Source organism: Bradyrhizobium sp. CCH5-F6 (assembly GCF_001556045.1).
Taxonomy (GTDB): domain Bacteria; phylum Pseudomonadota; class Alphaproteobacteria; order Rhizobiales; family Xanthobacteraceae; genus Bradyrhizobium.
The window spans coordinates 1-48731 of record NZ_LSIC01000030.1 but is presented as its reverse complement, the minus strand read 5'-3'; the positions used below and the strand labels follow the sequence as shown (position 1 = coordinate 48731).

The following is a 48731-nucleotide window of genomic DNA, read 5'->3' as shown; positions in this document are numbered from 1 at the left end:
GCCTTGTCGGACTCGATCAGGGTCTCAAACCCATAACGATACTGGTCGACGTCGATGCGCTTCACGCGCTCGACCGTCTCTTGTACGGCTGGCATTCCATCCTCCGCTCGCGGTTTCAAGGACCGCGGTGGATCAAACTTGGTCGAGTATTACGATATTTCTCTGCGGAAAGCACGGGCTTAGAACCGTTCGAGCCGTGTTTCGTCGCTTAGCCCTTAAGTAGGGTATTACCAAGCTTTCGCCAAGCCTCTAACGCCCTGTTGATGTCCTCCGGCTCCGTGGACCAGCCCAGACTGAGACGCACCGCTCCCTGCGCGACCGCAGGATCGTAGCCCATGGCAGACAGGACGTGGGATGGTTGGACCTTTCCAGAGGAACAGGCCGAGCCGGAGGAGACTGCGATACCCTCCAGGTCGAAGCCGATCACGGCAGTTTCGGCCTTCAGGCCTGACGCAGTGAACAACACGGTATTCGGCAACCGCTCCACGTCGTCGGCAAAGATCGTCGCTCCGGCTATGCCGCGAAGGCCATTTTCCAAATGATCCCTGAGAGTTGCCATTCGCTTCACATCCTCCGGCAGAGCTTGAAGCGCGGCCTTCACCGCCGCCCCGAAGCCGGCGATGCCCGCGACATTCTCGGTTCCGGCCCGACGGCTGAGCTCCTGCCCACCGCCCCGCAGCACCGGATCCAGGCCGCCGATTCCCTCGCGCATCACCAGTGCGCCAACCCCCTTGGGGCCGCCGATCTTGTGCGCAGAAAAGGTGGCAAGGTCGGCACCTACGGCATTGATGTCGAACGGGATTTTACCGAGCGCCTGGATCGCATCCACGTGCAGGAGGCCGCCCGCCGCGTGGACGATGCCTGCGGCCTCGGCAACGGGCTGGAGCGCACCGGTCTCGTTGTTGGCGGCCATGATCGAGACCAGGGCCGGCGGGCCGTCCTTGAGCTGCAACTTCAGATGCTCGAGGTCGACCACGCCGGAGCGCGTGACTTGGATCAGGCCGATCCTGTCCGCCGGGAACCGGCCGCCGGCGAGCACCGAAGCATGCTCGACCGCCGACACCAGCAGCCGCTCGGCTGGGCCGCCAGAGGGCCCCCGCAACCCCGGCGAGAGCGCCAGCGCATTGGCCTCAGTTCCAGCGGAGGTGAAGACGACGTTGCGCGGTTGCGCACCGACCGCCGCCGCGAGCGCGGCACGCGCCTCCTCGACCAGCCGTCGCGCCTCCCGTCCCTCGGCGTGGACCGATGACGGATTGCCGGCCAAATCCCAGGCGGCCAGCATGGCACTGCGCGCCTCTGCGCGCAGTGGCGTGGTCGCATTCCAATCGAGATAGACGCGGCTCGGCATAGGGTAATATATTACTTGCTGAGGAACCGTGGCCTGTTGGCCCGCCCGCGGGACATGGCGCGCCCTCGCGCGCTTGGCAACCGGGATTCCACCTCCGCGGCGCCCGATGACGTGGCCATGACATGCTAACACCTTGAGCCCATTGGGTGATGTTCAAGATGCTTGCTTTTTGACCCTCAGCCTATGTTAGAACGCGCACCGTCAAGTCACCGCGCGCTCTCAGCGCATCACCGCAAGGCGCGCCTTCTCACCCTTCATTCGCGCTTCCATCGGCACCTGCCGATGAAGCTACAATCGGTTGATTGCTAGGGATCATCTCTCCAGGAAATCAATCAAGAGATCACCGATGCCCGAAGTCATTTTCACCGGCCCTGCTGGCCGTCTCGAAGGCCGCTATCACCCGGCCAAGCAGAAGAACGCGCCGATCGCGATGATCCTGCACCCGCATCCGCAGTTCCACGGCACGATGAACCATCAGATCGTGTACCAGTGCTACTACGCCTTCGCGCATCGCGGCTTCTCCGTGCTGCGCTTCAACTTCCGCGGCGTCGGCCGCAGCCAGGGCTCGTTCGACCACGGCACCGGCGAATTGTCGGATGCGGCCGCCGCGCTCGACTGGGCGCAGACCATCAATCCCGAAGCGCGCGCCTGCTGGGTCGCAGGGTTCTCCTTCGGCGCCTGGATCGGCATGCAGCTCCTGATGCGCCGGCCCGAGGTCGAGGGCTTCATCTCGATCGCGCCGCCGGCCAACCTCTACGATTTCTCGTTCCTCGCGCCCTGCCCGTCGTCGGGCCTGATCGTGCATGGCGAAAAGGACGCAGTGGTGCCCCCGAAGGACGTCAACACCCTGGTCGAGAAGCTGAAGACGCAGAAGGGCATCGTGATCGATCAGCAGATCATCCCGGGCGCCAATCATTTCTTCGACGCCAAGCTCGAACCGCTGATGGAAACCATCACGGCCTATCTCGACATGCGTCTGGCGAACGTGCGCTGAGGCAATAGCGCTTAGACCTTGTAGCCCGGATGGAGCGAAGCGAAATCCGGGGAACTTCATCCGCGGATACAAGGCCCCGGATTGCGCTTCGCTCCATCCGGGCTACGAAACCAACGTGCGCGCTCAGGCCGCGAGCTTGAGCAGATGCGCGTCGTGCTTCACGAGGAAAGTGCGGAGCAAATCCGGATAATTCACGTCGACCGCTGAGCGCACGCTCGGACGCTTCGTCAGCTCTGCTCGCCATGCGCGGACCTTCGGCACATCCCTGAAAATATCGTGCGCGGTCAGTTCGTCGAACAAATCGAAATAGCGGAATATCGGCGCAAACACCGCATCTACCAGGCTGAACGCGTCTCCCGCAAAGAACGGACCTGCGCCGAGCGTGGCCTCGACCCGCGCGAATTTCGCGACAAGCGCCTGGCGCTTGCTTTCAAAGATCGCCGGATCGCTCGTCGTCTCCAGGCCCCAGAGATCAGCGAGAATCGCCGAGCCGAACTCCATCCAGGCGCGGTGCTCGGCACGCTTCAGCGCATCCGCTGGATGCAGCTTCGCACCACCTTGCGTCTCCTCGATGTACTCGCAAATGACGTTGCTCTCGAACAGCGCGACCTCGCCCTCCCCGGTGGTCACCACCAGCACCGGCACCTTGCCGAGCGGCGACAGTTTCAGAAACCAGTCGGGCTTGCTGGCGAGATCAATGTCGATCCGCTCGAACGGGACGCCCTTCTCCTTCAGCGCGATCACCGCGCGCTGGACGTAGGGGCAAAGCTTGTGGCTGATCAGTTTGAGCGAAGCGGTCATGGCGAGGATCCCGACAATTAGATGCAACTGCATAAATATAGATGCACCTGCATTAATTCGTCAAGATGGATGCATCTGCATCAACGTTCATGCTCACGGCCGCGCCATGACCCCACCCGTCATCGGCATCGGCACGCCGGTGGTCGCCGGATAGGACAGCGGCAAGCCCTTCAAACCGCGCACAGCGAGGAAACCGAAGGCCTGCGCCTCGATGGCGTCGGAGGCCCAGCCGAGCGTCTCGGCGGCCTCGACGGTTGCCGAGCCCACCCGTTCCCGCAGCATCCGCAGTATGGTCAGGTTGCGGGCGCCGCCGCCGCAGACGATCCAGCTGCGCGGCCGCCGCGGCAGCAGCGGAATGATGCGCGCGATCGCGGCGGCGGTGAAGGCGGTCAGCGTCGCAGCACCGTCGGCAGGCAGCACGTCGCCGAGCTTCAGGGTGGCAAAATCGTTGCGGTCGAGCGATTTCGGAGGCGGCAGCGCAAAGAACGGCAGCTCCAGCGCCCGCGCGATCCAGGCTTCATCCGCCTTGCCGAGCGCTGCGAACTTGCCTTCCGCATCGAACGCCTTGTTCATCGTGCGGTACATGAAATCGTCCAGCAGCGCATTGCCGGGACCCGTGTCGCAGGCAATCAGCGCGTCGTTGCCGTCGATATAGGTGATGTTGGAGACGCCGCCGATATTGACCACGACGATCGGCTGCTCGCGCTCCAGCGAATGGGCGAGCGCGCGGTGGTAGACCGGCACCAGAGGCGCGCCCTGCCCGCCGGCCTCGACGTCGGCGGCGCGGAAATCATGCATCACCGGGATATGGATTGCCCTGGCCAGCGCCGGCGCATCGCCAATCTGCACCGTCAGCCGCTTTTCGGGCCGGTGCAGCACGGTCTGGCCGTGGAAGCCTACGATGTCGATGTCCTCCGGCCTCATGCGGTTCTGGGCGAGGAACGCAGTGACCGCCTCGGCATGGGCCAGCGTCACCGCACGCTCGGCATCGGCCAGAATGCCCGGCCGGGCGTCGCGCTGCGAAAGATGCACGGCCTCGCTCAATGCCTGGCGCAGCAGGTTACGCTCGGCCGGGCTATAGGCCCGGTAGCCGGACGGCCCGAACGCCTTCACCTGCTTTCCGTCGGTTTCGATCAGCGCGACATCCACCCCATCCAGCGAGGTGCCGCTCATCAAACCGAGTGCCGTCAACATCATGGATCAGCGTCCTCAAGAGACCCGCCCTGGCCTGCCGATCTTGTGCCAGAGGGACACATCTTATAATGCCAACGCGCCAAGTGGCGGGCGGTCATCGGGTTCCCGCGGAAGACCCTTAAACTGCCCCCAAAACAGTAAACCAAGAATTGTCAGGCACGCCGACAGATGACTGCATTTAAATCGGATTTCCTCAACACCGTGCAGGAACGTGGCTTCATCCACCAGTGCTCCGATTTCGAGGGGCTGGACGCCCTCGCCGCCAAGGGCGAGGCGACCGCCTATGTCGGCTACGATTGCACCGCCCGCTCGCTGCACATCGGCAATTACCTGACCATGATGATGCTGCACTGGCTCCAGCAGTCCGGCAACAAGCCGATCACGCTGATGGGCGGCGGCACCACCATGGTGGGCGACCCCTCCGGCAAGGACGAGACGCGCGCGATGCGCACCGTCGCCGAGATCGAGGCCAACAAGGAATCGATCCGCGGCGTGTTCGCAAAGGTGCTCCGTTATGGCGAGGGCAAGAGCGACGCCATCATGCTCGACAATGCGGAGTGGCTGACGAAGCTGAACTGGATCGAGATGCTGCGCGACGTCGGCCGGCACTTCTCGGTGAACCGCATGCTGACCATGGACTCCGTGCGGCTGCGTCTCGAGCGCGAGCAGGAGATGAGCTTCATCGAATTCAACTACATGGTCTGCCAGGCCTACGACTTCGTCGAGCTCGCCAAGCGCACCGGCTGCAAATTGCAGATGGGCGGCTCGGACCAGTGGGGCAACATCATCATGGGCGTCGATCTCGGCCGCCGCATGGGCACGCACCAGCTGTTCGCGCTGACGACGCCGCTGCTGACGACCGCGTCGGGCGCCAAGATGGGCAAGACGGCGCAAGGCGCGGTCTGGCTCAACGCCGACGCGTTCTCGCCCTATGATTTCTGGCAGTACTGGCGCAACACCGAAGACGCCGACGTCGGCAAGTTCCTGAAGCTGTTCACGACGCTGCCGATGGCCGAGATCAAGAAGCTCGAAGCGCTCGGCGGCTCCGAGATCAACGAAGCCAAGAAGGTGCTCGCGACCGAGGCAACCGCGCTGCTGCACGGCCGTGACGCTGCAAACGAAGCAGCGGAGACCGCGCGCCGCACCTTCGAGGAAGGCGCGCTCGCCGAAAGCCTGCCGACCGTGGAAATTCCGCGTGGCGAGATCGACGCCGGTCTCGGCGTGCTCAACGCCTTCGTCAAGGCAGGGTTGGTTGCCTCCAACGGCGAAGCGAGGCGCCAGATCAAGGGCGGCGGCCTGCGCGTCAACGACGCGCCCGTCACCGACGAGAAGATGGCACTGTCCGTCGGCAATCTGACGCCGGAAGGCGTGATCAAGCTGTCCTTCGGCAAGAAGAAACACGTGCTCATCAAGCCTGCATAGGCGTATGAGCTTTTCACTGCTTGTCAGGGCGCGCCGAAGCGCGCTCCCTGACGGCAATGGACCAGAACGCGCCCAAGGAAACGACAGCGGAAACGAGCAAGGACCAGGTCGGGAGCACCCAGCGGAACGCGGTGCGCACCGCGCTCCTCGTGCTTTGCCTGTGCTTCACGCTGGCTGTTCTTGGCCGCGGACTCAGCGAGAGCTTCACAGTCTTCCTCAAGCCGATCTCCGAAAACCTCGGCTGGGATCGCGCCCAGGCCGTCTCTATCTACTCCCTCACCTGGCTGGTCAGCGGGATGACCGCGCCACTGGTAGGCCGCCTGTTCGATCATTCCGGGCCGCGCGTCGTCTATGCGCTCGGGTTGCTCTTGCTCGGTTCGGCCTTTCTGATCGCGAGCCACGCGCAGGCACTCTGGCAATTCCAGCTTTCGATCGGCATCTGCGTCGGCATCGGCGTTGCCTTCATCGGCAACGTACCCAACTCGATCCTGCTCGGGCGCTGGTTCGGCCCAAAGCTGCCGACCGCCATGGCGGTGGTCTATTCGGCGATGGGCGGCGGCGTGCTGGCACTGCTGCCGGCCTCGCAGCTGCTGATCGATCGTCTCGGCTGGCGCGAAACCTACCAGGTCTACGGCATCGCCGCGCTCGGGCTGCTGGTGCCGCTGCTGCTCCTGCCCTGGCGCATGTTCGCGGCCGGCTCACCGCACGTCGCCAAGAAGAGCGATCCGGATTTCGTCGACAACGGCTGGACGCTTCTGAGCGCGATGCGACATCACGCGTTCTGGGCGCTGTTCTCGACCTTCTTCTTCACCGCGGTCGGCATGTACGCGATCGCGGCGCAGATCGTGACCTATCTGATCGACGCCGGCTTTCCGCCGCTCCAGGCCGCGACCGCCTGGGGTTTTTCGGGCGTCGTGCTGGTGTTCGGCATGCTCGGCGTCTCCGCACTCGACGGCCTGATCGGACGCCGGCCGTCGGTGCTGCTCAGCTACGCGATCTCGATCCTCGGCATCGTTCTGCTCTGGCTGCTGCAGTACTATCCGAACGTCATCCTGCTTACCGGCTTCGTCGTCTGCTTCGGCAGCATGATGGGCTCACGCGGACCGCTGATCACGGCAACCGCGATGAAGATCTTTCGCGGCAAGCGCGTCGGGACGATCTTCGGCACCATCTCGATCGGCAGTGGATTGGGCTCGGCCTTCGGCTCATGGAGCGGCGGTCTCATTCACGACGCAACGCACGGCTACGATCTCCTGCTCGCATTCGCGCTTGCGAGCGTCATCCTCGGAATGATTCCATTCCTGGTCGTCCCCGCCTTGCATGAATAAGTTTCCCCGACGTAACCTGCACCCCTTGGCATCACCGGGATATTACGGAGCAACGCGACGAACACCTTCAAAAAAACCGGCCGCGTCCGGCTGAAGGTGCAAGCCTGCTTTGTTTTGCCCGACATGACGAAAATGTCAGCGTGGAATTGATCCTGGGTGGCTTGCGAGACCAAACTGAATAAGCTCCAAGTCGCGCATTGGATGGAGGGCACAAACCAATGGACTTTCCCTATCTCACTCGCTTTCAACCGGTTCTACTCAGCCTGTTTCGCTTCATCACCGGCCTCTTGCTGTTTCAGTACGGCGTCGCCAAGCTGTTCAAGTTTCCGGCCGTTCCGATGTTCGCTAAAGTCGAACTGATGTCGCTTTACGGCGCTGCCGGGACACTCGAGCTGGTGCTCGGCGCTCTGCTGATGATCGGCCTGTTCTCGCGACTGTCAGCCTTCATCCTGTCCGGTGAAATGGCGTTTGCCTACTTCATGGGCCACATGTTCAGGGGCGAAACGCCGGTGTTCCTGCCATTGCTGAACAATGGCACCCTCGCGATCCTGTTCTGCTTCGCCTGTCTGTACCTGTCGGCAGCCGGCGCTGGCCCGATCAGCTTCGACCTGTCTCTTATACACGTCGGCAGCGTCAGATGTGTATAAGAGACAGGGACGCGCTGAAACGGCACCGGCAGAGTCCCGGTGCCGTTTCAGCGCGTCCCCAGCACGTTCCAGATGAGAACGAGGGCCGCGACGAGCAGCACGGACATGACGATGCGATGACCGAATCGGTTCATTGCGGGTCCAGCCAGGCTCTTTAGCTACCTAATTCCAGCATCGATTCTCTTCCCAAAACCGGTTGGAGCGAGCCGGCAAGCCGATTTGCCTGCACGATTGCGCACCAGCCTGCGGCAGCTCTCCCAGGTCAGGCGCCGCAAGCCTACGTTCATGATTGGTAAGAACTTCATGCTACCCAGGCGAGCAATAACAACCATTGCGTAGGGGCTGTGATGAAGCTGCTGAGTCACCTGAAGATCCGCACGAAGCTTGCCAGCATGGTCTGCCTTGCGGCTCTCACAGTCACGGCCATCATCGGCGTATCGGCCGTGCTCAGCAAGAGCCGCATGATGGAAGACCGCGTCCAGCAGATGCGGACCGCCGTCGAGCTTCTCTACAACTACGCCCAGGCGCTCCAGGACGAAGTCACCGCCGGCAAGCTCACGCAAGCCGAGGCCAAGACCCTGTTCCACCAGCGCGGCCGCCGCATGAACTTCAACGGCAACCAGGGCTATCCGGTGGTCTACAATCAGGACTCCTCCCTGGTCGTGAACGGCGCCAATCAGCAGCTCGAAGGCAAGATCACCGGCGCCAAGGATTCCAACGGCGTGCTCATCGCCGACGCCATCATCAAGGCCGGCAACGAGACCGCGCAGGGCGGCGTGACCTCCTATCTCTACCCCCGCCCCGGCCAGACCGAGCCGGTCCGCAAGACCGTCTACGCGCGCAAATTCGCACCCTGGAACGTCACCATCAGTTACGGGCTCTATGTCGACGACATCGACGCCGACGTGCGCGCGCTGACGCTGGAGCTGGCCGCGATCGGCATCGGCCTGATGCTGCTGATGGCGACCATGTCCTGGCTGATCGCCCGCGACGTGCTCGGCGCGCTCGACCGTCAGAAGACCCGCATGCAGGTGATCTCCGAAGGCGCCATCGACGAGCCGGTCGAGGAGACCGGCCGCGGCGACGAGATCGGACGCATGGCCGAGACCCTCGAAATCCTGCGCCAGACGGCATTGACAGCACGCGCGCTGGAGGCCGAGCAGGCCGCCACCAAGACGCGCACCGAGCAGGAGAAGCGCGAGGCCCTGATCGCGCTTGCCGACCGCTTCGATGCCTCCGTCGGCCAGCTCGTCGGCCTGATGGCCTCCGGCTCCGGTGAGCTCGAGGCCACCGCCCAGTCCATGTCGTCGACCGCCGAAGGCACCAACCGCCGGGCCGCCGTGGTCGGCTCCGCCGCCACCGAGGCCAGCCAGCGCGTCCAGACGGTCGCGGCTGCCGCCGAGGAGCTCTCCTCCTCCATCACCGAGATCAGCCGTCAGGTCGCGCAATCCGCCGAAGTCACGGGACGCGCGGTGGACAGCGCCCGCCGCACTGACACCATCGTCCGTGCGCTCTCCGACGGGGCCCAGCAGATCGAGCACGTCGCCGAGCTGATCTCCAGCATCGCGGCACAGACCAACCTGCTCGCGCTCAATGCCACCATCGAGGCCGCACGTGCCGGCGAAGCCGGCCGCGGCTTTGCCGTCGTCGCCTCCGAGGTGAAGTCGCTGGCGAGCCAGACCGCGGAAGCCACCCGCGAGATCGGCGACAAGATCGCCCAGATCCAGGGCGCCACTAGGGAGGCCGTGGACGCGATCGGCGGCATCACCGCCACCATCGAGGAGGTCAGCCGCATCGCAACCTCGATCGGCGCAGCCATCGAGGAGCAAGGGGCCGCCACCGCCGAGATCGCCCGCAGCGTCTCGCAGACCGCGGAGGCGACCAAGGAGGTCACGACCAATATCGGCGTCGTCAGCACCGCTGCGAACGAGACCGGCAACGCCGCCGGCATGGTGCTCGCCGCCGCCTCGAACCTCTCCAAGCAGGCCGAGCAGCTCTCGGGCGAAGTCGGCACGTTCCTCGCCGGCGTGCGCGCGGCGTAAGCGCCGCCATCATCTGAATATCACTCGCAATGCCCGGGCTTGTCCCGGGCATTCGCGTTCTTGGCGTAGAGTGTGAGACGTGGATGCCTGGGACGAGCCCGGCCATGTACGCCGGAAACAGCGACCCCGGCGTCTATCGCCGCGCGAGGCTGCAACCGCTCGACAGCTGGCGCGTCGATCCGGTCGAGCCGTCGCTGGACTGCGAGGGGAATTCGTCGAAGGGCGAGTTCTGCTTGCCGGTGTTGAATTCGAAGATCTTGCGGAATAGGCCCGGCGCCATCGCCGAGATCGGATTGACGCGCATCACCGGCGCGGCGGGAGTGCCGACGACCTCGTAGGTCACGCCGATCAATCCCTCCTTGTCGCCGCCGCCGAGGAAGATGCCGAACAACGGGATCTGGCCGAAGATGTTGTTGACGCCGTACATCGGCACAAAGGTGCCGCTCATGCAGACCTGGTTGCCGGGATAGTCGATCGAGCCTTCGATGGTGGCACCGATCATCGGCCCTTTGACCACGCCGTCGCGAATCGTGAGCGCGCCGTTCTGCCGGGTGAACTCGGCGCGCAGCGCGCTGAAGGAGACGCCGCTGCCGGTGCCGTTTGGCGCGCCCGCGGCGACGCGCTCGAGCTGCGCCTCGCCCTTCACCGTGAAATCGCGGACGTTGATGAGGCCCTCGCGCGCGGTGTTCGGCTCCGATGTCGGCGGCTCCATCGCCACCACCATCTGGCCGCCGACCGCCTTGGTGTAGGTGTCGGTGAAGCGCAGCAGCGCGCCGGCATCGTTGGTCTGAAGGTAGATCACCTCGCGATTGCCCTGGGCGCGGCCGCCGCGCAAATCGGCGGCCACCGGGGTGTCGCGGCCGATCTTGCCGCTGAGCGTGAAGGCCTTGATGGCGCCGTTGCGCTTCGACATCTTGGCATCGACGCTGCGCATGGCCTCGCCGTTGAAGCCCGCGACCGCCCCGAGCTTCACGTCGATGTCGAAATCGACGTTCTTCATCTTGTTCTTGGCGTCGTCCTTGGCATTGCCTGAGATCGCCGACTTCAGGAAGCCGCGGCCGTCGAACACGTCGCCGCGCATCGTGCCGCGCACCACGCCGTCCTGGCTGCGCTCCACCTTGAGCGACGCCTTGTCGCCGTCGGACGGCGCGTAGATCGGGAAATTCGCGCTCATGAGATCGCCGTTCGCGTCGACCTCGAGCGAGCCCTTGATCGAGGCGCCGCCGCCCTCGATGACGATGTCCTCGAAACGCGTCGATTGCGCCGTCGGCACCACCTTGAAGCTGGCCTTGCCGGACTTGCCCGGCAGCTTGACCCAGCCGGGAAGGATGTTGTCGAGCTTGACGGAGGTCAGGTCGGCCTCGACGCCGAGCCTGGTCGTCTGGTCCGCACCGCCTGCGATCTTGCCCGACAACCTGATCGGCAACGATCCGCTGACCGCGGGGCTCAGATCGAATCCCAGGCGCGCGCGGCTGGCATCGTCCAGCGTCGCCTGCAATCTGACATCCGCATCGCCCTCGGCCGGCTTGCGATAGTCGAGCGAGGCGGCCTGGCCGTTGATCTTGACGTCGCCCTTGACCTGGTAGCCCTGGTTGTTGGCGACGATCTTGAGGGTGTTGGCCTCCAGCTTCTGATTCATCACGAGCTTGTCGGCGGCAAAGCCGTTGAGGTCGGCGGTGACGGAATAGGTCGTGTCTGCCTTGGTCAACTCGCCCTTGACCGGCATTCCGAGCTGGATGGTCGCCGAGAACGTCCCCTTGCTGGTGTTGGGATCGACGACGGTCGCCGACAGATCGCTCAGCCGATCATTGGCGAGCATCTCGGCGGCCGCAGGCACGGGGCCATCGACACGGAACCTGCTTCGCGACGGCGACGGCTTGGGCGCCATGTCAGGCACCTCGAAGACGAAGTCGGAGATCGTGACCTTGCGGCCCGAAGGCGTATCCGCAACGCCCTGACCGATGTTCACGGTGGCCGTGCGCCCGGTCACGCGCGCCTTCAAATCGGCATCGCGCACCACCGGCATGCCGTCCACGGGGCGGACCGCGACGCCGCTCGCCACGATGTTGACCGACAGGCCGTCGTCCGGAATCGGCGGGCCCTTGCGCGGCAGATTCTTGGTCGGCGAATTGACGCCGATTTCGATGCGTTGAAGCGTGCCGCGTTCGATCCGCTCGATGACCCATTCGCGCAGCTCGGGGACGACCAGCGTCGGCCACATCCGCTTCAGGGCGGAGGCCGACATCGGCGTTCCCGCGAAGCCGAGTGTGAGCCGCGGCTCGCCGGAATAGTCGATGGCGCCGGTGCCGGCGACGCCGATCTCCCCGTTGGAGACATCGGCCTGGGTCAGCAAGAGTCGCTTGTGGTCGGTGTCGAAGCGGAAACCGATCGCAATGCGGTTGAAGACGAGTGGCGGCTCGTTGTCGATGCCGCCGAGCAGGATCGAGCCGCCGCTGAAGCCGAGCTGCCAGTCGTTGGTGGTGCCGTTGGGCGGTTCCAGATGAGCCAGCAGCGTCAGGCGGTTCGCGCCGGAGAGAATCTTGAACGGCGCGACCAGCACGCGCCGGTTGGCGTCCCACTCGACATTGATCTCGGCCGAGTCGATCCCCATCGGGTAGTCGGGCGTGTCGGTGTCGATGATGTTGCCGGCGCCGACCGCGATCTTGCCGCGGAAGAACGTCGGCACGCCGTCGCGGCCGAGCTCGCCCTTGAGCTCGCCCGTCAGCGGCAGGTCGGCTGTATAGGTGAGGTCCTTCACCCGCAGCGCCAGGAGGATGTTGGAGGTCGAGACCTTGTCGGCCTTGATGTCGACCGAGCGTACGCCGTTCTCCGCCGGGCCGATCGTGGCGCGCAGCATCCACGGGCGCGCGCCCTCCTCGCCGAGGCTGAGCGCGACGCCGCCGCGGCTCGGCCGGCGCAGGTTGAGCGTGATGTTCTCGAACGACCATTTGCTGCCGCGCTGCTGATCGTCGACGATCAGATTGCCGTTCTTGAGACCGATCTCGTTGAGGTTCTGGCCGTCGAGGCCGGTCATGCTCAGACTGTCGAGCCAGTCGAGGCCCTGGAGGATACCGCTCTGCGCGGCCGCCTGCGGTGCGGACGGCGGCACATCCGGGCTCGCAGGCGCGGTCGCGAATGGCGGCGGCGGGACACTGTTGCGGGGGAATGTCGGCGGCAGGCCAGCGTCCTTCTTGGACGCGACACCGGTCGCAAGCGGCTTTGCGGTGTCGCCGGCGGACACGGTGACGGTGCCGTCTGGCGCGATGCGAATTGCGAGCTCGGCATCGACGAGATTGAGGCTTTCGGCGCGCAGGCGCCCCATCAGCAGACCCGCACCCGACAGTTTCACCTCGGCCTTTGGTGCGCTGGCGACGACGGCGTGATCGCGGTCGCGAACGATGATGTCTCGGATGCGGACGGCGATGCGGACCCGGCCGGCGCGCTCGATCTGGGTGCCCCCGACCTCAACCGTGTTGCCGTGCCCGATATTGTCTTCGATCGCAGCCGCCAGCCATGGCGTCGCGATGTCCAGATTGATGGGACCGGCGCCGAGCCGCCACCACAGCGCACCGAAACAGCCGGCGAAAATGACGACCAGAGTGCTGAAGACAACGACCAGGCGCTTCAGCCAGCGACCACCCTGCCAGCGGCGCAATGCGCCGAATCCGTCACCGAAGCGGTGGAAGCGCGAACCGGAACGCGCCAGCAGCCGGCGTGCACGATGGCCCGCCGCCGCTTCCTGATCCGGATCCCAGTCGGCGTCGTCCCATTCCTGCGGCTCAGGTTGGCCGCCGCGCCGATCGAAGTCCCGGTTGTAGTCCTGGGGCGACGTATTCCTTGCCATTGCCTCTCGATACAGGCGCCCGTCATAGGATTGAGCGCCGCCCGGACCGCAGCCGCCCGCGGGAAGCGATGCTCCCTGCGCGGGCACTGCCGCCATTCCTCGAATATTCCTGCTGTTCGTCATTTCGCCCCGGGAGCGCGTTCAACGAGCAGTGGGGTGGTCTGTGGAATTCCTTGTAACCATACTCCGGCGTCGTCAGACTTGCCCAGCCGAGGGCGCGGGTCCGGCACGCCGGACGAGAGCTGCAATACCGCTTCGGTTGACCCGTCGAAAGCGTCGAAAGGAAGGCGTATGTCCAAGAAATCCCGAAAGAAATCGTCCAAAACGTCCTCCGGCAGCTCGACCGCCAAAAAGAAGACCGCAAAAAAACGGGCATCGACTCAAGAAAGATCCGCGAAAACACAGCGGACACCGGCCCGCAAATCAACCGGGACCATAGCAAAAGCAGGATCACATAAGGCCGCATCGAAACAGTTAAATTCATCCGAATCGGCGGCCCCGCCCGCTGAGGCAACGTCCGGCCTGGCTGAGGGTCAAAAGGCCCCCGCCTTCCGCCTGCCTCGCGATGGCGGCGACGTGGTCACGCTGGCGGACTTTGCCGGCCGAAAGCTCGTCCTGTTCTTCTACCCCCGGGCCGACACGCCCGGCTGCACCCGGGAAGCGATCGACTTCACCCGCCTGGCCGACGCCTTCGCTGCTGCCGGCACCGCCGTGCTCGGCATTTCCGCCGATCCGTTAAAGGCCCAGGAGAAGTTTCGCGACAAGCACAAGCTCGGCGTTCCTCTGATTTCAGATGAGAAGCACGAGATGCTGGAGGCCTATGGCGCCTGGGGCAAAAAATCCATGTATGGCAAGAGCTTCCTGGGGATTCTTCGTACCACGATACTGGTCGGGACCGACGGCAGGGTGGCCCGGGTCTGGCGCAATGTCCGGGTCGACGGCCATGCCGACGAAGTGCTGGAAGCGGCAAGGAGCCTTTAACCAGTCCTTCAAATTCGCGCGCTCCCGTTTCCGGAAAATTAACCATGACCGGCCCAGATTGCCGCGGCAATGAGGCCGCAAGGAACCCATCCGACCGGCGCGGGAGTGCCGATGTCGAAAAGTTCTGCCCAATACTCGCACTATCCCCAGCATCATCCTCACGACCACGGACGGGCTCTCCACCGCCGTCCTGCTGCCGCCGCGGCAGCAACCGTGCTTCCCCTGCCCGCCGCCGACGACGCCTACACCATCGTCCATGCCGGCAAGCAGGTGCGCTTCGGCCCCGTCGTATTCTGGATCGTGGTTGGTACCGTGGTGCTGCTCGGGCTGTGGTCGGCAGCGACAGCCACCTATTTTGCCTTCCGTGACGACGTCCTCACCCGCCTGATCGCCCGCCAGGCCGAGATGCAATATGCTTATGAGGATCGCATCGCCGAGCTGCGGGCCAGGGTCGACCGCACCACCAGCCGTCAGTTGCTCGACCAGGAACAGTTCGACCAGAAGCTCGACCAGATCATGAAGCGCCAGACGGCGCTGGAGTCCAGGGCCACGGCGCTCGGGGCCATGCCCGATGTGACCGGCTCGATTCCTCGTTCCGCCCCGCAGCGCGGCGATGCTGGCCAGGCTACGCCGAAGCCGTCGCCGATCAGCGACACCGTCATCTTCGTCGCGCCGCCGGACCGCGAAGCGCGCCTCGAATCGCGCGCCCCGACCGTCGCGGCGCCGCCGACCAGCCAGTTCGCCAGGAATCAGGGTTTCGACAATGTCCTGGTCCGGCTCACGACCTCGCTTGATCAGGTCGAGCGACGCCAGATGGCGGCACTGAGCGCCGTCGAGGAAAGCATGGATTCGCGCATGCGCCGGATGCGCAGCGTGGTCAGCGATCTCGGCCTGAACCTCGCCAATCTCGAAGCCGCCGTGCCGCGCAGCGCGATGGGCGGGCCGTTCGTACCCGTCAAGTTGACGGCGAATGCCGGGCCGTTCGAGAAACAGCTCTACCGCATCAACACCACGCGCGCCGAGATGGACCGTCTCAACCGCACGCTGGCGCTGGTGCCCTATCGCAAGCCCGTCATCGGCGAGGTCGAGTTTACCTCCGGCTTCGGCGTGCGCAGCGATCCCTTCCTCGGACGACCCGCCATGCACACCGGGCTCGACTTCCGCGCAGCCACCGGCGATCCCGTTCGCGTCACCGCCAATGGCAAGGTGGTGTCGGCGGGCTGGTCCGGCGGCTATGGCCGCATGGTCGAGGTCGATCACGGCAATGGACTGTCGACCCGCTACGGCCATCTCTCCGAGATCAACGTCAGGGTCGGCGAGATCGTGAAGATCGGCCAGGTCGTCGGGCTGGTCGGCTCGACCGGCCGTTCCACCGGTCCGCATCTGCACTATGAGACCCGCATTGAAGGCGAAGCGGTGGACCCACAGAAGTTCCTGCGCGCCGGCGTGCGGCTCAGCGCAAGCTAGTTTCCAACCTCGTCACCGGACGAGACCGGCACGTCGCTGGCAAATGTCGCGAGGTCGCCAGCCCCTGGCAGCGTCACGATTTTCACGGAGTTGAACGCCGCGTCGGAACCTCCACCGCGCGCCGGCGCAATACGCGTCCATCGATCACGAGTAGCGCGCTGGCAATGACCAGGGCGCCGGCAATCTCGCGCACTGAAATCGGCTCGCCCAGGACGAGATAGCCGAGCAGGATTGCAGTCACGGGAAGGAGGAGCGTTACCAACGTCACGTTTGTTGCCCCTGAGCGCCGCAACACTTGGAAAAAGACGAGATACGCGAGCGCGGTCGAGAGACCAGCCGAGCCGAGCACGGCGAGCCAGGTCGTCACGCCGGGCATCGGCAAGCGCCATGGCCGGTCGAACACGAAAGCCAACACCGTCATCATGACCGTCGATGCGAGCAATTGACATGTCGCCGTCGCAAGCGGGGGTGATTTCGACAGCCAGCGCCGTGCCACCAAGGCCGCGAATCCGTAGCTAAGAGCCGCACCCAGGCAAAGCAGGATCCCGATCCCCTGGCCGGTCAGCAATTCGATCCCAGCCCCCTTGAGAATGATGACGCCGATCAGGCCCACGACAACACCTGCGGCCCGACGCGCTATCAGCCTCTCCTCTCCGACGACCGCCATGACGACGACGGTGAATAAGGGTGTGGTAGCGTTGAGGATCGACGCCAGCCCGCTAGAAATGTACAATTGCGCCGTCACGATCATGGAAAAAGGCAATACGTTGTTGAGCAACGCCATGGCGGCATACGGCCACCAACTCGCGACGTCTCCCGGAAGGCTGATCCGATAAAGCCGCAGCAGAGGCAGAAGCAAGGCCGCACCCACCGCCACTCGCAGCAGCACCAGCGTCAATGGCGGCAATTCCCTCAAGGCTGCGCTGTTGAAAAAGAACGAGCCGCCCCACAGGATCGAAAGGAGGGCCAACAGCAACCAGTCGCGTGCGTCGATCCTGTTATCCGTCGGAATCATGACGTCTCGCATCTGGCGCCCAGAGCCGTCGCCTAAAGCCCGATCCGGAAAAGTGCGAAGCGGTTTTCCGGAAAGATCATGCGTAAACAACAACCCAAAACGCGATGCCGATTCATCCAAATCTCATCGCGCTTTAGCGCGAAGCCATGGAAGTGACCACCCGATTTCCGGCAACAGGTTCGCGCCCCGTTATTTCGGCCGCGACACCAGCTCGATCATCCGGCCTTCGTCATCGTCAGGCATCTTCGCTTTCGCTTGCGCGTAGGCTTCGACCGCGGCGTTGGCGACCATCGGCTTGTCGGCCAACAGGCTCTCGGCGAGCTTCACCGCGTAAGCGGCATCCTTGTGTCGCAGCGCCGTCGTGAACGTCGCGCCGGAAAAATCGCGGGCGACCATGCGCCTGGAGTGACGTGCTACCTGCGGGCTTGCGGCGACACCCGCCTGGATCGATTCCAGCACCAGGTTCATGTCGAGCCCGGCCTGCTCGGCGATTGCGAGGCCCTCGGCAAGACCGGCGATCTGGATCGCACCCATCAGATTGTTGATGAGCTTGTAGACCGTGCCGGAGCCGACCGGCCCGAAATGCCGGATCGTCGAGCCGATCGGTGTCAGATAAGGCCGCGCACGCTCGAGATCGGCTGCGTCGGCGCCGGCGAGCAGCGTCAACTTCCCGGCCGCCGCCGCGTCCGGCAATCCGGTCACGGGACAATCGATATAGATCAGCCCGCGCGCGTTCAGCTCGCGCCCCATCTCGCGGGCATGGTCATAGGAGACGGTGGAGCATTCGATCGCGATGGTGCCGGCCTTGGCCGTCTTGGCAGCGCCCTTGGGCCCGAGCCAGACTTCACGCGAGGCCTCGTCGTCGGCGACCATGGTCACGACCGCGTCGGCATCGATTGCGGCGTCCTCGGGCGAGGTCGCCCAGTGCGCACCGCGCGCGATCAGGTCTTCCGCCTTGGCCTTGCTGCGATTCCACAGCGTCACCGTGAAGCCTGCATCGATATAGCGGCCGGCCATGCCGTGACCCATCCGCCCAAGCCCGATGAAGGCGACACGGGGCATGGCTAGTCCACGTCCTCGATCTCGCCGGTCGTGGTGCCGAACGCGCGCTGCGCCAGCGTCGCGGCCATGAACTCGTCGAGCTCGCCATTGAGCACGCCCGCGGTGTCGGAGGTCTGCACGCCCGTGCGCAGATCCTTCACCATCTGGTAGGGCTGGAGCACGTAGGAGCGGATCTGATGGCCCCAGCCGATGTCGGTCTTGGCGGCCTGGTCGGCAGCGGCCTTCTCCTCGCGCTTCTTCAGCTCGATCTCGTAGAGCCGCGCGCGCAGCATGTCCCAGGCCTGCGCCCGGTTCTTGTGCTGGGAACGTCCGGCCTGGCAGACCACGGCCACGCCGGTCGGAATGTGCGTCAGGCGTACCGCGGATTCAGTCTTGTTGACGTGCTGGCCGCCGGCGCCACCCGAGCGCATGGTATCGACGCGGACGTCGGATTCCTTGATGTCGATCTTGATGCTGTCGTCGATGACGGGGAAGACCTGCACGCTGGAGAACGAGGTGTGCCGCCGCGCGTTGGAATCGAACGGCGAGATGCGCACGAGGCGATGCACGCCGGCTTCCGTCTTCAGCCAGCCATAGGCGTTGTGTCCGGAGACCTGGATGGTCGCGGATTTGATGCCGGCCTCTTCGCCCTCGGATTCTTCCAAGAACTCGACCTTGAAACCGTGGGTTTCGGCCCAGCGCGTGTACATGCGCAGCAGCATCTGCGCCCAGTCCTGGCTCTCGGTGCCGCCGGCGCCGGCATGGACTTCGAGATAGGAATCGAAGCGATCGGCTTCGCCCGACAGCAGCGCCTCGAGCTCGCGCCGCGCCACTTCCTTCTTGAGGTTCTTCAGCGCCGCTTCGGCTTCGGCGACGACGCCGTCATCGCCCTCGGCCTCGCCGAGCTCGATCATGCCGATGTCGTCTTCGAGCTCCTGCTCGACCTTGCCGATGCCGGAGAGCGAATCCTCGAGAGAGGTGCGCTCCTGCATCAGCTTCTGCGCTTTCTGGGGATCATTCCAGAGATTGGGATCTTCTGCGAGCTTGTTCAGCTCAGCGAGGCGCGCCGTCGATTTCTCGACGTCAAAGATGCCTCCTCAGCAGCCCGACTGACTGCTTGATCTCTTCTACCAACCGTTCGATTTCGGCGCGCATGTCGTTCTCTGGTCTCGCGGAATCCGTCCGCGTTCGATTTCAATCGGGATGTAACGGCGGCGGCGCCAAAGCGCAACCGCCGGCGACGGGAAACGAGGGCGTTATCCGCTAATACAGCCCGCCGGTGCCCGGCCGCATGAAGAAACCGGAATCCGGCTGCTGCTGCTGCGAGGCCGGCATGCGCCCGTCGGCGTCGGCAACACCGATGACCGAGTAATTATCCGGCGGCGCCGTGCCCGGCTTGAAGGCTTCGAGGATGGTTCCGCCGGTCTCGCCCGGGCCTGCGCGCATACCGGTCTTGGCCACGACGCGCACGAGCTTGATGCCGGCCGGCACCTTGAACGGCACGGCGGGCTTGTCGGCGAGCGCGAGCTTGAGGAAATCGCGCGCGATCGGAGCTGCCAGATGGCCGCCAGTCGCGGCATTGCCCTTACCCAGCGGACGCGGCTTGTCGTAGCCCATGTAAATGGCGACCGCGATGTCGGGTGAGAAGCCGACGAACCAGGCGTCCTTCGCCTCGTTGGTGGTTCCGGTCTTGCCGGCGACGGGTTTGCCGACGTCCTTGATGACCGTCGCCGTACCGGCCTGCACCACGCCTTCCATCAGTTCGGTGATCTGATAGGCGGTCATGGAATCCAGCACCTGCTCGCGGCGGTCGATCAGCTGCGGCTCGGGCTGGTTCTTCCAGCCGCCCGGCGCGTCGCAGCCGCGGCATTCGCGCTGGTCGTGCTTGAAGATGGTGTGGCCGTAGCGGTCCTGGATACGGTCGATCAGCGTCGGCTTCACGCGGCGGCCGCCATTGGCGAGCATCGAGTATGCCGTGACCATGCGCATCGCCGTCGTCTCGCCGGCGCCGAGCGCATAGGACAGATAGTTCGGCAGCTCGTCATAGACGCCGAAGCGGCGGGCGTACTCGCCGATCAGCGGCATCCCGATGTCCTGCGCGAGGCGCACCGTGACGGTGTTGAGCGACTGCCGCAGCGCATTGCGCAGCGTCACCGGTCCCTGGAATTTGCCGGAGGAGAAGTTCTCAGGCCGCCACACGCCGGCGCCCTGGCCCTGGTCGATTTCGATGGGCGCGTCGAGCACCACCGTCGAGGGCGTATAGCCGTTGTCGAGCGCGGCCGAATAGACGATCGGCTTGAACGACGAACCCGGCTGCCGATAGGCTTGGGTCGCGCGATTGAACTGGCTCTGGTCGAAAGAGAAGCCGCCGACCATCGCGAGCACGCGGCCGGTCCAGGGATCCATCACCACCATGGCGCCGGAAACTTCCGGGATCTGGCGGAGCCGGTACTGGCCTTCGACGGGCTGGCCGTCCTTATAGAGCGGATCGGCATAGATGACGTCGCCGGGCTGCAGCACCTGCGACACGGCCGTCGGCGTCTTGCCCTTCGTGCCGCCCTGCAAGGCCCGCGCCCAGCGCACGCCGTCGACCGTGACGATGCCGGTCTCGCGCTGCTTGCTGACCGCGCCGCCGAGCTCGCGGCTCGGCTGGAAGCCGATGCGCGCCGACTGGTCGCTGGTCTCCAGCACGACCGCCATGCGCCATGGCGAGATGTCGGAAAGCGACTTGATCTCTGCGAGCTTCACGCCCCAATCGCCCGAAATATCGAGCTTGCTCATGGCGCCGCGATAGCCCTGCTGCTCGTCATAGTTCACGAGGCCGGCGACCATGGCCTTGCGCGCCATGACCTGGATCTTCGGATCGAGCGTGGTGCGAACCGACAGGCCGCCCTCGTAGAGCTTCTTCTCGCCATAGCGCTCGAAGATGTCGCGGCGGACTTCCTCGGCGAAGTATTCGCCGGCGAAGGTGTGGGCGCCGTTGGAACGGCTGGTGACGGCCAGCGGCTCCTTGCGCGCCTTTTCGGCGTCGGCCTGCTTGATCCAGCCGTTCTCGATCAGACGGTCGATCACGTAATTTCGGCGCTCGATGGCGCGATCGCGGTTACGAACCGGATGCAGCGTCGCCGGCATCTTCGGCAGCGCCGCCAGATAGGACGCTTCCGCCACCGTCAGCTCGTTCACCGACTTGTCGAAATAAACGAGCGAAGCGGCCGCGATGCCGTAGGCGCCGAGGCCGAGATAGATTTCGTTCAGGTACAGCTCGAGGATCTTGTCCTTCGAGTAGGTCTTCTCGATACGCATCGCCAGCAAGGCTTCCTTGATCTTGCGGGCGAAAGAGACTTCGTTCGTGAGCAGGAAGTTCTTGGCGACCTGCTGGGTGATCGTGGAGGCACCCTGCGGACGGCGGTTGGAGCCGTAGTTCTGCAGATAGAGCAATCCGGCGCGCGCCATGCCGGTGTAGTCGATGCCGCCATGCTCGTAGAAATTCTTGTCCTCGGCGGCGAGGAACGCGTTGATCACGAGCTTGGGCACCGCCTGGATCGGCAGATAGAGCCGCCGCTCCTTGGCGTATTCGCCGAGCAGCGAACCGTCGACCGCGTGCACGCGGGTCATCACCGGCGGCTCGTAATCCTGAAGCTGAGAGTAATCCGGCAAGTCCTTGGAGAAATGCCAGATCAGGCCTGCCACGGCCCCGACACCGACAAGGAACACCACTGTTCCCGCGGCGAACAGGAAGCCCATGAACCGCACCAGCAAGCGCATTATCTGTTTATCCGTTCAAACTCTGGATCAGCCAAGTATCAGCCCCTGGCGCCCCAAAAAAGGCGCCAACCTCACGTCGCGAATTCACCGGCTTACGCAATCACATCAACGCCGGACCTGAGTCGCTTGCCGAACAGGATTCTCGCCGATTCCGGAACCCCCATGCGGCGTTTTTATAAAGCGTCCGCTGTGGCCAAACTAGGGCTTTTGGGGCGGGAGGGACAAACCCTTTCAGTTCGCGGTTCCGGCGGTGGCCATCCGCTTGGTCAAAAACCCGTCGATCGCCTGCGCCATCGAGCTCACGGCGCGGGTTCGCCACCCCTCGGAGACCAGGTGCTCGAGGTCCCCCTTGTTGGAGACATAGCCGATCTCGACCAGCACCGAAGGCACATCGGGCGCCTTCAGGACCCGGAAGCCGGCGGACTTCAGGGGATGCTTGTGCATCCGCACCGTCGCCTTCATTTCACCCATCAGAAGGCGGGCGAAACGGTTTGAAAAGGTGCGGGTTTCGCGTTGCGTGAGGTCGATCAGGATGTCGGCGACGTCGGTCGGCTCCTCCGCGAGGTTGAACCCGGCGATCGCATCGGCCCGGTTCTCCGCATCCGCCAGCCGCTGGGCCTCGGCGTCGGACGCCTTGTCGGAGAGCGTATAGATGGTCGCGCCCTGCGCATCGCCCTCGGCACGTGGCAGTGCATCGGCATGAATCGAGATGAACAAGGCCGCCTTGAGATTGCGCGCGATTTTGGTCCGGTCAGCGAGGGGAATGAAGGTGTCGTCGTCCCGCGTCATGACCACGCGGTATTTCCCGGCCTTCTCCAGCTTGTCGCGCAGCGCCCGCCCAAAAGCCAGCACCAGGTTCTTCTCGCTCTCGCCGCTCGACTGCGTGCCGTTGTCGATCCCGCCGTGACCGGGATCGATCACGACCACCGGACGGCCGTCGACCTTCTGCTGCGCGCCATCTGGAGCCGCGGCGGTGGGAACCGTGGCAGGCGGCGCCTCCGCGATCGCGGGCCGCAGCTCGGGACGGTGTTCGGGGGCTAGCGACGACACGAAGGCGGTGCGCTCGACCTCCTCCAGCTCCAGCACGAGCCGAGCCGGTTGGCCGTTGGCCGCCTCCACCACGTAGGAATTGGCGATCTTCGCCGGCCCGGTCAGATCGAACACGATTCGCGACCCGCCGGGCATGACGAGCCCATAGCGGAAGGCCTTGACCAGCCCCCGTCCCCCGCTCCCCGCGCCGGCGGGCAGCTGAAAATTCAGTTGCGGCACGTCCACCACCACGCGGTAGGGGTCGGCCAGCGTGACGGCGCGGAAGGTGACGGCTTGGTCGAGGTCGAGGATGAAGCGTGTCTGCTTGCCGTCGCCGGCCAGCCTGGCGGCTGAGGCGGTCGGAAAATTCACTGCGGCGACAGCGGCTTGTCGCTGGCTTTCCGCAGCAATGAGGCGCGCGGAATCAGCACATGGCAATGCCGCGGCGCACAGCAACACGCCTCCAAGCAAAATGCGTCGATGTGTGCGGCTCGCCACCGATTCCGTGCCTCCGAGCAGCTCTCTTAACGCAATAGAACCACAGGGTTAATCGATCCCTAATGACGGAAGCGCGAAACTCGGCGACTGTGACCGCCGTGCGACGCTTCGCTTGCACGGATGGCTCATTCCTCGTATGTACGGAATGCTGACGGCCGATATTTCCGGTTGTGTCGTATTCAGCCTCCCGGTGCAGCGCCGGAACTCCCAAGGTTTGGGAATTCCAGCGTTTTCCGTTTCCCTCTAAGACCAGCGCGGTGCGCGGCAGCGAGGTGGAACGGGGCAAGCCCCGGTGGCGGACGGTCTCGGGTTACCACTCATGTTACCGGGACGGTTCTGACGGCGGCATAACCCATTACCCGGTCCCTTGATCCCAAGGGAGCGGTTCGTTCCCCAAGGCGAGCGCGCTCGCGCCGTGCCTGGCCAGCAGCAACTGATTGAAGGGCGGCCTCGCCGCCCAGTGTTTCATACGGGCCGACGCTTGATGCGCCAGACTGTGCCGACGAAATCTGAAGGACCATTCGCCACGCTGCGGAGTGACAATCCCGCGCGTCGCAACGGTCCTGAAGCTTCCGGTTCGGCAAGGCGCGAGAGACGGCGTTTCGGCCTTCCCCTCACCCCCGAATCAGGTGGACCGTCGCGTCACCCGGCGGCGCGATACGCGCCCACGGTTTATCGCGTCCGCCGCCGCCAAGAGTTAAGACATGCCCAACAAGATGTTGATCGATGCCACCCACCCGGAAGAGACCCGGGTCGTCGTGGTCCGCGGCAATCGCGTCGAAGAGTTTGATTTCGAGACCGCGCAACGCAAGCAACTGCGGGGGAACATCTACCTCGCCAAGGTCACAAGGGTCGAACCCTCGCTCCGCCACGGCTTCCTCGCCTTCAGCGAAATCCATCCCGACTATTATCAGATCCCGGTCGCCGATCGGCAGGCGCTGATCGAAGCCGAGGAACAGGCCCATCGCGAGGCTGAGGAAGAGAGCGAGAACCGCTCCCACGGCCGCCGCCGTTCCCGCCACCGCAATGCTCGCCGCCGCGGTCATGGCGAGCGCGTGCGCAGCGACATCGTCGAAGGCCTCGACGCCGGCGCCGATCCCGCAGCCCTGCCCGTCGACGGACAGGATCTGCCGGCACAGGCCGAGGGCGCTTCGCACGAAGGCGAACACCTGCACGCCGATTCCGAACATCACGGCGAGCACGAGGGCCACGATCACCACGACCACGACCATGGCGATCATGACCACGTCGATCATCAGGCCCATGATGACGGCCACCATCACGCCCACGATCATGACGATCATGGTCACCACGGCGAGCACGATCATCACGACCATGATCATGCCGACGACACGCCCGCGCCTGTCGCGGCCGTCGGCGCCGAGCCCGTGGTCGCGACCGAGACCGCTGCCGAGCCGCAGGAGGCCGTCGCCTCTGAAGGGCACGCAGAGGCTCTGGCCGAGACCGTGACCTCTGCCTCCGAGCCGGCCGATGCCGTCTACGCTGCCGGCGAGATCATCGAGGCGCCCCACCCGGAGGCCGCGGACGCTTCCGGCGAAGACGACGAGGACGAAGACGAGGACGACGAGGAAGCCGAAGAGGAAGTCGTCGAATCCGTCGGCGGCGACGACGTGCTGGAGGAAGTGCCGGAGCGCACCTTCCGCCCGCGCCGCCAGTACAAGATCCAGGAAGTCATCAAGCGCCGCCAGGTGATGCTGGTGCAGGTCGTCAAGGAAGAGCGCGGCAACAAGGGCGCGGCGCTGACGACCTACCTCTCGCTCGCCGGCCGCTATGCCGTCTTGATGCCGAACACCGCCCGCGGCGGCGGCATCAGCCGCAAGATCACCAGCGCTCAGGACCGCTCGCGCCTGAAGGAAGTGGTGCAGGATCTGGACGTGCCGGAAGGCATGGGCATCATCCTGCGCACCGCCGGGGCCGCCCGCACCAAGCCCGAGATCAAGCGCGACTTCGAATATCTGATTCGGATGTGGGAGACGGTGCGCGATCTGACGCTGAAGTCGCAGGCCCCGACCCTCGTCTACGAGGAAGGCTCGCTGATCAAGCGCTCGCTGCGCGATCTCTACAACAAGGAGATCGACGAAATCTCGGTTGCCGGTGAAGCCGGGTACCGCGAAGCTCGCGACTTCATGAAGATGCTGATGCCCGCCAATGTCGGCGCGGTGAAGCAGTATCGCGACGGCCAACCGCTGTTCTCGCGCATGGGCGTCGAAAGCCAGCTCGACGCGATGTTCTCGCCGACGGTGCAGCTGCGCTCCGGCGGCTACATCGTGATCAACCAGACCGAAGCGCTGGTCTCGATCGACGTCAACTCGGGACGATCGACCCGCGAGCACCACATCGAGGACACCGCGCTCAAGACCAATCTGGAAGCGGCCGAAGAGGTCGCCCGCCAGCTGCGACTGCGCGACCTGGCCGGCCTGATCGTCATCGATTTCATCGACATGGACGAGAAGCGCAACAACCGCGCGGTCGAGCGCAAGCTGTCCGATTGCCTCAGGCAGGATCGCGCGCGCATCCAGGTCGGCCGCATCTCGCATTTCGGCCTGCTCGAGATGTCGCGCCAGCGCATTCGTGCCAGCGTTCTGGAGAGCTCGACCGATCCGTGCCCGCATTGCGGCGGCACCGGTCACGTCCGCTCGGTGTCCTCGGTGGCGCTGCAGCTGCTGCGCGGCCTCGAAGAGATCCTGATGAAGGGCGCGACCCACAATCTCGTGGTCCGCACCCGCACCGATGTCGCGCTCTATGTGCTCAACCACAAGCGCGGCCATCTGCGCGACCTCGAGAACGGCTTCAAGGTCACGCTGTCGGTCATCGCCGATCCCAGCGTCAGCGGCCCGCAGGCCTATGTGATCGACCGCGGCGAGCAGGTGCATACGCTCGAAGCCGCCAAGGCGCTGCTCGTGGCTCAGGCGGCTGCGAGCCCGCCGCCCCAGGCCGAAGAAGCCTATGACGAAGAGGACGGCTTCGACCTGGAGACCGAATCCGAGGTCGAAACCGACGAGACCGAAGGTCTCGCCGACGAGCAGGCTGCCGGCGAGGCCGCCTCCGAGCAGGACGGCCAGCGTCGCAAGCGTCGCCGCCGGCGGCGCGGCCGCGGCGGCCCGCGCGAGGGAGAGTTGCGCGAGGATACGGCGCCGACCCTGCCCGAGCCGGCGATGATCGCCGGTGAAGGCGAGGACGAGACCGAGTCCGAGCCGGAAGGTGAGGACAGCGAGGAACAGGCAGCCCGTGGCGAGCAGCAGGGCAGCGGCGAGCGCCGGCGCCGGCGCGGTCGCCGCGGTGGACGCCGCCGTCGCGGTGCCGGCGAGGAAGGTCTTGCCGGCTCCATCGGCGACGAGCTCGGCGCCAGTCAGCCGTCGGAGGCGACGGAAGCGGTTGCCGATTTCGACGGCTTCAGCAGCGAGGCTGCGCCCTCGATCGCGCAGGCTGAGCACATCGAGGCCGAGCACACCGCCGAGCCACAAATCGCGCAGCCTGAGCCGCGCGCCGAGGTGCAGACCGAGGCGCCGGCCCAGCCGGAGCCGGCTCCCCCCACGACGAACGCCACGCCAGAAGAAGAGTCCGCCGGCGACAAGGCCGCGCGACGCCGCTCCACGGTCCGGGAAAAGGTCAGCTTCCTGCTGAACAACCAGACGGAGCCCGCAACGCCGGTGGCGCAGGCGCCCGAACCTGTTGCTGCGCCCGCGCCGGCAGCCGAGCCCGCACCGGAGGCCGCAAGCGAAACCACGGCCGCCCCGCGTCGCGCCGGCTGGTGGTCACGCCGTTTCGGCGGCGGCGAGTAAAACGGACAATGGACTTCAAACCGCCCGGCCAAACCGGGCGGTTTTGATTTGGCGAGGTCAGCTTCGATGCAAAGCGCGATCGTTCTCGGCGGCGGCATGATCGGTGTGAGCGCGGCGCTGCACCTGCGGCAGCGCGGCTGGGCCGTCACCCTCGTCGATCGCAGGGAGCCGGGCCGCGAGACCAGCTACGGCAATGCCGGGATGATCCAGGCCGAAGCGGTGCGCCCCTATCCCATGCCGCGCGACTTCGCATCGCTCTTGAAGATCGCGACCGGCCGCACCAACGACGTGCGCTACAGCCTGTCCTCCCTCCATCTCCACGTCGAGCCCCTGCTCCGCTATTGGTGGCATTCGGCGCCGAAGCGACATCGCGAGGCAATCGAGGCGTGGGCACGGCTGATCGCGCACGCAACAGCCGAGCACGACATCCTGATCCGCGAGGCGCATGCCGACAATCTCATTCGCCGCGCCGGCTACCGGGCATTGTTTCGCGACCCCGCTTCCTTTGATCTCTCGATCAAGGCTGCGGAGGAAGATGGGCGCGAATTCGGCGTGAATTTTCGCGTGCTGTCGGGCAGCGAGCTTGCCAAGGCCGAGCCGATCCTTCGCGACGATCTCCCCGGAGCGATCCATTGGCTCGACACCTGGACCGTGTCCGATCCCGGCGCGCTGGTCACGGCCTATGCCGAGTTGCTCGAGCGCCTCGGCGGCAAGATCGTGCTCGGCGATGCGCGGTCGCTGCAACAGACCTCGACCGGCTGGTCGGTCGACACCGACAGCGGACGCCTCGATGCGCCCCACGCCGTCGTGACACTCGGGCCGTGGTCACCGGACCTCCTCCACAAATTCGGCTATCGCATCCCGCTGGTGCGCAAGCGCGGCTACCACATGCATTACAGCGGCGGCGCTTCGCTCGACCTGCCGCTGATCGACAAGACGGGCGGCTATGCCATGGGCCCGATGGCCAAGGGCATTCGCATCACCACGGGTGCGGAGCTGACGCGCCCGGAGGCGCTCGCAACGCCGGTTCAGCTCGCCAGCGCGGAAGCCTCCGCGCGCGAGCTGATCGACCTCGGCAAGCGTGTCGAGCCTGATCCGTGGTTCGGCACCCGGCCCTGCACGCCCGACATGCTGCCGGTGCTCGGCCAGGCTCCTCGTCATCCAGGCCTCTGGATGAACTTCGGCCACGGGCATCAGGGCTTTACGCTCGGGCCCGCGACCGGACGTCTGCTCGCCGAGATGATGAGCGGCGAGACGCCTGCGATTGATCCGGCGCCATACCGGCCGGGACGGTTTTAGACGCAAAGCAAAAGGGCTGACCGATGATATCGACCAGCCCTGCTGCTTCGAGAGCCGACATCGCCGTCAGTTGCGGCTTGCGGATCAGTCCGTCGTGATCGCGGTCTCCATGTCGGTCGGATCGATCTCCTTGGCGAGGTTGGCATTGAGCTTGTCGCGATCGAGCTCGCCTTCCCACCAGGCGACGACCACGCAGGCAACGCCGTTGCCGCACAGGTTGGTCAGGGCGCGGCACTCGCTCATGAACTTGTCGATGCCGAGCACGATCGCCATGCCCGGCACGAGGCGCGGATCGACCACGGCCAGCGTTGCCGCCAGCGTGATGAAGCCCGCACCGGTGATGCCGGAGGCGCCCTTCGAGGTCAGCATCGCCACGACCAGGATCGTGGCCTGCTGGCTGAAGGAGAGATCGTAACCGAGCGCCTGCGCGATGAAGAGCGTCGCCAGCGTCATGTAGATGTTGGTGCCGTCGAGATTGAACGAGTACCCCGTGGGCACGACGAGACCGACCACCGACTTGGAGCAGCCGAGCCGCTCCAGCTTCTCCATCAGGGACGGCAGCGCGCTTTCCGAGGACGAGGTGCCGAGCACGATCAGCAGCTCGTCCTTGATGTAGGCCAGGAACTTGAAGATCGAAAATCCTGCCATTCGGGCGATGAGACCGAGCACGACGAACACGAACAGCGCCGCGGTCACGTAGAACGTGGCGATCAGCCCGACCAGGTTGAGAATCGCGCCGGTGCCGAACTTGCCGATCGTGTAGGCCATCGCGCCGAACGCGCCGACCGGGGCTGCGCGCATGATGATGGAGATGACGCCGAACACGGCATGCGCGGCATCGTCTATGAAGCTGCGGATGGTGTGGCCGCGCTCGCCGAGGCTCATCAATGCGAAGCCGAACAGCACCGCGAACAGCAGCACCTGCAGGATCTCGCCTTGCGCGAAGGCGCCGACCACGGTGTCGGGAATGATGTGCAGCACGAAGTCGACCGACCTCTGACCGGCCGCCTGTTTGGCGTAGTTTGCGACCGCGGCCTCGTTGGCCGCGCCAGCGCCGAAGCCCGCGCCCGGCTTCACCAGATTGCCGATGACGAGGCCGATCACCAGCGCGAAGGTCGAGACGACCTCGAAATAGACCAGCGCCTTGACGCCGATGCGTCCGACCTTCTTGGCGTCCTGGATGTGAGCGATGCCGGAGACGACGGTGCAGAAGATGATCGGGGCGATCACCATCTTGATCAGCTTGATGAAGCCGTCGCCGAGCGCCTTGATCCATTCGTTGGTGGCGACCTGCGGCCACAGCCAGCCGACGATGGCACCGAGCACGATGGCGATCAGCACCTGGACGTAGAGAACCTTGTACCACGGCTTGGCGGCGGGCGGCGCGACCGGCGCCCCCGCCATCGTTGTCGTCGTCATCGGTTTCACTCCCCCTCAAAACACATACGGGGCCAGCCAAGATCAACTTGGCCGCCCCGTCAATTGGAACTGCTCGTGACGGCGCGTATTACCCGCGGCGCTCGATGATACGGCGTGCCGCCGGCATCAGCGTCGCGCCGAGCGCATTCTTGACCAGTGAGGCCGCAATGAACGGCACGATGCCGACCTGCCAGGCCTTGGCGGCGCCGAGACCAAGGCCGAATGCCAGCCAGCCGAAGCCGGCGGCGAGAATGACGACATGGCCAACGGCCATGGCCGCAAACAGCAGCATCACGTTGCGATCCCAGCCGCGCTCGGCCAGCCAGCCGGTCAAGAAGGCTGCCGCAATGAAGCCGAACAGGTAGCCCGCGGTCGGTCCGATCAGCGGTGCAATTCCACCCACCGGGCCGGCAAACACCGGAAGGCCAAGCGCGCCCTCAGCGAGGTAGGCGATCATGGTTGCGCTGCCCAGGCGCCAGCCATAGGCGGCACCAATCATCAGCACCACCAGCGTCTGCAATGTCATGGGCACATAGGGCAGCGGCAGGCTGACCTTGGCTGACAGCGCCATCAGCGCGCTGCCGAAGGCAACCAGCACCACGGCGCGCAGGACGCCGACGGCTTCGCCCGGGCTGCTCGGCCACATCAATGCGGCGAGAGATGAATGCGAAGCGGCGGCAGGCGAAGCAGATCGATCAGACAAGTTGAACTCCGGAAGGCTATCGAAAACTGGCGGCTATTTAAGCCAGTGAGCGATCCGGTCAACTGCCTCTCGCATCTCTTCAGGCGAACGTGCGTAGGAAAAGCGAACGAACGAGCGCCCATGGATGGGGTCGAAATCGAGGCCCGGCGTCGCCGCGACATGCGCCTGCTCCAGCATCTGCTTGGCGAAATCGAAACTGTCCGACGTAAAGTCAGAGACGTCGGCATAAAGATAGAAGGCGCCGTCGGCGGGCAGGAATCTCGTCAGTCCTGCCTTCGGCAGTCCATCGATCAGGATACGCCGGTTTTCCTGATAGCCGTGCTTGATCTCCTCCATCTCGGCCGCGCCGTCGAAGGCTGCCTCTGCCGCGATCTGCGACAGCGTCGGCACCGAGATCGACAGATTCTGCTGGAGCCGCTCGATCGGCCGCACCAGGATTTCGGGCACGACGATCCAGCCGACGCGCCAGCCCGTCATGCAGAAATACTTCGAGAACGAGTTGATCACGAATGCGTGCCCGGACAGCGCCGCCGCCGTCACCGCCGGAAACGCGTAGTCGAGCCCGTGATAGATCTCATCCGAGATGAAGCGGATGCCAGCATCTTCCGCCGCCGCAATGAGACTCGCGAGCGCCTCGCGCGACATCATCGTGCCCGTCGGATTGGCGGGGCTGCCGACCAGCACGCCCTTCAGCGGCGCCTTGCGATGGGCGGCGAGCAGGGCCTCGCCGGTGAGCGCATGGCGCGTCTCGTTCGTGGTCTCGATCAGCACCGGCTCGCAGCCGAGCGCGGTGAGGATATGACGGTATGGCGGATAGCCCGGCACCGTCACGGCGACCCGATCGCCGGGCTCGAACATCGACAGGAAAGCCAGAACGAAGCCGCCGGAAGACCCTGTGGTCACCACGATCCGCTCGGGGCTGACGTCACAGCCATAGGTGTCGCGATAATGGCGCGATATGCGCTCGCGCAGACTGGGGATGCCGAGGGCGGACGTATAGTCGATCCGCCCCGCCTCGAGCGCGGCATGGGCGGCCGCGATCGCGGTCTTCGGCGCGCCGGCCGCGGGCTGGCCGACCTCCATGTGGATGACACGGCCACCGGCGGCCTCGATTCGGGCCGCCGCGGCCATGACGTCCATCACCATGAACGGGGGAACATCGCTGCGGCTCGAGGGCTCGAGCCACTGCCCCAACCGGTTCCTCAATGTCGCATCGTGCATCGATTTCTGCTATCGCTGGCGACCGATCCGTCCGGTCCGGAAAACGGAGCGCTTGCGCCCCAGACTGGCCGCATTGTACGGGTCATAAAGGGCACGGCTCACAAGGGCATATCGCGTATCCGGTCCGCCGCCAATCGCCAAAACCAATCACCACACCGCTTGATCAAGACCTTTGACCCAGATCGCTTGATGTTGCTCAAGATTGCATCGCGCCAGAAGGCCTCTGCCCTCACCGCCCTCGTCACCGCCATGGCGATCGCGCTGACGCCGTTCTCGGCCGCGCGTGCGCAGGCCAAGGGACCGCCGGTCCTGCGCGACACCGAGACCGAGCAGCTGCTGCGCGAGTACACGCGCCCGATCCTCCGCGTCGCGGGCCTCGAGAAGCAGAACATCCAGATGGTGATCATCAACGACGGATCGTTCAACGCGTTCGTCGCGGACGGCCGCCGCATCTTCGTCAATTGGGGCGCCCTCCTGCAGTCGGAGACGCCGAACCAGATCATCGGCGTGCTCGCGCACGAGACCGGGCATCTGGCTGGCGGACATCTGTCCAAGCTGCGCGAGCAGCTCGCCACCGCCCAGACCCAGATGATCATCGCGATGCTGCTCGGCGCCGGCGCGATCGCTGCCGGCAGCACCCGCAGCTCGAGCGCCGGCAACAACGGGCTGGCCAACGCCGGCGCGGCCGCGATCGCCGCTCCGCAGGAGATGATCCGCCGCACGCTGCTGTCCTACCAGCGCCAGCAGGAGGAGAACGCCGACCGCGCCGGCGTGAAATTCCTGACTGCGACCCAGCAATCGCCGAAGGGCATGTACGAGACCTTCAAGCGCTTCACCAGCGAGAGCCTGTTCGCCTCGCGCGGCGCCGATCCCTATCTTCAGTCGCATCCGATGCCGGCCGAGCGCGTCGCCGCGCTCCAGGAATTCGCCAGCACCAGCCCCTTCTGGAACAAGAAGGACGATCCCGCGCTTCAGCTCCGGCACGACATGGTTCGCGCCAAGATCTCCGCCTTCATGGAGCGGCCCGAGACGGTGTATCGCCGCTATCCCCAGACCAACGACAGCCTGCCGGCGCGCTATGCCCGGGCCATCAGCACCTATCTGCACGGGGATCTGCGCAGCGCGCTCACCCAGATCGATGCGCTGATCCAGGTGCAGCCGAACAACCCGTATTTCTACGAGGTGCGCGGCCAGGCCCTTCTGGAAAGCGGCAAGCCGGCCGAGGCGATCGCCCCCCTCCGCAAGGCGGCGCAACTCTCGAACAACGCGCCCCTCATCGAGATGTTACTTGGGCAGGCTCTGGTTGGAACCGATAATAAGGCCTACACCGATGAAGCTGTTCGGATTCTCCGTGCCGCGGTGGCGCGCGAGCCCGAGGCGGCCCTCGGCTATACCCAGCTCGCGATGGCCTACGGCCGGAAGGGAGACTATGCCGAGGCAGATCTCGCCTCGGCCCAGGCCGCCTACCTGCGCGGCGACAACAAGACCGCCCGCGAGCTTGCCACGCGCGCGAAAACCCGTTTCGCCGTCGGCACGCCCGGATGGGTCAAGGCCGACGACATCGTGGCGGCGAAGCCGTCGCGCAACTGACGCAACTCGAACGCCGCCCGATACCACGACGTCACGACACCGAGCTCAGGTCCACCGGGACTTTTCTCGCAACCTGCTTTGGATAAGAGGATTTCACTATGCCTTCGCTGCGTCTGCTTGCTTCCGCATTGTTTGCGCTCGCCATTTTCGGCGCAGCCGTGCCCGCCTCGGCCGACGGTTTCTCCGACAGCCAGCGCGCCGACATCGAGAAGATCATCAAGAACTACCTCGTCAGCCATCCCGAGGTGCTCGAGGAGGCCATGGCCGAACTCAGCAAGCGCCAGGCCGCTGCGGAAACGCAGAAGCACGAGGCCAGCATCGCACAGAACGCCGATGCGATCTTCAACTCGCCGCGCCAGGTCGTGCTCGGCAACAAGGACGGCGACGTCACCTTCGTCGAATTCTTCGACTACAATTGCGGCTACTGCAAGCGCGCCATGGGCGACATGCTCGAGCTCATGAAGAACGATCCGAAGCTGAAGGTCGTGTTGAAGGAGTTTCCCGTGCTGAGCCAGGGCTCGGTCGAAGCGGCTCAGGTCGCGGTCGCCGTGCGCATGCAGGATCCCTCGGGCAAGAAATATCTCGATTTCCATCAGAGACTGCTCAACGGTCGTGGTGCGGCGGACAAGGCGCGCGCGATTCAGGCGGCCAAGGAAGCCGGCCTCGACACTGCTCGAATCGAGAAGGACATCTCAAGCCCCGAGGTGCGCGCCACCATCGAGGAGAACTTCAAGCTTGCAGAAGCGATGGGCATGAACGGCACGCCGAGCTACGTGATCGGCAAGCAGATCGTGATCGGTGCCGTTGGCGTCGAAGCCCTCAGGGAAAAGATCGGCATCGCCCGCTGCGGCAAGGCGACTTGCTGATCCACACGCCGTACGACAATGAAGACGCGCAAAGGCCGGCTGAAAAGCCGGCCTTTTCTTCTTGCGCCAGACCATGGCGCGATTTTGCAAAGTCGTTCATCTGGCGTTCAACAAACAAATGCCGCGGAACAGCCAATGTTCCGGAACAACTCAAATCTCCTTTCGTTGTCGGCGCGGGCAATGACGCAGAGAAACACCTGAGGAGAATTTCGATGTTGAACCGCTTTATGATCTCGGTTGCCGCAGCTGCACTCGTCGCGGGCACCGGTCTGGCGAACGCACAGGGTACCATGGGCCGCGACAGCGGTGGCGGCACCGGTGGCGCGCAGATGCAGCAATCGCAGCCTTCCGGCGGCGGCGCCGAGCGCGGTGGCGCGATGGGTCGCGATTCGATGAGTCAGGATAAGGGCACGGTCGGCCAGTCCGGCGGCGCCAACCGCGCCTCCGAAGACAAGTCCGGCGCGATGAAGGATGAGCGGCCTTCCGGCGGCGCAATGAACAAGAACGCAGCTGAAGAAAAGGCCGGCACCAAGGGACAGCGCACCGATGATCGTGCGCAGGGCCAGATGGACAAGTCCCAGCAGGACAAGTCCAAGAGCATGACCCAGGACACCAGCAAGGACGGCATGAAGTCCGGCAAGGACCAGAAGGACATGAAGGCTGAGGGCGCCAAGAGCGGCACCTCGACCAACAGCGCAGAGACCCAGAAGGGCACCGGCACGACCACGAACCAGAACGCACAGGGCCAGAGCTCGTCCTCAACCACGGTCGGACAGGCCGGGGCCGCTGCCAAGCTTTCGACCGAACAGCGGACGCAGATCACGTCGGTGATACGCGAGCAGCGCGTGCAGCCCGTGACCAACGTCAACTTCTCGATCTCGGTCGGCACACGCGTACCGCGCGAGGGCATCACGTTTCACGCCCTGCCGTCCCGGGTCGTGACCATCTATCCGGAGTGGCGGACCTACCGATACATCCTGGTCCGCGATGAGATCGTGATCGTCAATCCCGACACCTACGAGATCGTGGCGATCCTGAACGTCTAAGGCCGGACACCGGCGACCCCTGGGGGCGGGCAGCGATGCCCGCCCCCTTTGCATGCGGCGGCAGCCCATGCTTCGGACTGGTTAACAAGCAATTTCCGTAGTTTCCGCACAGGTTTTTGCGCACTGGATGAGGTGCCTGAACCCGTCCCTCAGGCCCTTCAAGGCTTCCCCTCACGCGCTTTGTTACCTATAACCCCGCCACGCCGAAGCACCTCTTCCGGGATTGGAATGGCCGAACCTGCAACCGACACGATCCTCGTCCTGAACGGGCCGAACCTCAACATGCTGGGGACGCGCGAGCCCGACAAGTACGGCCACGGGACGCTGGCCGACGTCGAGGTGCTGTGCCGGGAGGCGGCGGCGACGTTCGGCCTCAAGGTCGATTGCCGCCAGTCCAACCGCGAGGGCGAATTGATCGACTTCATCCACGAGGCGCATCGGCGCGGGATGAAAGGCATCGTCATCAATGCCGGCGGCTATTCCCACACATCGATCGCGCTGCACGACGCGCTGCTCGCGGTGCAGATTCCCGCGGTCGAAGTGCACGTGACCAACATCCACGCCCGCGAGAGCTTTCGTCATCACTCCTACACCGCGCGCGCGGCCTTCGCCTCGCTCTGCGGTTTCGGCATCGAGGGCTACCGCCTCGCCATTCAGGGCCTTGCCGCCAAGCTCGGCATCAAGCCCAACGCCTGACGCTCCCTTCCAACAGAACATTCGGATCAAACAACATGGCGCGCCAGCCAGACGACAAAGCAGCCGCAAAGTTTTCCAGCGAGGATTCCGCGCTCGTTCGCGAGCTTGCCTTGCTGCTCGATGAAACCAGCCTCACCGAGATCGAGATCGAACGGGCGGGCCTGCGCCTGCGCGTCGCCCGCAACATCAGCGTCGCCGCGACCATGCCGATGCCGGTGGCAGCCGCTCCCGCCGCGCTTCCGGCGACGGCAGGCGCCGCCGCGCCCGCCAGTGCTGCGGCCGACATGTCGAAGCACCCCGGCGCCGTGATCTCGCCGATGGTCGGCACGGCATACTGGGCGCCTGAGCCCGGCGCAAAGCCGTTCATCGACGTCGGCACCAAGGTCTCGGTCGGCCAGACGCTGCTCATCATCGAAGCCATGAAGACGATGAACCAGATTCCCTCGCCGCGCGCCGGCACGGTGACGCAGATCCTGGTCGAGGACGGCCAGCCGGTCGAGTACGGCGAGCCGCTCGTGATCATTGAGTAAGCGAATGGGGAATGGCGAATAGCGAACGGTCCAGCCCTTCCCTACTCGCCATTCGCCACTCGCCATTCGCTACTTCGCCCCCGAGGCACCATGTTCGACAAGATCCTCATAGCCAATCGCGGCGAGATCGCCCTTCGCATCCTCAGGGCCTGCAAGGAGCTCGGGATCGCGACCGTGGCCGTGCACTCCACCGCCGACGCCGATGCCATGCATGTGCGCCTGTCGGATGAGAGCGTGTGCATTGGGCCGCCACCGTCCAAGGACAGCTATCTCAACGTGCCCGCGCTGCTCGCGGCCTGCGAGATCACGGGCGCCGACGCCGTGCATCCCGGCTACGGCTTCCTGTCGGAGAACGCGCGCTTTGCGGAGATTCTCGAAGAGCACAACCTGCATTTCATCGGCCCGAAGGCCGAGCACATCCGCCTGATGGGCGACAAGATCGAAGCCAAGAAGACCGCCAAGCGCCTCGGCATCCCCGTGGTGCCCGGCTCCGACGGCGCGGTCGGTCCCGATGACGACGCGATGGCGATCGCGAAGGCGATCGGCTTCCCGGTGCTGGTCAAGGCGGCGGCCGGCGGCGGCGGCCGCGGCATGAAGGTTGCCCACAGCGAGGCCGACCTCCTGGTGGCCTTGTCGACGGCGGCCAACGAGGCCAAGTCCGCCTTCGGCGATGCCTCCGTCTACCTCGAAAAGTACCTCCAGAAGCCGCGCCACATCGAGATCCAGATCCTCGGCGACGGCCGTGGCGGCGCGATCCATCTCGGCGAGCGCGACTGCTCGCTGCAGCGCCGCCACCAGAAGGTCTGGGAAGAAGGCCCCTCGCCCGTCCTCGACGCCGCCGCACGGGCCAGGATCGGCGAGACCTGCGCGAAAGCGATGCGCGAGATGAAATATCTCGGCGTCGGCACCATCGAGTTCCTGTTCGAGGACGGCGAGTTCTACTTCATCGAGATGAACACCCGCATCCAGGTCGAGCATCCCGTCACCGAGAGCATCACCGACATCGACCTCGTGCTGGAGCAAATTCGCATCGCCGCGGGCGGGGATCTGCCGGCCAGGCAGGACGAAGTCCAGGTCATCGGCCACGCGATCGAATGCCGCATCAACGCCGAGAATCCGCAGACCTTCCGCCCCTCACCGGGCCGGATCCTGCAATATCACCCGCCTGGCGGCTTGGGCGTGCGGATCGATTCCGCCGTCTACCAGGGGTACACGATCCCGCCCTATTACGATTCCCTCGTCGGCAAGCTGATCGTGCACGGCAAGACCCGCGCCGAATGCCTGATGCGGCTGCGCCGGGCGCTGGACGAGATGGTGGTCGAGGGTATCGAGACCACGCTGCCGCTATTCCGGGCGCTGGTGCGCGAGGACGACATCATCAACGGCGACTACCACATCCACTGGCTGGAACAGTATCTGGCCGGCAAGGAACCCGCCGCCAAATAATCTGCCGGCCGTGGAACCCTTTGGCCCCTCTCGCGTTCTGGACGGTCGGGGCCAGTTCCAAGGGGGCGTTTTGAACTTCACTGAACTTAGACAGGTGAACCGTCGTGACGGCTGAAGCCCTCCGGCGGCGGGCGTTTTGGCAGGTCCTGCTGTTCGCGGCGGGCCTTCTGGTGCTGACCGTGATCAGCGCCGGCTCCGTCTATCTCGTCAACAAGGCCAGAGACGACAACAGATGGGTCGTCCACACCATCGAGGCCCAGAACCGTATCAACGCCCTGCTGCTGGAAATCCGGCGCGCGGAAAGTGCAGCTCGGGGTTTCCTCCTGACCCAGGGCGCGAATTTCAAGGCCGACCATGAGAAGGCCGTGGCGGCGATCGTCCCCGCGCTCGACAAACTCACCCGACTGACCGGCGACAATCCGGCGCAACGCCAAAACATCGAAAAGCTGAGCACCGCGATCGAGACCCGGCTGGGCCAGTTTGCGCAAGAGATGGAATTCATCGGCCAGGGCCAGCCGGAGAAGGCCGTAGATGTGGTGCGCGAAGCCGCCTCCACCGACACCACGGCCGCGATTGCCAGAGTCGCCACGAACATGCTCCAGGAAGAGGAGCGGCTGTTTCGTCTGCGCTCGACCAACGCGGATCACAGCCAAACCCTGGCGGCGTCGATGACGGGCGTCGGCTCCGGTCTGGTCGTGCTGCTCGCGCTGATTTCGATCTGGCTGGTGCGGCGCTCCGCGCGCGCCCGCGACGAGGCCGAAACGCGCTTGCGCGATGCCAACGTCAATCTGGAGGCCATCGTCGACGAACGCACGGCGGATTTGCGCGAAGCCAATGACGAGATCCAGCGCTTTGCCTATATCGTCAGCCATGATCTGCGCTCGCCGCTCGTCAACATCATGGGCTTCACCAGCGAGCTCGAGGAGCTCGGCGGCGACATCTTCCGGCGGATCGGCAGCCTCGCTCACGTCTCTGCGGAGGGAGCCCCGCTGGCCCCCGCCGGGCCGGGCGAGATCGCGCTCGAAGGCGCCGACAAGCAGCTGTCGGAAGATTTTTCCGAAGCACTCGGCTTCATCAAGACGTCGATCGCCAAGATGGACCGGCTGATCTCGGCCATCCTCAATCTCACCCGCGAGGGCCGGCGCGAATTCCAGCCCGTGAAGATCGACACGCGCGAGCTGATCGAGGCCATCGTCTCGACGCTGGCGCACCAGGCGGCCGAGGCACAGGCCGAGATCCACCTCGAGCCCCTGCCGAACCTCGTGAGCGACCGTCTCGCCCTCGAACAGATCTTCTCCAACCTGATCGACAATGCGGTCAAATATCTCAAGCCCGGCGTGCCCGGGGAGATCAGAATCCGCGGGCGCACCAAGCTCGGCTACGCTATCTTCGAGATCAGCGACAACGGCCGCGGGATCGATCCGAAGGATCACCAGCGGATATTCGACCTGTTCCGCCGCGCGGGAACCCAGGACAAGCCTGGCCAGGGCATCGGCCTTGCGCATGTGCGTGCACTTGTGCGTCGCCTCGGCGGCACCATGTCGGTATCATCGGAACTGAACGCGGGCAGCACCTTCACGATCACGCTGCCGATCGCCTGGAATGTGAGCAACCGGAACACGGATCGATGACCCAGCCTGTCACCATCATCATGATCGAGGACGACGAGGGCCACGCCCGCCTGATCGAGCGCAATATCCGCCGCTCCGGCGTCAACAACGAGATCGTCTCCTTCCAGAACGGCACGGACGCGATGATGCACCTGTTCGGTGCCGACGGCTCCGGGCTGGTCCAGAAGGGCAATGCGCTCCTGATCCTGCTCGATCTCAACCTCCCCGACATGACCGGGATCGACATCCTGAAGCAGATCAAGGAAAACAAATATCTGAAGGCCTCGCCCGTGGTGGTGCTGACCACCACCGACGACTCCCAGGAAATCAAGCGCTGCTACGAGCTGGGCTGCAACGTCTACATCACCAAGCCGGTCAATTACGAGAATTTCGCCAATGCCATCCGGCAGCTCGGCCTGTTCTTCTCGGTCATCCAGGTCCCGCCCGCCGCCTCATGAACCAGCACACACCGACACTGCTCTACATCGACGACGACGCCGCGCTGGCGCGCCTGGTCGACCGCGGCCTGACGCGGCGCGGCTACAGGGTCGTTCACGCCGCGAGCGGCGAGGAAGGCCTGGAGCGCATCCGCAACGCGCAGGCGAGCGGCGGCATCGACGTCGTGGCGCTCGACCAGTACATGCCGGGCCTCGACGGGCTGGAGACGCTCGAGCAGATCATGGCGATCCCGGACGCGCCGCCGGTCGTATTCGTCACCGCCTCGCAGGATTCCAGCATCGCGGTGACCGCGCTGAAGGCCGGAGCGGCCGACTATCTGGTGAAGGACGTCCAGGGCGACTTCATCCCGCTCCTCCACGTCGCCGCCGAAGGCGCGTTGCGTCAGGCCGAGTTGCAGAGGGCACGCGAGGAAGCCGAAGCCGAGATCCACGCCTCGCGCGATCGCTACGCGGCGCTCGCCGCCGAACGCGAGCTCTTGCTGCGGGAGGTCAACCACCGCGTCGGCAACTCGCTCCAGATCATCGCCTCGCTGCTACACCTCCAGGCGAGTTCCGCCGCGCAGGACGAGGTCAAGGCGGCGCTGACCAATGCGATGGGCCGGGTCGCCGCGGTCGCGCAGGTGCACCGCCGGCTCTACACCTCGCAGGACCTCAAGAGCGTGGTCCTGAACCAGTACCTGGACTCGCTGCTCGAGGATCTCCGCCGCTCCGCCGAAGGCAACCGCATGTCGCGCCTGACGCTGAAGGCCGAGCCGATCGAGATCGATCCGGACCGCGCGGTCGCCGTCGGCATCGTCGTCAATGAGCTGGTGATGAACGCGGTGAAATACGCCTATCCCGACGGCGCCGGCCCGATCCATGTCGAGCTGGTCTCGCAGGGCGACGATCTCCTGCTCTCGATCACCGACGACGGCGTCGGCGACAACGTCAAGGCCGATCCGCGCTCCACCGGGATGGGCCAGCGCATCGTCGCGGCCATGGCCTCGAAGCTCGACGCTTCGGTCGAGCGCGATCCCGCGCATTCCGGAACCCGGATCGTCCTGAAGTTCGGCCGCCTGCCCGCCGTGCCCGGCAAGACCAGCACCGCCGCCGCGAGCTGACCTCGCGCCCTGCTGCGCCCATCGCAAGCGCAAGACGATCCTGCTATGGTCCGGGCCATGACTTCGCGCGACTCCGCCCCGTCTGAAATCACGCCGGCCGTGCTGCTGCGCGCCTATGCCTGCGGCATCTTCCCGATGGCGGAAAGCGCCGACGATCCGACCTTGTTCTGGGTCGAGCCGGAGCTGCGCGGCGTCATCCCGCTCGACGGGTTTCGCGTCGCTTCGCGACTCGCGCGCACCGTGCGTTCGGATCAGTTTCGCGTCACCGTCAACACCGCGTTCAAGGCGACGATCGCGGGCTGCGCCGCGCCGCAGGCCGGACGCGAGGACACCTGGATCAACAAGCGCATCCGCGACCTCTATGGCGGCCTCTTCGAGCTCGGCCATTGCCACAGCGTCGAAGCCTGGCAGGGTGACGACCTCGTCGGCGGGCTCTACGGCGTCAGCCTCGGACGTGCCTTTTTCGGCGAGAGCATGTTCCACACCGCGCGCGATGCCTCGAAGGTCGCGCTGGTGCATCTGGTCGCGCGGCTCATTCATGGCGGCTTCGAGCTGCTCGACACCCAATATGTCACCGATCATCTGAAGAGCTTTGGCGCGATCGAGATTTCGCGGCGACGCTACACGGCACTGCTCGACAAGGCGCTTGCAGGTGACCCCGGCGATTTCCTGAGGCTCTCGGCCGGCGAAGCCATCCCGGGCGCACGCGCGCTCGAGATCATCGCCTCACGGCAATGATATCTGACGCGGGATGAGATGATGCTTGATTGCGGCGGTCGGCTCCCTCTCCCGCAAGCAAGCGGGAGAGGTGAACGAGCTCGCGGCAATCGTCTTAACCTGAGACTATTCGCGCTTTACCGGCCGCCGAACCCGGGGATACCGAACAGACCTGGCCGCTGCTCCGGCGGCGGAGGCGGCGGCGGTGCCGGTTGCTGCTGCTGGATCGGCGGCAGAGGTTGCGGCGGACGCTGCTGCACGGCCTGCTTGGGCGCGGCCTTCTTCTGCGCGGGCGGCGGCGGTGCGGGCTTGGTTGAAGGATCGGGCGCCGCGGTCGCTATCGTCTGCTGCGGCTCTTTGCAGTCGGTGAGCCAGATGTCGTAGATCGGGTGCTCGACGCCGTGCAGGCCGGGGCTTGCTGCGTACATCCAGCCCGAGAAGATGCGCTTCACCTCGCCCTGCAAGGTGATCTCGTCGACCTCGACGAAGGCATCGGTGTTGGCCGCCTCCGTCGCCGGGCGCGTGTAGCAGGCGTCCGTCTTGACGCGGAGCGCGCCGAACTGGACGGTCTCGCCGATCTCCTCGTCGAAATTGATGATGCGCCCGGTGATCTTGTCGAGGCCCGAGAAAGTGGCCTTCTTGTTCACGATCTTCTGGGCCGGCGGCTCGGTCACGACCTCGTCGCCCGGCTGCAGGCTCGCCGGCGTCTGCGGAACCGCGCCCGGCGCGCCCTTCTGCTGGGGCTGACGCTGACCGGGCGCACCCGGGGCGCCTTGCGGTCCGGGCGGAGCGATCGCGGCGGACGGCGGCTGGTTCGGCGGTGCGACGCTCGAACCCGGCGGCGGCGCCAGGGGCTGGGTCTCGACCGGACCCGGCATCACGTTACCCTGCCGGCCGGGAGGCGGCAGCATCGGACGCGACGGCAGCACGCGGCCCTGCGGCGGCAGCTCCGGCACCTCTTCGTCGTCGTCGGGAATCTGCTGCGGCTGCGGCTGACCGCGCGGAATGCTGCCGGGCGGCCGAAGCGGCGGCGGATCCGAAAAGATCGTGCCGATCTGCGCCTGAGCCGGCGTCGCAACCGTCAGTCCGGTGGCGGCCAAAAGCGCCGCAAGACCTGTCAGGGTAATTGTTCGAAACATATCTCGCGCGGCTTCAACAGCGAATCGGGCTCGTTGGACATTCTACAGGGGATACCGCCGCTCGCAGGCCATCCGGTTAACACGCCGAATACGGCGGGGGAAGGGCGGCATCCCTGCCCTTCCCCGCGCGGTCTGGCCAGACGGGCGCCTGGATGGGATAGTCAAAAGCCCCTCCCCTGGGCGAAGTCGGCCGTCGCCTCCCCAAAAATGACACCAACTGGAAACCCCCAAGGTCCCACATTCATGCCCGTTGTGCTCGATCCCGATGCCGCCGCCGTCTACAAGGCCTTCCAGGAAGCCGGCCGCCCCGCCTACGAGACGCTGACGGCGGACGAGGCACGCGCCTATTACGCGCAGGCGCGCTTTGCCACCAACCCCGAACCGCCGGAGCTCGCCCGCATCGCGCCGCTGGCCATCCCGGCGCCGCACGGCACGATTCCAGCCCGCATCTATGTTCCGAACGAACTGCGCCGGCGCGACGGCCTGTCGCCGGCACTGGTGTTCTTCCACGGCGGCGGCTGGGTCATCGGCGATCTCGACTCCCACGACGTCGTCTGCCGCCAGCTTGCCGTTGCAGGCGCGTTGATCGTGGTCTCGGTCGACTACCGCCTCGCCCCCGAGCACAAGTTTCCCGCCGCCGCCGAGGACGCCATCGCCGCAACCCAATGGGTCGCCGCGAACGCGCGCGAGCTCGGCATCGACGCCGCGCGCCTTGCGATCGGCGGAGACAGCGCCGGCGGCAATCTCACCGCGGTCGTGGCGCTCGCCGCCCGTGACGCTGGCGGCCCCGCCATCGCGGGCCAGGTGTTGGTCTATCCGGCGACCGATTTCGCCATGACCCACGGCTCCCACAGCGAGCCCGAGACCAGCGTGCTGCTGACGCATTCGGTGATCCGCTGGTTCCGCGATCACTATCTCAACGGCGCCGCCGACATCCACGACTGGCGCGCCTCGCCTGCGCGCGCGGCGAGCCTCATCGGACTCCCGCCGGCCTACGTGCTGACTGCCGGCGCCGATCCCTTGCGCGACGAAGGCGATGAATATGCCGCGCGCCTGAAGCAGGCAGGAGTGCCTGTCACGACCAAGCACTATCCCGGCCAATTCCACGGCTTCTTCACGATGGGCAAGCTGTTGCCACAGGCCAACGTCGCTATCGGCGAGATCGGCGCGTGGCTGAAGGGACTGGGCTGAGCCGCAGCACCGCATGGCTTCCCGTGTCCAAACCATCGTCGCCCTCCCGCTGCGCGTCCTGAACTGGCTTGGCAGCCAGGGCACCCGCGCGGTGGCCGCTGTCGTGTTCATCGCGGCTGCGGTGCCACCGCTCGGCGCATTGCTGCGTCCCTATCTCACCGAGGCAATCCTCTGCCTGCTGTGCATCTCCTTCATGCGGGTCGATCTGGCCGCCCTCTACAGCCATCTGCGCCGACCGGCGCTGGTTGCAACGGCGACGGTCTGGACCACGATCGGCGTGCCGCTGATCGTCGGAGTGATCGCGCACGCAACCGGGCTCACGGCTCGCGCGCCTGCGCTTTCGCTCGCACTGATGCTCCAGAGCATGGCCTCACCGATGATGGCCTCCCCCGCCCTCGCCGCGCTGATGGGTCTCGATGCCACTCTCGTGCTGATCACGCTGGTGACATCGACCGCGCTGGTACCGTTCACGGCCTCGATCTTCGCGGGCCTCTTCCTCGGCGACACGCTGAGCATCACGCCGCTGACGCTGGGCCTGAAACTGCTCGGCATCCTCGCAGCCTCGCTGCTGGCCGCAACGGCCATCCGATGGATGTTCGGCGCGGAGGCGATCCAGCGTCACAAGACGCCGATCGACGGTCTCAACATCATCATCCTCTTCATCTTCGCGGCCGCGATCATGGGTGATGTCGTGAGCGACCTCCTCGCACAGCCGCTATTCACCATCAGCCTCGCGGCCCTGTCCTTCGCGATCTATTTCACCCTGCTCGCCGTCACCACGCTCCTGTTCCGCCGCATCGGCACCGAGCGCGCACTGGCGCTCGGGCTGATGGTGTCACAGCGCAATCTCGGCCTGATGCTGGCGGCGACGGCCGGCGCGTTGCCGCCCGCCACCTGGCTCTATTTCGCGATGACGCAGTTTCCGATTCATCTCGCGCCCTACATGCTGATGCCGATCGCACGGCGCCTGACCGCGCGCGCAGATGCATCCGTCCGCGTGCCGGCAAGCGGCGCCACATAGGCATCCTCATCAATTCGGGAATATCGCCCCGAGCCCGGCTGTTCCCTCATTTGCACCGACGCAGTCGAGGAACATCAATTCGGCGATCCCGTTGAAACCTCTCACCGCAAGGAGGTTCGCGATGAAGTTTGCCACAATTCTGGTTCTCGGCTCGCTCGCCATGGCCTCGGCAGCAAGAGCGGATCAACCCGGACCTGACTGGATGCCGATGGAGCAAGTGAAGGCCAAGGTCATGGAATCAGGCTATTCGCAGGTGACCAAGCTTGAAGCCGACGACGGCCAGTGGGAGGGCGAAGGCGTCAAGAACGGACAGAAGATGGAATTCCATGCCGACCCCAAGACCGGCGTCATCGTGCGCGAAAAGCCGGATCGCTAGGCATCATCGATCTCGGCTTTGCACGCGGACTTAGCCATTCCGCGACGCGCTCCGCGCTCAAGAGCACACACCATACCCTGCCCGCGCCGCCCGCCGCAGCGCCTGCGGCGGCTGACCGAAGGCACGGATGAAGGCGCGCCGCATTCGCTCGGGGTCGCGGAAGCCGGTCGTTTCCGCCACGAGCTCGATCGCCTCGCGCGAGGACTGCACGCGTTCGCGCGCGACTTCGAGCCGCAACCGCTCGATGGCCTTGGATGGCGTGGTGCCGGTCTCGGCCGCAAAGGCGCGGGCAAAGTGCCGCGCGCTCATGCCGGCACGATCGGCGAGGTCCTCCACCGTCAACGGCGCATCGAGGTTTTCGCGCGCCCAGGACAACAGCGTGCCGAAGCGTCCGTTCGGCGCCTTCAACTCCAGCAGCGATGAGAACTGCGACTGCCCGCCGCTGCGGCGGTGATAGAGCACGAGCTGGCGCGCGGTCTCTTGCGCGATCTCCTCGCCATGATCCTCGGTGACCATCGCCAGCGCGAGATCGATGCCGGCCGTGATGCCCGCCGACGTCCACACATTGCCGTCGCGGGTGAAAATGTGATCAGGCTCGAACTTCACCTTCGGATAGCGCGCGACGAAATCGCGGGTACGGCCCCAATGGGTGGTGGCGCGGCGGCCATCGAGCAGGCCCGCCTCGGCCAGCACATAGGCGCCAGAGCAGACGCTGGCGACGCGCACGCCGCGCCGCGCCAGGCGCTGCACGAAAGCGCGCGTGACCTCGCAGCGCGCGGCGTCGGCAACGCCGATGCCGCCGGCCACGACCAGCGTCGTGATCGCGTTCGCCGCCTTGAGATCGCGCGCCATCATCTCGACGCCCGACGAACTCCGCACCAGTCCCGGCTTCGCCGCCAGCACGCGAATGCCGGGCGCCTTGCCGGTGCAGCGCGCCGCGACCTCGAACGCCGAGATCGGGCCTGCCGCATCGAGCAGCTGGAAATCAGGGAAGATCAGGATGCCGATCATGGGCTGTGTCCGAAAGAGAGGTTATGTCCGAAAGTGAGGGAATTATGCCATTTCGGACAGGAGGGCACCATGCCATCCTGCCGGCGTCAAGCTCGCAATTGGAGATCTCCCGATGTCGTCACCGCTCCAGATCGGAATCCTGGTGTTTCCGCGCGTCACCCAGCTCGACTTCACCGGCCCCCTGCAGGTGTTCGCCATGGTTCCCGGCGCGCAGCTGCATCTGATCTGGAAGCGGATCGAACCGGTGCCGAGCGATTCCGTCCTGACGCTGACGCCGACCACGACCTTCGCGGACTGCCCGCAACTCGACGTGATCTGCGTGCCCGGCGGCAGCGGCACCAACGACCTGCTCAACGACGAGGAGGTGCTCGACTTCCTGCGCCGGCAGGCCGCCGGTGCCAGGTACGTCACCTCGGTCTGCACCGGCTCGCTGGCGCTCGGCGCCGCCGGCCTCCTGAAGGGCTACCGCGCCGCCACCCATTGGAGCGCGATGGACATGCTCGCCCAGTTCGGCGCGACACCGACGAAGACGCGCGTCTGCATCGATCGCAACCGCATCACCGGCGGCGGCGTCACCGCCGGCATCGATTTCGCGTTGACGCTGGTGTCGATCATGGTCGATCGCACCACGGCGGAAGCGATCCAGCTCCAGATGGAATACAATCCGGCCCCGCCGTTCAATTCAGGCTCGCCCGAGACGGCACCGGCGGAAGTGCTGGCGTTGCTGAAGGAACGCGGCGCGCAGAACCAGACGCAACGCCTGGCAGCGGTCAAGCGCGCGGCTGAAAGGGTGAGCTAAAGCATGATCCGTGCAGCGGTTTTCCGAAAAGATCATGCTTAAACAACAACCTAAAGCGCGATGATGATTCATCCTAATCGCATTGCGCTTTAGACTCCGCTCCTGTCCCGGACGCGGTGCAGCGTGCAACGCTGCATCGCTGAGCCGGGGCACGGAAGCGTCTTTGAAACCCTCAAAGAATCTTTGAAACCCTCAAAGAAAAAGGCCGCTCGGTTTCCCAAGCGGCCCTTCCTGTCTCACGGCGGCTGCACATTCACATCGGGCGATTTCGGAACTTCCAGACCGGGGGCCTATCTCCCGATCGAGTCCTTACTCGGCGGCCGCTGCATCTCGGGACAGTCGCGAACTGTTGCCCGAACCGAACGCGATGGTCTCCCATCTCCGCAAGATGGGATCATTGAGCCGCATCGCCCGCATCAGTGCAACGTCCACGCACGCAGCATCCCCGCTCTTCCCGCTGTCCACAGGGGGGCGGCGCGGATGCATGTGCATCCGCTTCGGACAATGGCGGTTGGAGGCAGAAAAAAGGCTAGCCGGGCGTCCAGGGCTGGTAGTCGCCGGTCGCCTTCGGACGCTTGCCGCTGGCGAGCGTCGAGCCGGAGGGCCGATAGGCCTTCGCCGTGCCGGTGAGATTCGGCTGGTGCGGCTTTTCCCACTCGCGCGGCTGGTAGTTGGCCTCGGTCGGCGGCACGTCGACGACGTGATGAATCCAGCCGTGCCAGGACGGCGGAATCCGGCTCGCCTCGGCGTAGCCATTATAGACGACCCAGCGCCGCTCGAAGCCCAGCGTCGGATCGATCGCCCCACCGCGGGTGCGGTAGTAGAGATTGCCCTGCTCGTCCTGGCCGACCAGTTCGCCGTACCTCTTGGTCCAGAGTTGGGTGCCGAACGTCTGGCCGTTCCACCAGGTGAAGAACTTCAGGAAGAATTGTTTCATGCGGCAAAGGGCCCTGCTTCGTCCGGTCCTGATGCCATCCGGGCGGCAAAATGTCCAGTTCGCGGGCCGCGGTACCCTTCGCCGATGCGCTGCTGAGACATTCAGGGCCGCAAACTGGGCGCGATCCGTCCATGCCGGTAACAGTGTCCGCGCGCCAGCCTCAATTCGCACACCGGCGTGATCCTTTGGAACTCCTGCCCCCTCGTGGGGTTGCTTGCGGGAAAGGAGTTAAACCATGAACAGTTTGAAAGTTTTGAGCGCTGCCGCAGCGTTGGCACTCGTTCTACCCATGACCACGCCGAGCTTCGCGCAAGGGCCCGGCGGCGGCGGCCGGGGT

38 protein-coding genes and 2 pseudogenes are annotated in these 48731 nt (G+C 65.3%); 24 read left to right on the top strand and 16 right to left on the bottom strand.

What is annotated here, in order from left to right; genetic code table 11:
• Positions 1-208: 208 nt before the first annotated feature.
• A complete protein-coding gene (locus AX729_RS05965) occupies positions 209-1348 on the bottom strand; it encodes a cysteine desulfurase family protein (protein WP_061021050.1) in 1140 nt (379 codons plus the stop codon).
• Positions 1349-1694: 346 nt separating this feature from the next.
• Here AX729_RS05965 and AX729_RS05960 point away from each other — a divergent pair, with 346 nt between their 5' ends.
• The gene (locus AX729_RS05960; protein ID WP_024337874.1) at positions 1695-2342 is read left to right on the top strand and encodes an alpha/beta hydrolase; all 648 of its coding nucleotides are present in this window, start codon (positions 1695-1697) and stop codon (positions 2340-2342) included.
• A gap of 123 nt (positions 2343-2465) precedes the next feature.
• Here the strand turns inward: AX729_RS05960 and AX729_RS05955 are convergent, their stop codons facing one another.
• Both AX729_RS05955 and AX729_RS05950 read right to left on the bottom strand, forming a co-directional pair.
• Positions 2466-3143: a glutathione S-transferase family protein gene (locus AX729_RS05955; RefSeq protein ID WP_061021048.1), complete on the bottom strand. Its 678-nt coding sequence runs from the start codon at positions 3141-3143 to the stop codon at positions 2466-2468.
• A gap of 93 nt (positions 3144-3236) precedes the next feature.
• Positions 3237-4340 carry an anhydro-N-acetylmuramic acid kinase gene (locus AX729_RS05950; protein WP_061021046.1) on the bottom strand — a complete coding sequence of 368 codons (1104 nt, stop codon included), beginning with the start codon at positions 4338-4340 and terminating at the stop codon, positions 3237-3239.
• Between the two features lie 165 nt (positions 4341-4505).
• Here AX729_RS05950 and tyrS point away from each other — a divergent pair, with 165 nt between their 5' ends.
• The 4 genes from tyrS to AX729_RS05930 all read left to right on the top strand — a co-directional run bounded on the left by tyrS (position 4506) and on the right by AX729_RS05930 (position 9776).
• On the top strand, positions 4506-5759 hold the full coding sequence (gene tyrS, locus AX729_RS05945) for a tyrosine--tRNA ligase (protein WP_061021039.1): 1254 nt from the start codon (positions 4506-4508) through the stop codon (positions 5757-5759).
• 56 nt (positions 5760-5815) lie between these two features.
• Positions 5816-7087, top strand: coding sequence for an MFS transporter (locus AX729_RS05940; protein ID WP_061021037.1), 1272 nt, complete (start codon positions 5816-5818; stop codon positions 7085-7087).
• 218 nt (positions 7088-7305) lie between these two features.
• On the top strand, positions 7306-7734 hold the full coding sequence (locus AX729_RS05935) for a DoxX family protein (protein ID WP_061021035.1): 429 nt from the start codon (positions 7306-7308) through the stop codon (positions 7732-7734).
• A 347-nt stretch (positions 7735-8081) separates the two neighbouring features.
• Positions 8082-9776 carry a methyl-accepting chemotaxis protein gene (locus AX729_RS05930; RefSeq protein ID WP_061021033.1) on the top strand — a complete coding sequence of 565 codons (1695 nt, stop codon included), beginning with the start codon at positions 8082-8084 and terminating at the stop codon, positions 9774-9776.
• A 133-nt stretch (positions 9777-9909) separates the two neighbouring features.
• Here AX729_RS05930 and AX729_RS05925 read toward each other — a convergent pair whose 3' ends face one another.
• On the bottom strand, positions 9910-13716 hold the full coding sequence (locus AX729_RS05925; RefSeq protein WP_061021030.1) for a YhdP family protein: 3807 nt from the start codon (positions 13714-13716) through the stop codon (positions 9910-9912).
• A 195-nt stretch (positions 13717-13911) separates the two neighbouring features.
• On the opposite strand from AX729_RS05925, the gene AX729_RS05920 reads away from it, so the two are divergent.
• Both AX729_RS05920 and AX729_RS05915 read left to right on the top strand, forming a co-directional pair.
• A complete protein-coding gene (locus tag AX729_RS05920; protein WP_082770348.1) occupies positions 13912-14601 on the top strand; it encodes a peroxiredoxin in 690 nt (229 codons plus the stop codon).
• Positions 14602-14712: 111 nt separating this feature from the next.
• The gene (locus AX729_RS05915; protein WP_197433536.1) at positions 14713-16068 is read left to right on the top strand and encodes a M23 family metallopeptidase; all 1356 of its coding nucleotides are present in this window, start codon (positions 14713-14715) and stop codon (positions 16066-16068) included.
• Between the two features lie 82 nt (positions 16069-16150).
• Here AX729_RS05915 and AX729_RS05910 read toward each other — a convergent pair whose 3' ends face one another.
• From AX729_RS05910 to AX729_RS41495, 6 genes are all read right to left on the bottom strand, one after another.
• A complete protein-coding gene (locus AX729_RS05910) occupies positions 16151-17083 on the bottom strand; it encodes a DMT family transporter (RefSeq protein ID WP_061021061.1) in 933 nt (310 codons plus the stop codon).
• 189 nt (positions 17084-17272) lie between these two features.
• On the bottom strand, positions 17273-18145 hold the full coding sequence (locus AX729_RS05905) for an NAD(P)-dependent oxidoreductase (RefSeq protein ID WP_061021028.1): 873 nt from the start codon (positions 18143-18145) through the stop codon (positions 17273-17275).
• A 2-nt stretch (positions 18146-18147) separates the two neighbouring features.
• Positions 18148-19279 (bottom strand): peptide chain release factor 2 gene (gene prfB / locus AX729_RS05900; protein ID WP_156456750.1). Its coding sequence is split into 2 segments (ribosomal slippage): positions 18148-19209 and positions 19211-19279, totalling 1131 coding nucleotides; the frame shifts between segments, so codons are not numbered across the junction.
• Positions 19280-19387: 108 nt separating this feature from the next.
• Positions 19388-21889, bottom strand: a complete 2502-nt coding sequence (locus tag AX729_RS05895; protein ID WP_061021023.1) for a penicillin-binding protein 1A — start codon at positions 21887-21889, stop codon at positions 19388-19390.
• Between the two features lie 231 nt (positions 21890-22120).
• On the bottom strand, positions 22121-23416 hold the full coding sequence (locus AX729_RS05890; RefSeq protein WP_061021020.1) for an N-acetylmuramoyl-L-alanine amidase: 1296 nt from the start codon (positions 23414-23416) through the stop codon (positions 22121-22123).
• 614 nt (positions 23417-24030) lie between these two features.
• A complete protein-coding gene (locus AX729_RS41495; protein ID WP_283807785.1) occupies positions 24031-24759 on the bottom strand; it encodes a hypothetical protein in 729 nt (242 codons plus the stop codon).
• A 45-nt stretch (positions 24760-24804) separates the two neighbouring features.
• Here AX729_RS41495 and AX729_RS05885 point away from each other — a divergent pair, with 45 nt between their 5' ends.
• Positions 24805-27219 (top strand): Rne/Rng family ribonuclease, encoded by a 2415-nt coding sequence (locus AX729_RS05885; protein ID WP_283807784.1) that lies wholly within the window; start codon positions 24805-24807, stop codon positions 27217-27219.
• 66 nt (positions 27220-27285) lie between these two features.
• Positions 27286-28518 (top strand): NAD(P)/FAD-dependent oxidoreductase, encoded by a 1233-nt coding sequence (locus tag AX729_RS05880; protein ID WP_061021015.1) that lies wholly within the window; start codon positions 27286-27288, stop codon positions 28516-28518.
• 84 nt (positions 28519-28602) lie between these two features.
• Here the strand turns inward: AX729_RS05880 and AX729_RS05875 are convergent, their stop codons facing one another.
• From AX729_RS05875 to AX729_RS05865, 3 genes are all read right to left on the bottom strand, one after another.
• Positions 28603-29937 carry a dicarboxylate/amino acid:cation symporter gene (locus AX729_RS05875; protein ID WP_061021013.1) on the bottom strand — a complete coding sequence of 445 codons (1335 nt, stop codon included), beginning with the start codon at positions 29935-29937 and terminating at the stop codon, positions 28603-28605.
• Positions 29938-30025: 88 nt separating this feature from the next.
• On the bottom strand, positions 30026-30583 hold the full coding sequence (locus AX729_RS05870) for a biotin transporter BioY (RefSeq protein WP_061021012.1): 558 nt from the start codon (positions 30581-30583) through the stop codon (positions 30026-30028).
• A 90-nt stretch (positions 30584-30673) separates the two neighbouring features.
• Positions 30674-31861, bottom strand: coding sequence for a pyridoxal phosphate-dependent aminotransferase (locus AX729_RS05865; protein WP_061021011.1), 1188 nt, complete (start codon positions 31859-31861; stop codon positions 30674-30676).
• Positions 31862-32050: 189 nt separating this feature from the next.
• Between AX729_RS05865 and AX729_RS05860 the strand changes: the two genes are divergently transcribed.
• From AX729_RS05860 to aat, 10 genes are all read left to right on the top strand, one after another.
• Positions 32051-33451 carry a M48 family metalloprotease gene (locus AX729_RS05860; RefSeq protein ID WP_061021057.1) on the top strand — a complete coding sequence of 467 codons (1401 nt, stop codon included), beginning with the start codon at positions 32051-32053 and terminating at the stop codon, positions 33449-33451.
• Positions 33452-33549: 98 nt separating this feature from the next.
• Positions 33550-34317: a DsbA family protein gene (locus tag AX729_RS05855; protein WP_061021010.1), complete on the top strand. Its 768-nt coding sequence runs from the start codon at positions 33550-33552 to the stop codon at positions 34315-34317.
• Positions 34318-34529: 212 nt separating this feature from the next.
• On the top strand, positions 34530-35363 hold the full coding sequence (locus tag AX729_RS05850; RefSeq protein ID WP_061021009.1) for a DUF1236 domain-containing protein: 834 nt from the start codon (positions 34530-34532) through the stop codon (positions 35361-35363).
• Positions 35364-35591: 228 nt separating this feature from the next.
• Complete coding sequence (gene aroQ, locus AX729_RS05845; protein WP_061021008.1) at positions 35592-36059, top strand: type II 3-dehydroquinate dehydratase; 468 nt, start codon at positions 35592-35594, stop codon at positions 36057-36059.
• Positions 36060-36094: 35 nt separating this feature from the next.
• Positions 36095-36589, top strand: coding sequence for an acetyl-CoA carboxylase biotin carboxyl carrier protein (accB, locus tag AX729_RS05840; RefSeq protein WP_061021006.1), 495 nt, complete (start codon positions 36095-36097; stop codon positions 36587-36589).
• Positions 36590-36679: 90 nt separating this feature from the next.
• Positions 36680-38035: an acetyl-CoA carboxylase biotin carboxylase subunit gene (gene accC, locus AX729_RS05835; RefSeq protein WP_061021004.1), complete on the top strand. Its 1356-nt coding sequence runs from the start codon at positions 36680-36682 to the stop codon at positions 38033-38035.
• Between the two features lie 104 nt (positions 38036-38139).
• The gene (locus tag AX729_RS05830; RefSeq protein ID WP_061021002.1) at positions 38140-39666 is read left to right on the top strand and encodes a sensor histidine kinase; all 1527 of its coding nucleotides are present in this window, start codon (positions 38140-38142) and stop codon (positions 39664-39666) included.
• Positions 39663-40103: a response regulator gene (locus tag AX729_RS05825; protein ID WP_061021000.1), complete on the top strand. Its 441-nt coding sequence runs from the start codon at positions 39663-39665 to the stop codon at positions 40101-40103. The genes AX729_RS05830 and AX729_RS05825 overlap by 4 nt, the downstream gene beginning before the upstream one ends.
• Positions 40100-41203, top strand: a complete 1104-nt coding sequence (locus tag AX729_RS05820; RefSeq protein ID WP_061020998.1) for a sensor histidine kinase — start codon at positions 40100-40102, stop codon at positions 41201-41203. Before AX729_RS05825 ends, AX729_RS05820 begins: the two co-directional genes overlap by 4 nt.
• A gap of 57 nt (positions 41204-41260) precedes the next feature.
• Entirely contained in the window at positions 41261-41941 is a 681-nt protein-coding gene (gene aat, locus AX729_RS05815; protein WP_061021052.1) for a leucyl/phenylalanyl-tRNA--protein transferase, read from the top strand.
• Positions 41942-42057: 116 nt separating this feature from the next.
• On the opposite strand, the pseudogene AX729_RS41490 reads toward aat, so the two are convergent.
• Positions 42058-43100, bottom strand: a pseudogene (locus AX729_RS41490) (DUF2155 domain-containing protein).
• 202 nt (positions 43101-43302) lie between these two features.
• Between AX729_RS41490 and lipP1 the strand changes: the two are divergent.
• From lipP1 to AX729_RS05795, 3 genes are all read left to right on the top strand, one after another.
• Positions 43303-44250, top strand: coding sequence for a LipP1 family hormone-sensitive lipase (lipP1, locus tag AX729_RS05805; protein WP_061020994.1), 948 nt, complete (start codon positions 43303-43305; stop codon positions 44248-44250).
• A gap of 13 nt (positions 44251-44263) precedes the next feature.
• Positions 44264-45271 carry a hypothetical protein gene (locus AX729_RS05800; RefSeq protein WP_061020992.1) on the top strand — a complete coding sequence of 336 codons (1008 nt, stop codon included), beginning with the start codon at positions 44264-44266 and terminating at the stop codon, positions 45269-45271.
• A gap of 121 nt (positions 45272-45392) precedes the next feature.
• Positions 45393-45647: a PepSY domain-containing protein gene (locus tag AX729_RS05795; RefSeq protein WP_061020990.1), complete on the top strand. Its 255-nt coding sequence runs from the start codon at positions 45393-45395 to the stop codon at positions 45645-45647.
• 57 nt (positions 45648-45704) lie between these two features.
• On the opposite strand, the gene AX729_RS05790 is transcribed toward AX729_RS05795, so the two are convergent.
• Positions 45705-46658, bottom strand: coding sequence for a GlxA family transcriptional regulator (locus tag AX729_RS05790; RefSeq protein ID WP_061020988.1), 954 nt, complete (start codon positions 46656-46658; stop codon positions 45705-45707).
• 112 nt (positions 46659-46770) lie between these two features.
• Between AX729_RS05790 and AX729_RS05785 the strand changes: the two genes are divergently transcribed.
• A complete protein-coding gene (locus tag AX729_RS05785) occupies positions 46771-47457 on the top strand; it encodes a DJ-1/PfpI family protein (protein WP_061020986.1) in 687 nt (228 codons plus the stop codon).
• Between the two features lie 529 nt (positions 47458-47986).
• On the opposite strand, the gene AX729_RS05775 is transcribed toward AX729_RS05785, so the two are convergent.
• A complete protein-coding gene (locus tag AX729_RS05775) occupies positions 47987-48394 on the bottom strand; it encodes an NADH:ubiquinone oxidoreductase subunit NDUFA12 (protein WP_028136688.1) in 408 nt (135 codons plus the stop codon).
• Between the two features lie 235 nt (positions 48395-48629).
• On the opposite strand from AX729_RS05775, the pseudogene AX729_RS41025 reads away from it, so the two are divergent.
• Positions 48630-48731: pseudogene (locus AX729_RS41025) on the top strand (BA14K family protein); the annotation flags it as partial.

What these genes read in the sequence shown, in the direction of transcription:
- AX729_RS05910 (WP_061021061.1), bottom strand. Translation starts at nt 17,083, where the DNA reads ATGATTCCGACGGATAACAGGATCGACGCACGCGACTGGTTGCTGTTG.
- accC (WP_061021004.1), top strand. Translation starts at nt 36,680, where the DNA reads ATGTTCGACAAGATCCTCATAGCCAATCGCGGCGAGATCGCCCTTCGC.
- AX729_RS05855 (WP_061021010.1), top strand. Translation starts at nt 33,550, where the DNA reads ATGCCTTCGCTGCGTCTGCTTGCTTCCGCATTGTTTGCGCTCGCCATT.
- AX729_RS05795 (WP_061020990.1), top strand. Translation starts at nt 45,393, where the DNA reads ATGAAGTTTGCCACAATTCTGGTTCTCGGCTCGCTCGCCATGGCCTCG.
- AX729_RS05800 (WP_061020992.1), top strand. Translation starts at nt 44,264, where the DNA reads ATGGCTTCCCGTGTCCAAACCATCGTCGCCCTCCCGCTGCGCGTCCTG.
- AX729_RS05920 (WP_082770348.1), top strand. Translation starts at nt 13,912, where the DNA reads ATGTCCAAGAAATCCCGAAAGAAATCGTCCAAAACGTCCTCCGGCAGC.
- AX729_RS05825 (WP_061021000.1), top strand. Translation starts at nt 39,663, where the DNA reads ATGACCCAGCCTGTCACCATCATCATGATCGAGGACGACGAGGGCCAC.
- tyrS (WP_061021039.1), top strand. Translation starts at nt 4,506, where the DNA reads ATGACTGCATTTAAATCGGATTTCCTCAACACCGTGCAGGAACGTGGC.
- AX729_RS05905 (WP_061021028.1), bottom strand. Translation starts at nt 18,145, where the DNA reads ATGCCCCGTGTCGCCTTCATCGGGCTTGGGCGGATGGGTCACGGCATG.
- AX729_RS05875 (WP_061021013.1), bottom strand. Translation starts at nt 29,937, where the DNA reads ATGACGACGACAACGATGGCGGGGGCGCCGGTCGCGCCGCCCGCCGCC.
- AX729_RS05860 (WP_061021057.1), top strand. Translation starts at nt 32,051, where the DNA reads ATGTTGCTCAAGATTGCATCGCGCCAGAAGGCCTCTGCCCTCACCGCC.
- AX729_RS05955 (WP_061021048.1), bottom strand. Translation starts at nt 3,143, where the DNA reads ATGACCGCTTCGCTCAAACTGATCAGCCACAAGCTTTGCCCCTACGTC.
- AX729_RS05865 (WP_061021011.1), bottom strand. Translation starts at nt 31,861, where the DNA reads ATGCACGATGCGACATTGAGGAACCGGTTGGGGCAGTGGCTCGAGCCC.
- AX729_RS05935 (WP_061021035.1), top strand. Translation starts at nt 7,306, where the DNA reads ATGGACTTTCCCTATCTCACTCGCTTTCAACCGGTTCTACTCAGCCTG.
- AX729_RS05895 (WP_061021023.1), bottom strand. Translation starts at nt 21,889, where the DNA reads ATGCGCTTGCTGGTGCGGTTCATGGGCTTCCTGTTCGCCGCGGGAACA.
- AX729_RS41495 (WP_283807785.1), bottom strand. Translation starts at nt 24,759, where the DNA reads ATGATCATGGTCGTGATGATCGTGCTCGCCGTGGTGACCATGATCGTC.
- AX729_RS05915 (WP_197433536.1), top strand. Translation starts at nt 14,713, where the DNA reads ATGTCGAAAAGTTCTGCCCAATACTCGCACTATCCCCAGCATCATCCT.
- AX729_RS05925 (WP_061021030.1), bottom strand. Translation starts at nt 13,716, where the DNA reads ATGGCGGCAGTGCCCGCGCAGGGAGCATCGCTTCCCGCGGGCGGCTGC.
- AX729_RS05870 (WP_061021012.1), bottom strand. Translation starts at nt 30,583, where the DNA reads ATGTGGCCGAGCAGCCCGGGCGAAGCCGTCGGCGTCCTGCGCGCCGTG.
- AX729_RS05950 (WP_061021046.1), bottom strand. Translation starts at nt 4,340, where the DNA reads ATGATGTTGACGGCACTCGGTTTGATGAGCGGCACCTCGCTGGATGGG.
- AX729_RS05790 (WP_061020988.1), bottom strand. Translation starts at nt 46,658, where the DNA reads ATGATCGGCATCCTGATCTTCCCTGATTTCCAGCTGCTCGATGCGGCA.
- AX729_RS05930 (WP_061021033.1), top strand. Translation starts at nt 8,082, where the DNA reads ATGAAGCTGCTGAGTCACCTGAAGATCCGCACGAAGCTTGCCAGCATG.
- accB (WP_061021006.1), top strand. Translation starts at nt 36,095, where the DNA reads ATGGCGCGCCAGCCAGACGACAAAGCAGCCGCAAAGTTTTCCAGCGAG.
- AX729_RS05820 (WP_061020998.1), top strand. Translation starts at nt 40,100, where the DNA reads ATGAACCAGCACACACCGACACTGCTCTACATCGACGACGACGCCGCG.
- AX729_RS05880 (WP_061021015.1), top strand. Translation starts at nt 27,286, where the DNA reads ATGCAAAGCGCGATCGTTCTCGGCGGCGGCATGATCGGTGTGAGCGCG.
- lipP1 (WP_061020994.1), top strand. Translation starts at nt 43,303, where the DNA reads ATGCCCGTTGTGCTCGATCCCGATGCCGCCGCCGTCTACAAGGCCTTC.
- AX729_RS05940 (WP_061021037.1), top strand. Translation starts at nt 5,816, where the DNA reads ATGGACCAGAACGCGCCCAAGGAAACGACAGCGGAAACGAGCAAGGAC.
- AX729_RS05775 (WP_028136688.1), bottom strand. Translation starts at nt 48,394, where the DNA reads ATGAAACAATTCTTCCTGAAGTTCTTCACCTGGTGGAACGGCCAGACG.
- AX729_RS05965 (WP_061021050.1), bottom strand. Translation starts at nt 1,348, where the DNA reads ATGCCGAGCCGCGTCTATCTCGATTGGAATGCGACCACGCCACTGCGC.
- AX729_RS05960 (WP_024337874.1), top strand. Translation starts at nt 1,695, where the DNA reads ATGCCCGAAGTCATTTTCACCGGCCCTGCTGGCCGTCTCGAAGGCCGC.
- AX729_RS05850 (WP_061021009.1), top strand. Translation starts at nt 34,530, where the DNA reads ATGTTGAACCGCTTTATGATCTCGGTTGCCGCAGCTGCACTCGTCGCG.
- aroQ (WP_061021008.1), top strand. Translation starts at nt 35,592, where the DNA reads ATGGCCGAACCTGCAACCGACACGATCCTCGTCCTGAACGGGCCGAAC.
- aat (WP_061021052.1), top strand. Translation starts at nt 41,261, where the DNA reads ATGACTTCGCGCGACTCCGCCCCGTCTGAAATCACGCCGGCCGTGCTG.
- AX729_RS05785 (WP_061020986.1), top strand. Translation starts at nt 46,771, where the DNA reads ATGTCGTCACCGCTCCAGATCGGAATCCTGGTGTTTCCGCGCGTCACC.